Raw genomic sequence first — 57,671 nt, forward strand, 5'->3', positions numbered from 1 at the left:
AATTAATAGGTACTAGATCTTATGAAATTGTTAATAACGATATTTTATCTAAATTACTGGAAAACCAAACACATCAAGGAATAGCTGCAAAAATTAGACCAATTTTTTCTTACAATTTAGAGGACATAGATATAACAAATCCAAAATGTAAAATTGCGATTCTTGATCAAATAACAGACACACAAAATATTGGTGCCATTATTCGTAGTGCCGCTGCTTTTGATATAAATGCTATAATATTACCTCAAGATAATTCTCCGAATGAAAGCGGCGGCATTGCTAAAGCGGCTTGCGGTACTTTAGAATTAATACCTATAATTAAAGTTACTAACTTACGCTCATGTATGAATTATCTTAAAAAACACGGCTTTTGGATTATAGGTCTAACAGGTTCTGCAAATGACTACTTTACCGATAAATTAATTTCCGACAAAATAGTATTGGTATTTGGCTCAGAAGATAAAGGCATACGAAGATTAGTCGCAGAAACATGTGATTATTTAGCCAAAATCCCTATTTCTCAGAGAGTAGAAAGTCTTAATGTATCAAATGTCGCTTCTATAATTTTTCATTCATTACATAAATAATATTTTTAATAAATCAAATATTGTTTTTTATTTACTTCGATATAAATATTTAGTCTACTAAAATTAAAGTCATAAACTTTTATTATATCAATTAATTTGAGAGAAAAGTCATGAAAAGGGGACCAAATGAACAAATTATCGAGAGTTTTGAAAAACAATTAGACATATTTATAAATGCACTGACAGAAAAAGAGATAACAACAGCTATATTAAACAATTTTTTTGATAAAGTGATCAATAACCTCAAGAATGCAAGATTAATTAATGATACTATATTTGATATATACCAAGGTAAAGCGGTAATTACTAAACCTATATATTCCGATTATATAGAATCTTCCGAACCTAAATATAACGAACATTGGCAAAAATTTTATAGTTTTAATCGTAATCTTATGATAGAAAGCACATTAATATTTATTGCTAAGAATCTAAAAAACGCTTCTTTAACAGACAAATTATATTATAGCTTTGCTAAATTAGCCCAGCAATTAGACTTGAATGCAGTAAGTGACCATTTTATGAAAAAAATAGATAATTATATAACATTTAACAATTTATGAAAAATTACAGAACCGAAAGTGATTCTTTTGGAGAAATTCAAATAGAAGAACAATTTTATTGGGGGGCCCAAACTCAAAGATCTTTAGAAAATTTTAAAATAGGCAAGCAAAAAATGCCTGAAAATTTAATTCGTGCTCTTGCTATTTTAAAAAAATGTGCAGCACAGGTTAATCATGAGTTTGGTGATTTAGAAGCTAAAATCGCTATAAGCATAGATAAAGCCACGGATAGAATCTTAGAAGGCGAATTTGAGGATAATTTTCCTTTAGTAGTTTGGCAAACAGGTTCAGGAACGCAAACAAACATGAATATGAACGAGGTTATTGCCTCTATTGCCAACGAAGAATTAACAGGCAAAAAAGGCGGCAAATCTCCGGTACATCCTAACGATCATGTTAATAAAGGACAATCATCCAACGACTCTTTTCCAACCGCTATGCATATAGCAACCGTACTTGCAACTAAACAGCAACTGATACCAGCTTTGAATAATATACTTACCTCTTTGCAGGATAAGTCAAAAGATTGGGACAAAATCATAAAAATAGGACGTACCCACTTCCAGGATGCCACTCCTTTAACTCTTAAACAGGAATTCTCCGGATATATTACACAAATAGAGTATGCTTTAGAACGCATAGAAAATGCACTACAAAAAGTTTATCTACTTGCCCAAGGAGGAACGGCAGTCGGTACAGGTATTAACTCAAAAATAGGCTTTGATATAAAATTTGCCGAGAAAGTGGCAGAGTTTACTAAACAACCCTTTAAGACGGCTCCTAATAAATTTGAAAGTCTAGCTGCTCACGACGCACTAGTAGAATTTTCAGGAACTCTTAATACTATAGCAGTTAGCTTAATGAAAATAGCAAATGATATAAGACTGCTCGGCTCCGGTCCAAGATGCGGTCTTGATGAGCTACATTTACCTGAAAATGAACCTGGTTCTTCTATTATGCCCGGTAAAGTAAACCCTACACAAGTCGAAGCTTTAACAATGGTGTGCAGTCAGGTGATGGGAAATCATGTTACGGTTACTATTGCCGGCTCAAACGGACATCTTGAACTTAACGTATTTAAACCCGTAATAATATACAATATCCTACAATCTATAGAGCTGTTATCCGATAGCGTAAATAGCTTTGTTACTCACTGTGTTAAAGGATTAGAACCCAATATAGCACGCATTAATGATTTACGTGATAAATCTCTAATGCTTGTTACAGCTCTTAATCCGCATATAGGCTATGATAATGCTGCAAAAATTGCTAAAGAAGCACATAAGCACGGGATTACTTTAAAAGAAGCAGCTAAAAAACTCAATCTTCTATCGGAAGCAGAATTTGATAAAATAGTAGTACCTGAAAAAATGATTGGTCAATCTTAGATTTTATATAAAGATATTAATTTAAGCTATTAATATTACTCTGTACAAAATCTTATAAATAGGATAATATTAAATTAGTCTATTTATTATATATATTACCAATGTGAAACAAAATTTATCTAATCAAATTAACCTACTCGAAGCAAAACCTCCTTTTTCCGATCTAATACAGCGTGTACAAGACGGAGAGCAAATTACCATTTGTAAGCATAATACGTCGGTTGCAAAAATTATAACTCAAAAACCTAAAATGGATAATATAGTAGAGCAAATAAGAGAATTCAGCAAAGGCAAAACATTAGCTCCTGATACTATTAAAGAGCTTAGAGATGAAGGTAGAAAATGGTGAATTCTAAACCGTTTATAGCCGATTGCTCCATAACTGTCTCATGGTTCTTTTATTATGAACGTGATAAATATTCAGATTTTACATTAGATTATTGTTATAAGTTTAGAGTGATAGTACCGCCTCTTTGGAAACTTGAAGTAACTAATGTAATATTAATAGCAGAAAAACGTGCTAGAATAAAATCAGTAGAAGTTATTAAAATTATAGATTTTTTAAACGCTCTCCCCCTTAATATATCAAATTTTAATTTTTCCATACATGAAGGACTTCCTATGACCACTAACGATAAAGCATTAATCAAAGCATGTCATAATAACGGCATTCCACTATTACATAGTGTGAATTAGCTTGAATTATGGACAATTTCTATATCATCTTTTAATTTTTTAAGAACATATCTCATACCGTAAATGGATTAGCATTAACGGTATTCGCTATGCCCTTAAAAAAATAAAATATTTCTTATAAATCATCCATAATTCAAGCTAATTCACTATAAAAGAAAATAATCCACATTTTTCATAAAAAGTTTATGGAAATTTCTAAATCTTTTATTATACTTAAACATTAATTATATAAAATAAAAGAGTATCATGGTTTTAAATATCAAAGCTCCTGAAAATATAGTATTAAAGCCGACCATTACAGTTTTTGGCGTTGGGGGTGCAGGTAGTAATGCAGTCAATAATATGATTAGTGCTAATCTGCAAGGTGCTAATTTTGTAGTAGCTAATACTGATGCACAATCGCTTGAACATTCTTTATGCACTAACAAAATACAACTCGGTGTTTCTACGACTAGAGGTCTTGGGGCAGGAGCTTCTCCTGAGGTTGGAGCACTTGCTGCTCAGGAATCAGAAAGCGAAATTCGTAGTTACCTAGAAAATAGCAATATGGTATTTATTACGGCAGGTATGGGCGGTGGTACAGGTACCGGTTCTGCACCGGTTATTGCACGCATTGCTAAAGAACTAGGCATCCTTACGGTTGGGGTAGTAACTAAACCTTTCCATTTTGAAGGCGGTCATCGTATGAAAACTGCCGATAAAGGACTTATTGAATTACAGCAATTCGTTGATACTTTAATTGTAATACCGAACCAAAATCTATTCCGTATTGCTAATGAACAAACGACGTTTGCCGATGCTTTCAAAATGGCAGATGACGTATTACATGCAGGCGTTAGAGGAGTAACGGATTTAATGATTATGCCGGGACTTATTAATCTTGATTTTGCCGATATTAAAGCAATAATGAGCGAAATGGGTAAAGCAATGATGGGTACAGGTGAAGCTAGTGGCGAAGATAGAGCTATTAAAGCGGCAGAATCTGCAATTTCAAATCCACTGCTAGATCATAGCTCAATGTGCGGTGCAAGAGGTGTATTAATCAATATTACCGGCGGTTCCGACATGACCTTATTTGAAGTTGACAACGCTGCTAATAGAATTAGAGAAGAAGTAGATAACCTTGATGCTAATATTATTTTCGGTTCAACATTTAATCCAGAATTAAAAGGAATTATCAGAGTATCAGTTGTTGCTACCGGTATTGATGCCGATAAAGTACCGACATATAAAACCGCAATAGCTGAAACTACCAATATAGTTCCTGAGAAAACTTATAATAAAGCTATAGCACAACCTACACAAATAGAAGAAATTCCTGATTTTAACAGTTACAGTACTGAAAATATTGAAATTACCGACTCTCCAATAAATCAAAATTTTATCGGAAATGAAAAAGAGCCAGGGTTACATGCAAATACTTTTAACAAATCTGAAGATGACTCACCCAAACCATCATTTTTAGGAAAAATATGGGGTTCTCTGCGTACTTCAAATCATCAAACTTTAGAACGCAAAAACGTTGTTGTTAGTACTCTAGATCAAGATAATAAAGAGTCTGATATTCATGACATACCGGCTTTTTTAAGAAAGAAACGGGATTAGATTAGAAAATGAATATAATTTCAGAACAGCATAAAAAAGAATTATTAGAAATAACTAAAAATTTTCCTGCAGATACTGCATCACTAATAAATTATGTAGATAAAACATTTAAATGTCACATTCATGCTTTATCTTTATCGGATCAAAAAGATTTAAAGTTTTTTATAGCAAAAAGCTTTGCAAATCAAGTTGATGTTTGTAAAACTAAAGAACATGCTCAAAATTTTTTACAAGAGTTACACGAGCTATGGGCTGATTTATTTGAAGAGATATTAGAAGATAAGCCTGTATATATAGTTTAGACATTGACGGAGCAACATACTATGCCGCATTAGATTTTACCAAATTAAATCAAAATAATATGCTGAATACAAGATTTAGCGAAATCTCCCTTGATTTTCATTTAATAGAAACGCTACCTAACTTTTCTAGTGACAAACAAAAATATAAGGCTGAACTAACCTTTACAGAATTAAAACAAAATAATTTTGCAAAAATATATTTGGAAAAATAGCAATATAACTCTCAAAATATTCTTATTTCAAATATACAAAATAATCACAATAATTACATATTATTTCCTAAGATTATAAACCTTGAAGAACAAGTTACCATAGAGATATATTAAATCATTTATTATTATTAGGTGCTTATAATAAATGTAATTTTTTTGAATCCAATAATGGATCAGAAATATTATTTTAGATTACCTAATAATGAAAGGCTTGCCATGAAAGTTTTTAGTTTAAATAATCAGCATATATTAAAAGAAAATAAATTTGGAAATTCTATATTATTTTTAAGTACAAGAATAAACGAAAATGGTGATGTTGACTATAGTGAAGGCTTTAGTGCTGATATAGCCGATGGTAAAATAAATTCTTTTTATATAACTCCTCTAGGCGAGATAATGGATTCTAATTTAAAAAATAATCATATGCCAAATAAAATTATACTATTTCTTATATCATGTTTTTTAAATACTGATTTATTAACCGATACCGATAAGCGGTTAAAAGATATTGCACCCTATCTCTACGCCACTTGAAAATCAAAAGCGTTATGTAATTCATTTACCTACAGAGTCCAATGAAGAAAAGCTAAAAGTAGAATTGCAAGCAACAAAAAATGCAATGCCAGATTGTGTAATCGTGTTTGGTTTGGTGGTAAGCTGGAAACAAAAACTTTAGAAGGATGGGGATATAATTATTATATAATCGATCAAGTTAGCGATCACCCTGCTAGTACAATGATGGCATGCCCAAACGTAAAAGCAACAATACAACCCGGTTAGTGTATTTTTAGGCGATGAAACATTTTTAAAATATAATAGCAAACTACCTATCGTAGTATATGCTCCAAAAGATGTTGAACTACATTACGTTATTTGGCATCAAAATGATACAATCAATTCTGCAAAGGAAGAATAGAACCATACTATTCTTCAAAAAAATTTAATATACTATATGACATTTAAAGTCATCGCGAGCAGTCGTAGACTGCGTGGCAACCCAGACTTGCAGTTTCTGCTCGCAATGACGAAGACTAACCTATACAACAACAAGATCCGTAGTCGCTCGCAGTTAGCATACTAAATTACTCAAAATCTTCCTCTACAGCTTCAACTTCTTGCACTTCCGGTACAAAATGTTTAAGCATGGACTCAATGCCGTTTTTTAAGGTAATGGTGGAACTAGGACATCCAAGGCATGCACCACGAAGTGCTAATTTAACTACACCGTTTTCAAAGCCTTTATATATTATGTCGCCGCCGTCTTGTGCAACAGATGGACGCACCCTAGTTTCAATAATCTCTACGATTTGCTTCTCTATTTCCGAAAGCCCATCAAGGTTATGATTTACATTATCTGCTTTGGTGTTTTCTTCAAATACAGGAAAGCCTGAAACAAAATGATCCATAATAACCATTAAAATTTCAGGCTTTATAACTTGCCAATTACCTTCAGCTTGTTTAGTTACTGTTATAAAATCACTACCGAAAAACACTGATTTTACATTATTAATATGAAATAATGATTCTGCAAGTTTGCTTCTTCCTTTTACTTCAGCAAGCTCACTAAAAAATACCGGCTGATCACTACTTATTTCCTGCCCCGGGAAAAATGTTATTGCATCCGGATTTGGAGTATCTTCAGTTTGAATAAACATAATTAAAGCACACTAATAAATTTATTGATTATTATAAATTGATAGTACTACTTTTACAATATATTTGTATTTAGGCATTTTGGCATGGCTCTCAAAAACCGTATATGTCATTCCTGCGGCAGCAGGAATCCAATACTACCTATCCACGTCATTGCGAGAAGGCATTTATGCCGACTAAGCAATCTCATGAAATTTAAGAGAGATTGCCACGTCGCTACGCTCCTCGCAAGGCATTGTTACAGGGACCGGTAAAGCACTCGGTGTCTCATCCCGTGGCTTGACCACGGGAACCAGTTAAAAATACTAAAATTATTAGTATTTTTTATTGTTTTTATGGACCCCGTGGTCAAGCCACGGGATGACAGAGGTGAAATTGATCCACACAACAACAACGCCTCCTCGCAATGACAATTATAAATATTTTGCTAGATTCCCGCTTTTAGCTAGGAATAACATAAGGCGGTAAATATCTAATTAATATATAAGCCGGTATAAAACAAAATCCTGCTACAATAAAGAAATAAGTCCAGCCTAAATAAGTAGCTGCATAGCCTGAAATACTACCAAACAATATGGTACTAATATAAGCAATAGAAGTCATTAAAGCAATTTGGGTTATACAATATTTAGAACTACAGCATCTTAATTGGTAAGAAAAAAACGGCGACATAGTTAAGCCCTTGGTAAATTCTTGAAAAAAGACCGCTATATACAAACTTGTAATATCTCGATTATAAAAATAGAGAAATAAAAAAGATAGGCTAGATAAAGCATGATATATTAATGCTCTTTTAAGCAAATAAGAATATTCACATTTTCGGCATAAAAACCCACCTATAAAACCGCCAAGGATTGTAGCGCACATACCGAAAGCTTTATATCCAAGAGCTAAATCTTTCTTCGTATACCCAATATCGAGATAAAACATATTCGGCATAATTGACAGAAAATTATCTTGAAGACGATACAGAAGCATAAAACTAACAATTATTAGCCATTTAGGTTTCTTGACAAAATCATAAAAAGCATACCAAAATTTATCAAAATCATTAATAATTATCTTATCTTTAAATTTTAGCGGATAGATTATAATTAATAGTAATGACGGTATACATAAAATTGCCATAGCACGATAAACATCTTGCCAGGATATGATAGTAGATAAATATAACGCTCCTGAACCTGCTATAAGTATACCTATTCTAAAGCCTGTAGTACAAGCTGCCTCACTTATGCCCCAATTTTTATTTGTAATCAGTAACATCTGTGATGATTGAAGTAACATATCATAAATGGAAAAAAAAAATGCCACAGCTACTAAGCATAAAGCAAATGGTATAAAATGAGTGTTAGGGTTAAAATTTGTTAGAACATATACACAAAAAATACAACTAACTAAAGCAATAATTAAACAATATTTATATCCCCGCTTACTTAAAGGAGCAAAACTTATTTTTTCAAGCAAAGGACCCCATAAAAATTTAAATATATGAATAAAATTCACTAAACTAAAAAGCCCGATAGTGATTTTATCAAAACCGGATTCTCGAAGCCAAAAAGAAAGAGTTGAACCGGTAAGTAAATAAATTAAACCTCCGGGAAAAGAAATTATTAATATAAAGAAAATATTAGACATATATTGAAATCGTGAAAAATTTAAACTTATGAATTTATCCTCCTTTAAAATATACGAATGTCATTCCTGCAAAGGCATTGCCCGCATGGATATCTAATCGTCATTGCGAGCACAGCCATAAGGCTGTGTGGCAATCTCATGAGATAATAATAAACTCTTGAGATTGCTTCATCAATTACTTACGTAATTTCCTCGCAATGATATAAATGATGTCGTAAATCTAAACTACGATACTTTTTTTCTTTTATTACCGTAGCTGTTACCGTTAAAGGTTCTTTTACGGCTACTATCAAAATAATTAAACTTTTTATCGTCACCGCCGGCTCTTTTACCGAATGATCTTTTACGATTATTTTTATCACTTCTAAACTCACTACGTAGCGTAGATTCTCCTTTATTTACTAGACGATCGATTGCATGCCATCTAATAACATCATCAGGACAAATAAAAGACAACGCATGTCCGGTAGCCCCTGCTCTACCCGTTCTACCTATCCTATGTAAATAATCTTCAGGACACATAGGTAAATCATAATTAATAACATGCTGTGTATGAGGAATATCAAGCCCACGAGCCGCTAAATCAGTTGCTACCATTATTCTATGGTTTGACTTACGAAATGATAAAATTACTCTTTCACGTTGACGCTGACTTAAATCACCGTGTATAGCTTCTGCTGTATGATTTTCATATTTCAACATTTTAGCTAATTGATCGGCAGAGCGTTTAGTCTTCACAAAAATAATGACCGATCCTTCCCTATTACCAAGTTGTTTAGTTAATTCACTAAATTTTTCTTTATCAGAAACATGCATTGATTCCTGTTTTATTTCTGCAGCTGCTTTATTAGTAGCACCTACCGTAATACGTACCGGATTGTTTAGATATTTTTGAGAAACAGCAATAATATGTTTTGGCATAGTAGCGGAAAACATTAAAACTTGTCTTTTTTCCGGTAAAAATTTATTGATTTCTTCTAATTGTTCTTTCATCCCCATATCAAGCATTCTATCCATTTCGTCAAGTACGGTTATGCCTATACGATCAATTTTTAGACTTCCCCTATTTAAGTGATCGATAATACGCCCCGGCGTACCGATAATCACTTTTGGATTCTTTTTGAATTGCATAAATTGTTTAGGCATCGGTTCACCGCCTATCAAAACTGCACTATTAATTTTATAGGATATAGTTACTTTATTTAAAGTACTGTGTATTTGCGTTGCTAATTCTCTAGTCGGAACAAGAATTAAAGCAGTAGTTTTATTTTTAATAAATGAATCAATTAACGGCAATAAATAAGCAAGAGTTTTGCCTGAACCTGTTTGGCTAGAAGCGAGTATGTCCGATCCCGCCATTGCAACCGGAATCGATTGCTTTTGTATTTCAGTCGGCTCAGTTATATTCATTGTCTCGAGAGCAATAATTAATTCTTCAGATAAATTAAAATTTTTCATTATATAATCCAATATAGTTTTAAATCAAAATATGCACATTATTGATTAGACCTCTTAACATAACTCATTTCTTAAAGATATATGAGACATCGACGCTGCTCTCTCATCCTTACATACTTAACTATGTACGCTGCGTAGAGTAGCAGTTCTTATTCCCTTTATAAGATAAGTTATGCAGGAGGTCTATTGTATAAAAAATAAGTTATAGTAAATTAAAATAACGACTTATATAATTATCCTGAATCAAAAAATATGCTTAAGCTAGATTACAAAACACCAACTAAATATATAAAACGATAATGAATAATGAAACTATTTTAGAATCTTATTCAAGCCAGAATAATATTATTAGATTTAGGGCATTTTCATGCCCTTTAGTAAAAATAATTTATTATACTTAAAATTATATAGGTTATTATAAGACAAAAACAAAATATTTACTATTTTGATAAAGATGACTAGGCTACCCTAAATTATAAACAATTTTGGATAGCTGCTTTTGGTATTATAAATATATTTATTTCATTCTGAGGTTAACAGCATAGGCTTTTCCTTGCTTTTCTTCAAGATCAAAAATTACATCTTGTCCTTCTTCAAGGCTATGTAAACCTGCTGCGTCTACGGCTGATTTGTGTACAAACACATCTTTGCCGCCATTTTCCTGTTCAATAAATCCAAAATTCTTCGTAGAATTATACCACTTAACTTTACCTACTATATTTGTAGCCATAAAAACCTTTATTAGATAGAAATTACTTATTTGAACTTAACACACGCTTATAATAACTAAAACTTAAATTTTACTTTAAGCCTTACTTAAATATAAGAGCCGATAAAAACTCATTATGCAAAACTACCTTACCTTGCGGCATTTGTCAATAAACATGTCAATAACATGCAAGAGAAAGCATTACTTTCTGAAACTAATCTATCATATTATTACTATTTTGTCACTATTTAAGTTAATTATCTAATAAATTAATGAGTAAACTAACTATTTTAAAGGTGTTTAATAACTTTTTCATATCAGACTAATATATTAACGATAAAAGTACTTGCTTTTTTGTATTTTTTTTATTAATCTGTCCACTTAGCAAATGCAACCTTAATATCCACAACTGCCCGCGTGATGGAATGGTAGACATAACGGACTTAAAATCCGTGGAGCGTAAGCTCTTGCCGGTTCAAGTCCGGCCGCGGGTACCATTCGCCATTTTTAGGCAAATTCACCAATGTATCAAACGGCGAACGCAGCATAAAATCAAGCTTTTTAGGTTTCAATATTAAGTTCCCAAATATTAAATTTACTAAACGTCTTTTTGCGCTCACGCTGGAACTTTTAAATATCTTATAGACACTTGAGGCTGTTGATATCAAGGAAACCTGTAGCGATAACCGAAATTAATGCGTAGCTGTGCCCCTAATGTATTAATTCGCATCGCAACTAGATATTATGAGCAAACTGATTTAGAGATTGCCGCAAAAAACTAACCACCAAGCCAATGCTATTTAATATGTTTGCTTTAGCTGAACATTTGCATAAGACAATTGTCGAAATCAAGCAAATTACAATAGACGAATAGCATCACTGCCTCGCTTATTTTAGACTAAAGAAATCTAGCAAACAGAATAGATTGAAAAGGCAATAAGTAAAAGCTTTTCAGCGTTTTTTACTTAATAATACATACGCTTTAATAAATGTTGTTTATTATAGTGTGCTTCAGAATTTGTAGGATCAAGTTCAATTGCTTTATTATAAGACTCAAGAACTAAATTGTATTTACCTAGTAAATAGAAAAAGCCGTATTTTTGAGTAAGATAGATTTATTAAATATATAATTATTGACTTATTCCCCCCTATAAATTACTTCTCTCACATGATAATTAAACTCTATCATTAATATATAAGCTAATTTTAAAGAGTTAAAATATAAAGAAGAAGAAATTTTAACCTCTGAGTCTTATATCGATGAAGAGGAAGCAAAGAAATTAAAAGCTCAAAATGCAAGGAAAGAGCTTAAGTTAATACTAATAACTCTTGGGATAGTTTTTTGACTAGTTTTTTAACTTTCTATTATTTCTTTTTTAACTATATAGAAGAAAAAGCAGCAGAATATAAACTACAGCAAGAAGCAGAAGCAAAAAAGTTAGATAAAGATGAATGATGCAGGCTATAATATTTCAGCAATTCTCAAATAATCTTGAGGGGCAAGATTTTCAGCGCGATAATTATCATTGATTTTCAACTGCGTTAATACTTCATGTATATTAGGTACAAGATTTTTCAGTGATGATTTGATCATTTTCCGTCGTCCTGTAAAAGCAAGCTTTGTTATTTGCTCAACTTTATTTATCAGAGCAATAGACGGCGGATTTTCTAAAGGTATTAGTTTAACTATCGCAGAATATACTTTAGGAGGTGGATAGAAAGCAGTTGGCTCTACGTCAAAGCACTTTTCCACTTTAGCTATTAGCTGACATATTACCGATAATCTGCCATATGCTTTAGTTGAGGGCATAGCACAAATACGTTCTACTACTTCCTTTTGTAACATTAGCGTCATACTAGTAATTAGTCGTGCTTCTTTCAGCCATCTAATCACTAACTCAGTACCTATATGATACGGTAAATTAGAGATTATAGTTACTTTATAGTCAATTGATTTGGACTCGCCTATATCGTTACTCGTCGCTCTCCTATTAGTTATAGGCTTCGCCTCTAACTTCTTGTATGCAAATCCAACTGAATTGACTATATCATAGCTTAAATCGGTTAAATTTATTTTAAGAGCATCTTGTTTAATAATATTTAGATTAGGATAATATTCTTTAATCTCATTAAGGAGCGGGAGGCATCTCTCATCTGTTTCTATAACAGTTAAGGATTCAGGATTTTTCTGCAATATTGACCTAGTTAACCCTCCTGTGCCGGGCCCTATTTCTAATACTCGGCTATTTTCTGCCAGGTTACTTGCACGTACGATTTTATCACATAGACTACTGTCAAAAATAAAATTTTGTCCGTGCTTTTTAAGAGGATTAACTTGATGTAAAGCTGCGTGTTTTGCAATTGAAGGGAGCATAGTAGGGTATGTCATTCCCGTGAAAGCGGGAATCCAGTAAAACATATAAAAACTTGTTTTTATATGTTTGTTTTTATCAAATATAATTCTGTATTAATAATCAAGGTTATTTTTCTGGATTCCCGACTACGCGGGAATGACATAGAATAACACACACTAAGACGGCAGCATTATTTTTATAGCTGCTTTCTTACGCATATTTTCAAACATTTTTTGTGCTTTTTGCGAAATCTTTTTATTGGTTAGGAAATTTACTACATAATTATTTTCATCTTCATTAATATTTAAGATTTTTTTGCTGCACACTAATGTTATTTCAAATTTGTTATTTACTTCAAAAACATTACTTGCTTTATCAGGAGTTAAGTCCTTTACAATAGTTTGTTTTACGCCTTCTATCTTGCTAAGCTTATCGGTAATAATTTGCATAGTAGCAAAATTATCATAAAGCGATTTTTTAACATCCGCACATTTTTTTAGTCGATTTTTTAAATTATTCATCTGCGTAAACGCTTTATTGCTACCATCTTTAGATGTAAATACTTGCATTGAAATTTCTACGTCTTTTTGATCGCTAGATAAAATTGCGACATCTATTTCTTTATTACTTACTTGTACCGATCTTGATAGACTTGATAAAATATTCATTTTAATCAACTCGGATTTAATTTGGGAAATAAAACTATCAGGATTAACCGATCTGCTTTTTAGATACTGAAGAAGAGAACCGTGAGGCATTTTATTACGATCTTCAATAGACTTAATAGCGTTATCTATCTCTTCTTGCGGAATTTCTCTATCTCCTGCATATTGAAAAAGCAAAGATTCGTCAATTAAGCTCTTGAGTGCTAAGTCACTTAGCTGCTTATCTTGAGCAGGCGTTAGACTTTCAACATTATTTAGTGCCATAATCATTTTTTTTCTAGCACGGAACTCATTAAGAGTAATAGGTTCATCATTTACGGATGCTACTATATTCGGTAATGATGCTTGTGCTACATTAAAAGTAAAAAAAACGGTAATGATTAATAATAATTTGCTCATGTGATACTCTGAATAAGTGACCAGTAAGTAGACGAAGTTTTATTTGGAAAAGAGCAAGGAGTCTATAAGTCAAGGAGCGGAGCGTACATTTAGTACGTGAGCACCGCAGAACTTATAAGACGACGTAGCCAATTTTTCAAATAAAACGAGCATACTCACATGTTTAAAACTTTTAAACCGATAGAAATAGTCGGCGAAGAGGTAGTCTTTTTGATTCCTCTACTTCCATCGGCTAGATAATCGGAATAAATCTTTGCAGTAATTCTAACACAATCTTTAGCATATGTCATCCTAATAGTTCGAGTAAGTAAATTTGGAGATCGTCTAGAGAGATCAATGCGTGCACCAAAGCCTATAGTCCAATTTTCCGCTATCTGATAATTTATGTCTCCATAAAATTGTCGTACTCTATTATTTGAAACCTTTATACTTTCTACGGAATAATATTTGTTAAGATTGGTAAGCTGAATAAAACTACCTAGAAAGTTAATCTTATCATAGTTAAAATTTCCTCCCACTTCATCTCTAATAGGTCTGAAATATCTATCTTTCCGAAAGCTATAAAACACTTCTAAATTATTAGAAAGATTACCTAGTATCTGCCCTACATTTTCTGTATCATCAGCCTGCAAATCTATACTATATCTTGTATTACGGGATTGTCCTAAAAATAATTTTAAATAATTTTCTTCTTTAGCAATACTAGTATTTAAGCCGTAACTTAATCTATTACCGAAATCATGGCAATCAATACCGCTATAACGGTTGGATAAAAAGATATTTTTTTCGGATAATTCATATTTAGCAGGATCAATTATAACAAATTTTTTATCTTTCTTAGATAGTTTACGTCCCATAGTAAAAGAAACTACCGGCTCAATAAGTAAATTTATCGTTTTTGTTATATTGCCTACTAACGGATAACGCCATAAAGTTTGCAATTCCGGTATATTCCTTTGAAATGATTTACTTTCTCTCGGCTTATCTACATAAGCCTGTCTAGCAAGATAAAAATCGCCTCTATCTTTAGCAGCAAAATCAAAAATTTGTCCTGAAGCAGTCAGCACATTATGCATAAAGGATAGTTGCAAAGAGGTTCTAGCAACTTGTTTTCCTATTCTTTCTTTGTACATTAACGTATTATTTTCAACAACGATATGGCTGTTGTCATTATCATTCAAATTTATCACGTTTTTTGTATTGATTTTTGGTAATACTAGAGGATCGGTATATTTACGATCATTACTACCTAAGCCTTGAAAACTTAATCCTTCCGCCGAAAAATAATCAGCCTCATGAATTTTATTTAAGAATATTTTAGAAGTTAAATATGAAGCGTAGTTATTATAATAATTTTTTAAATAAGCTTTATCCGATGTACGCTCCACCTTGAAACCGTAATCATAAACTTTATCGGTACTAATAAAATTACCGCTTGCTATATAATGATAAGAAGAAACTTTTTTATTTTTCACTACACTTCCGTCTTTTTCTAGAAAATACGGTAATTTACCGTAACTAACTTGAAAATTCATATTATCGGTATCATTCAGGCGATAACGTGCTTCTAGCTCATAAGTTTGATATTTACTAAAAATTCTTGGAGTGAGAGTAAAATCTATATTAGGTTTTGCACGTAGATATAGGGGGATGCCAAACCCTTTATTTTTGACGTCAGGTACCAATAATCCGGAAGTTGCAGGGGCCGTAGGAGTCGGATGGAAAAAATACGGTAAGTAAAAAATCGGTACACCGTATACTTCAAAAAACACGTTTTTATAAACTACTCTATGCTCTGCGGAATGAATATAAGTATCCTTAGCAGCAATTTGCCAAATAGGGTTTCTATTACAAGTAACATCACAAGGGGTAAACTCGGCATGGTGCAGCGTAAGATTATTTTCATCTATTCTTTCAGCAAGTTTAGCAATTAAAAGATTATTATCACCGGAAAGCAAAATGAATTCCGATATGATACCTTTCTTAAATTCATCTTTTAAAACCACTTTGCCTCCCTCTATTATCCGATTTTGTTTATCCTTAATTCGGATATTACCTTCTGCCCATAAAATATCATTTTCTATATCATAAAGTAAATTATCTGCCGTTAATAAATACTCATCCGTGATAATTCTTATATTACCTTTAGCATATATCAAATCCTGATTTTCATTATACTCTACGAAGTCAGCTATAATATTGCTTATTTTAATATTTTGACCATTCTTAGAAAGAGCGGCAAAACTTACCAAAGAAAATATTATGATAATAAGCAAACATATTATTCGCAGTAGCATTTATATTAATAAATATATTTTAATAGTAAAAAATAATAGCAAGCTATTAGCAATATATCAAATAATAAAAAATTTTGCTTGCTCTTTTGTAGTGCAAGGTTATTCTATGGAGATGATAACCGGTCATTGCGAGGAGATGCATAGCATCGACGTGGCAATCTCATGAAGTAGGATAAACTCCTAAGATTGCTTCGTCAAAACTTATAGTTTCTCCTCGTAATGACGAATAATGTGCTACCCTCAGCGCAAAAAACCAAGTACTAATAAAATGCTAGACAATTTCATTGCGCATCAAGCAACCAAAGAGTTTTCAGTTAGTGAAATTTCTAATAAAATCAAAGAGCTATTAGAAAATAATTTTGGCTATATTAAGGTAAAAGGCGAAATTTCAGGCTTAAAAATAGCAAGCTCAGGTCATGCTTATTTTAACTTAAAAGAAAATACCGCCATTTTAGCCTGTACTTGCTGGCGTCCTATTCTTGCTAAAATCAAATTTCCTTTAAATGACGGCATGGAAGTAGTAATTAGCGGTAAACTCTCAAGTTATGCAGGTAATTCACGTTATCAATTATCGGTAGATAATTTGCAACCCGCAGGACTTGGAGCTATGCTGCAAATTCTAAATGAGCGTAAAGCCAGGCTCGAGAAAGAAGGCTTATTTAATAAAATACATATTCCTATACCCTTTTTACCTGATAAAATAGGCGTTATCACTTCAATAACCGGTGCTGTTATTAAAGATATTATTCATCGTATTCGCGAACGTTTTCCGACTCGGATAATAATATGGCCGGTTAGCGTACAAGGCGAAAATTCCGGCAATGAAATTGCTGAAGCAATTGAAGGATTTAACAATTTAGAAGAGGTAAATAAACCACGTGTTATAATCGTTGCTAGAGGTGGCGGTTCTATAGAAGATCTTTGGTCATTTAACGATGAGATATTAGTACGTGCTGCTTATAACTCAAAAATTCCTATTATTTCCGCAGTAGGTCATGAAGTGGATTATACTTTAATAGATTTAGCAGCCGATAAAAGAGCTCCAACACCGACTGCTGCCGCAGAATTTGCCGTACCGGTACGATCTATTTTAAATAATACGCTACAATCTTATGAAAAAATATTATTGAATAATACTAGCCGGTTAATTAAATATCACGAACAAAACATAGTAAATTACGATAAAATACACAGATATCTCTCTCACTATATAAATAATAGGCAGCAATTACTGGACGAAACCGGTTTTAATTTACTAGATGCTTTACCGTGCTTTATTGATCTACAAGACACAAAGATTAAATCTTTTTCTAAAGAAAGGGTGAACCCTGCTAAAATAATCAATTACAAAACATTAGAATTAACACATCAAACAGCTTATCTATCAAAATCGGCAAATAATACTTTGAAAAACTTTGAGTATAAATTAGAATTAAATAGTACGTTACTTGCAAGCCTTGATTATCACAACGTATTAAAACGAGGTTTTGCTATAGTTAAAGGAGAAACGGGTAATTTTTTATCTTCTAAGATTACTGCTGCGAATGAAAAAATTTTTAATATTAAATTTTCTGACGGTGAAATTAAAGTAGTGCGTGATTAGAGGCTTTGGTTTTTATCGTCATTGCAAGCAGCCGTAGGCTGCGTGGCAATCTCATGAAATAATGGATAAGCTCCTGAAATTGCTTCGTCGCATTACTGCGTAATTCTTCTCGCAATGACGATAAAATATTGCTACGGGGGATGACATTTTAATTCTAAAAAAATACAGACCATGAAAATTTTAAAGCTTTTTATTTTTATACTTCTCATTTCTAAAAATTTGTATGCTTTAAGCATAGGCACGAACGAACAACAAGCAATTTTAGAATGCGAAGGGACAGCTGATAAAAAAACTTTGATAAATGCATGGTATGTAAATGAGCCTTATCAATACTTAATTGCTGATTCAAACGGTCATACTACCGTTTCCGGTATGGATATAGAATTAATTAACGCTATTGCTGCAAAAATAGGTATCAATATTGAGTACAATCAATATAGCTGGTATCAAGATCAATTAGATATTCAAATCGGCAATGCCGACATGACAGCAGGAGCTACTTATACTACTGAGAGCAGTAACTACGCTTATTTTCAAAGCCTTATCGTCTTGAAGAATTATCATTATTTATTATTGAACCACTTGCCAAAAGTTGAACAATTTAATTTTGCTATAGATGATTTTCTTGCAAGTAACGAGTATAAAAAAATTATTAAGACATACATATATCATATTCTATTGCCTAAATCTATAGATTCTCGTTGGTGCCATGTTATATAGGTTTACTTGGTTGCCTTGCTTTTGCTTTTTCGGGAATTATTTTGAGTAGCAGAAAAAATAGTACTTTATTTGGTACATTTTTATTTGCGGTATTACCGTCTGTTAAGTAGTTGTATAATGCTAGATTTAATAGTAAACCATGATAATACCAGACATTTAAACTTCTATTTCTTCTTATTTCTATTACATATTTGTAGTAGTTTTACTCGGTTTTACAATTATTAAATTATTCAGCTATTATAATAAACAGATTGCTGAAGATAATTATTGAGAACAATTAGTAGCAATTTGCGATTCATTCGGACAAGCAACTTGTATAATTATAGGAGTTGCAATGGTTATTATTCACAAAATTGAGCCTCTATAATTTTTGGGGACCGTTTTTTGCTTTCATTACGGCTAATTGCAGTGCAATATTACGAGATTTTATTATGAAAGAAAATGCAATTAAGAGGATACCAAGAGGAGTTAGTATTGAAATCACTGTATTATGGGGTATAGCTTTTAGCGTATTATTAGATATGTACAGTAGTAATCCAAATTATCATACAATAAAATATTCAATGAGTATAGTAATTTCTGGAGCATTTATTACTAGTCTCTTAGTTTATCATTTTGGTTTTCTTGAGTGGCGATTCCGTAATAAAAAATTAGAAGATATAGAAAAACAAACATGAAGATAGCTACTTGGAATATTAATTCCATAAAAACAAGACTTAATTTATTGCGTAATTTTTTATCTAAAGAAAATCCAGATATTTTATTATTGCAAGAAATAAAATGCGAAACCGCAAAATTTCCTTTTGATGCATTATCCGACCTACCTTATAATTCTTATGTTCACGGACAAAAATCATATAACGGCGTTGCTATAATTTCAAAATTTCCTGCCGATGAAATAATTAAGGATTTTCCGAATAATTACTGCAGTGATCAAGCAAGATTCTTAGAAATAAAATTATCATTACCTATAGGGTTTTGTAATATAATCTCGCTCTATGCTCCTAACGGTTCATTTGTCGGTAGCGATAAATTTGTAGCAAAACTAGCATTTTATGATAATTTTATCAATTATTTATCAACTAAAAAATCTTTTGACGAAAAAACTATCATAGGCGGTGATTTCAATATTGCACCGTTCGATATAGACGTATATTCACCTAAGCTACTGGCTGAAACTACTTGTTTTACTGAAGTTGAACAAAAAAAATTACGCACTATTCTAAATTCCGGATTTGAGGATTTGTACAGATTAATGCATCCGAATAAACAAGAATTTTCATGGTGGGATTATAGAGCCGGATGTTTTGAACAAAATAAAGGTATGAGGATTGATATGATTCTTGGTTGTAATAATACTATTGACTATTTAGAAAATTGCTATATGGATTATAATTTAAGGACTCAAGAAAAACCTTCAGATCATATACCGGTAATTGCGAGTTTTAAGGGATAGTCAATGTGGAATGTTGCTATCTTAGGATGCCGTATGTCATTCCCGCGTAGGCGGGAGTCCAAAAAAATAGCTTTAATATTGATATAGAAGTTACATAATTTGATAAAATAACCATATAAAAACAAGTTTTTTATATGATTTTAATGGATTTCCGCCTACGCGGGAATGACATAGACCACTTTTTAAAAATAAATATATGTCGCCAAAATTCATGACATTTTACGAAAAATATATGACGATTGTCGGTACAATCGGCAATTTTATGTTTTATGTGCAGGCTCATAAGATTTTCACCTGCCAATCTTCGGCTTCTGTTTCTATGCCCGCCTTTACTATAAGTGCTATTGCTCTTTGTAGTTGGCTTATATACGGCATATTAATAAAAAATACACCTATTATAATAGCAAATATAGTAGGTTTTATCGGGGCATTACTAGTTCTCTTAACCATAATAATATATTAATAATGACTAAGAAAATCATTACTTTAGTTGGTCGTCCAAATGTAGGCAAATCAACGCTTTTCAATAGATTAAGCATACGTAAAAAAGCTATCGTTCACGACTTGCCAGGCGTCACCAGAGATAGAAAATATACAGACGGCAAAATCGGTTCTTTTGAATTTTTGTTAATTGATACCCCAGGACTTGACGAGAATCCTAATAGTATGGGAGAGAGGTTAATGGAGCAGACTACTAAAGCAATTTTAGAGGCAGATTTAATTTGCTTTATGGTTGATGGTAGAAGCGGAATATTACCTGATGATAAGCTACTTAGTAGTTTTGTTAGAAAATATAATAAGCCTGCTATATTGGTAGTTAATAAATGCGAGAAAGCTTTTGATTTTGATAAAGAGTACTACAAATTAGGGTTTGATAGTATGATGGCTATCTCTGCCGAGCATGGCACAGGCTTAATTGATTTATATGACGAAATTATTGCCAAGTTACCTGAAGAAGAAGCAATCGAGACAAATATAGCCGATCCAATTAAAGGAGATTTTTTGCAGATAGTAGTTAGTGGCAGACCTAACGCCGGAAAATCTACTTTTATAAACGCTCTTATTAATGATGAAAGATTATTAACCGGTCCTGAAGCCGGCATTACTCGTGAATCAATTGAAATTGATTGGCAATATAAAAATAATCATATTAAATTGATTGATACGGCAGGACTCCGCAAGAAATCTACTATTACAGAGTCTTTAGAAAAATTATCGGCATCGGATACTATTAACAGTATTAAATTTGCTAATACCGTAATCTTAATGATTGATGCTTTAGCTCCTTTAAAACAGCAAGATTTAAATATTGCAAGCCATGTGGTAAATGAAGGAAGAAGTATAGTTATAGTAGTGAATAAATGGGATTTAGTTAAAGAATCCGAAAAAGAAGCATTTCAGGAAGAATTTTATTATCAGATAAATACTCATCTGCCTCAGGTTAAAGGTATCCCCGTTCTATTCATTTCAGCAATAAATAAACAAAATATTGAACAAGTGCTAGATGCTTGTCTTAAAATTTATAAAATTTGGAATAAGAAAATAACTACTAGCAAATTAAATGAATGGCTTAATTTTACTACGGAAGCACATCCGCTGCCTTTACAAAAAGGCGGCAGAAGAGTGCGTGTAAAATATATGACTCAAACAAAAACCCGTCCCCCTACTTTCAAGCTATTTTCCAATAATCCGGAAAAAATTACCGATAGCTATACTAGGTATTTAGTAAACAATATGCGTGAGGCTTTTGACATGCCGGGCGTTCCTATTAGATTCATTTACGTAAAAACTAAAAACCCGTATGTGTAGTTTAAAATTAATTAATAACAGTTTAGTTATTAGCACCGAAAAATCTGAATTAGATATATTACTAGATAATATTACTGATTCTAATTGTCATCATGAATTATTAAGTAATGATAAGACTAAAGGTAATGAAATATGGTAACTTATATACTTTAACCAAACTGTAAATTAGATAAGTTCGCTATTCCAACTACACTTATTTTTTCTGTTTTTTTATATGTATTATTCCCGGTGGTAACAATATATAAATGTTCTAACTGCAAATCGGCAAGAACGGTATGCATTGATTTAGTAATACTAGGAGCATCAGCATTTTTTACTTCAAAGCCGTATTTCTTACCATTCTTAATAATTAATAAATCTAATTCTGCTCCTGTTTGCGTTCGCCAAAAAAAATACTTTGCATCCGTAAATTTACGTATTAACTCCTCTATTACAAACCCTTCAAATGAAAGACCGCGTTTTGGATGAACATACCAATCATGTTCGTGAATCCCTAATAAGGCATGTAGTATTCCGCTATCTCGTATATAGACTTTCGGTGCTTTCACTTGACGTTTTGAGATATTTTCATACCAAGGTTTTAATAACCGAATCATAAAAGTTTGCTCTAATATTTCAGTATAACGTTTGATAGTCATATCCGTTAAACCGAGCGACCTTCCAAGCTCGCTATAATTTAATAATTGCCCATGATTATGAGCAAGCATCATCCATAACTGCCTCATTACATGTGCATTAAGAGATATTCCTAAATTAGGCAAATCACGTTCGATAAAACTAGTGATGTAGCTATTACGCCATCTAAGACTTTGGACATAATTTTTTGCTAAATATGATTTAGGAAAACCACCTCTTAACCATAACTCCCTAAAATCATTTATCTCTATTAAATTGAACGGAGTAAGCTCCGTATATTCAATACGGCCGGCTAATGATTCTGAAGATTGTCGCAATAATTCTCCAGAAGCACTACCTAATATTAAAAATTTTTTGTTTGAATAGTCAGCAAGAACTCTTAAATAAGGAAAAATTTCAGGTTGTCTTTGAATTTCATCAATTACTATTAAGCCGTTTAAAGGCTCAAGAATTGTTTTAAGATTCTTAAATTGATCTAAGTGAGCCGGATCCTCAAGGTCAAAAAAGTAGCGCTTTTCATCTTCTTTAAGCTGTTTAATATAAGCGTGAGCTAAAGTAGTTTTACCACATTGCCTTGGACCGAGAATGGCACAAATAGGGAATATCTCAAGGGCACCTGTGATATGTGTTAAATAATAATTTCTTTCTATCATCCTTGTAATTTCATAATGACACTTTGAATTTACAATATAATGTTAATCAAATAATAGCAAGAGGTTTCTAGGTCCTGTGCACTTTTGATTAATGATTATAATTATGAGATATTTTTAAGCGAAAATTAATAAGATTTTTGAAGGAATAGTTATGCATATTTCAAAAAAATTTTATAATTTCCAGCTAAAAAGAGCCATAATTATAATCATTAATCAAAAGTGCACAGGACTTAGGCTCCTCTACCGGATTTTCCTATCTCTCTTTGTCTTTCTTCTAATACCTTACTTGTATGCGGTCCTACCGCTTCTTTATCTTTACTAAATTTACTTTTTCTTAAATTAACTATAGTTTCTGCTACTACTCCTAGCACTTTTGGATCTGATAATAATTTTAACGCCAGCAATATAATTTTACTGTATTCATGTTTGCTAAATTTATCGGCAATTTGCATTAATTCAGGTGCATGTTTACCGGCTATCTTTACTAATTTTTCACCGTCTAATTTTAATTTTTGACCCTTAGGTGTTTTATTTCAAAACTCATCTACAACCGGTCCTAAACTACTTGCATGTTTTGTTAATAGTTCAGGAAGGTCTTTTTCAATTATTTTGCTTATTTCCGGATTATGGTTTTTAATTTGTATCAAAGGACTAATCAATTCCTTTACCTCTTTTACCTTTTCTTCTTTTGATTTCTCTTCCTTTGGAAGTGGCTTAACTAACTGAAATTTTTGTATTATATCAGTAACTTTATCGCTATCGGAAAGAGCAAGGCTTGCAAGTTTAGTAATTGACGGCAGAGCATCTTTTAAAAAAGACGTAGATGCATCTAATGCCTTATGTATAAACTCCGGATCTTTTCCTTGTGATTCTATTCTTTCCATTACTTTAGGATGTTTTAAAACATCTAATATATCCTGTTTATTAATATCTAAATATCGCGGTAATTCTTTTTCTAAAACAGAAGATAAATTATCAATAATTTTTTTTGCATTTTCAACTAACTCTACTATTTTGAGGTTTTTTGCCTTTTAATAACTCTTTTCTAGTTTCAATATCTAACCCTTCCATATTTAGGTTAATTTTAGTCCAACGCTGATTTTCTTTAAGCTGACTATAAGCTTTTATAACTGAAGGAGTACTTTCAATTATTTTTTCGCTAGAATTTACAAGTAGTGCTACTGTATTTGCAATTAATGCAGGTTTAGCGATTTTTTGTGCTTTATTATTTATTATATTTTCCGTAATTTGAACTAACCCCTTTTGATTATCAGGATTTTTTAAAATTGTACTAAATCGTGATTAAGAAGGGGTTTTACTTTGTCTGAAGTAATAATGTCATGTATATTTTATAGCACCTTGAGATGACGCGTTTTTTTTGTTTAATATTTCTTGTACTTTTGGGTTTAAATCGCTTTCTAGTGCTTTAGATATTAAATCTACTCCTAGTGTAGATAATTCTCTGATAAATTTAGGACTTATTTTGTCTAATACATTTATTTTTTCTGTTTCGGAAGTTTGAAAGTTTTTTGTTATTTTGCTAAGCCTCTTATTTAAAATAGGCGTGAGAAGATATGGAATAACTTTAGACTGTAAAAGAGTTTCTTTTGAACTATTGGATATAGTTTCAGAATGTAAAACAGAAGCACATTTTTTTATAAGCGATTCTGCATCTGCTATCATCTTGCAACCAGCTTCAATAGAACCTACACTAGTGGTAGCACTTCTCGCTTTTCTGAGGTTATTAAACTCCAGTGCAAGATCAGGTAAAACTTGAGAAGCCTCCCAGGTAAACTGCAATGCACTAGGAACATTCCCAACTGCTTGGATAACACTTTGTATTATACCTAAATTATCTTTATTAAGATCTAGATATCGTTTATTTAACTCATCATATTTTTTGTTACCTGTTTCAGCTCCAAGAGCTAAATATCCAACTTGAACCCACGAAAGGTTTTTATATTCTTCATCAAGCTGTTGCCTTATATTATCAATGGATTCCTGCTCTTGTTCTTGGCTTTTAGACATTTAAATACCTTTATATAATTTAAAGGTTTATAAAATTTTACTTTTTAATTTTTGTTAATTTTAAAAGTCATGGTTATCTTGCAATGGTTTTTTACTATAATTTTTCATTTACCGGTAAATCCATACTAACCTCTCCACACAATAAAACGATATTCTCCATTACCTGAGGATCTATATCCGGGTTGTTATACTCTTTATTTTTCTGAATCCAGTTGTAATAGTAAGGGTCAGGCCATAATGCCATGATTTTCGGTAAAGATTTTTGCTGTATAGTACCGACATTATACTCGCGTTTTAAAACTTCAGCCGGCATTTACTCTACACACCGATAAAATATATTTCTGAGAAATGCAAAATCGATTTAATATTATTATTATTATCGGGATCTATATGGATTTATAATATGCACGTTGTACATCATTAAACAATTTCGCTACTATCAGTGGTTTATCGAGATGTTTTTCTATACTTACTAAAGCTATATTTTCTAAGTTTTCGGGGCATTGAACAATTTTATCTAAAGCCGTTAATTTTTCAAACTCTTCCTCTCCTATTGTTTCTTTTAGGTCTCTTTTATATTTTTGTTCTTTATCTGAAGAAAATACTAATTTATCATTTTTACAATCAACCAAAAAAGGAGTAGTAATAGGATATTTAATAAATAAATCTTTTAGTTTCATAATAATAAATTTCTTAATATATAAGGCTATAATATTAATAATTTTTTATATGTCAAATAATATCCTCTAGACTATCTAGGTCATGCTTTACCAATCGTAACAACTTCGCTTCAGGACTTAGATTTTTCACGGCCCATTTTTTAATCCAAGGTTCGGCGAGCTGCCACATATTAACATTACCGTCTAACTGTCTGCCTATCCCTTCCACCATTATTAAAGTCTTTTGCAATAGCAACAACTCCGGTTGTACTTCCATGCCGAAATCTTCCGTGATTTTAAATAAATGTGCAAGCAGCTTACCTATGGAAATATTTTTTATGGGAGTCCCTACTATAGGCTCGGTAACTGCTCTACAACTTTGAGCGAATAAATCTAAATCAGTATTTGATGGGATGTAGCCGGCTCTTAAATGTACTTTAGCAACTAATTTATAATCACGCCTTAAAAAGCCAAATAGACTTTCGGCAACGGCTAAACGATCTTTTTCTTTAAGTCTGCCCATAATACCGAAATCAAGTAAAATTATCTTACCTTGCTTATTCACTAAAATATTCCCTGCATGTAAATCAGCATGAAAAAATCCGTCTCTATAGGCTTGATTGAAAAACATTACCGCAAAATCCTGAGATATTTTTGCAGGCTCTAACCCCATTTCCTTTAGTAGCAAAGTATCATATATAGAAGTGCCGTCTAACCACTCGGTGGTTAGTATATTTTCTGATGTTAAATCCCAATATATTTTAGGGATTATCACGTTAATATCATTTCGCATATTATCCGTAAGCTCAGAAGCTGCTGCCGCCTCTAAACGTAAATCAAGCTCAAATTTCATAGTTTCATGAAATTTATCGACTACTTTAATCGGTTTTAGCCTTTTTGCTTTAGAAAATTTTGAGATAATTTTTGCAAGAAAATATAGCAGCTTAATATCTCTGTTATATTTTTTATGAATACCCGGACGCAAAATTTTTACCGCAACATATTCACCGGTTATAAGTTGTGCTTTATGTACCTGCGAAATTGATGCGGCAGCGATGGGGGTATCATCGAGGTGTAAGAAAGGGAGGGCGTCATGGCTCACAGTCGTAGACTGCGTGGCAATCTTTTGTTTGCTTGCTGAGATTGCTTCGTCGACATAAATGTCTCCTCGCAATGACGTTATCAACCTTCTAGCCACCCCACCATCAAACGGAGGTAGCTTATCTTGCAGTAACCTTAAATAACCTGCTATCTCTGCTCCTACTAAATCGGCTCTTGTCGAAAGAGTTTGTCCGAATTTTATATAAATAGGTCCAAGATCACTTAAACAATCTATTAAGCGTTTGCCGTAATCTTCCCGTGATTTTTTTATTAACGAGACCGGAGCAAAAAATAAGGCTAATATATAACCGATAAACCTGAAATATTTAGGGCTTCTTGAATCAATTAAGATTTGTTTTTTACTGATGATACGAAAAATACGTATTAAATTAAAAAAATTACTTATCATCTATTATATACTCCGAAGTAAAATAAAGAGTAGTATACGAAGATCAACTTCAAAAAGAGCAAGGAGTTCACAAGTCGAGGAGCGGGGCGTATACTTAATACGTGAGTACCGTAGATCTTGTAGAACGACGTAGCCCATTTTTGAAGTTCATCGAGTATACGCACTGTGGATAGCAACTATTCCGCCACTTAGATTTTTATAACCGACTTCTTCAAAACCGGCGTCTTTAATCATTATTCTAAACTCGTCTTGTGAGGGAAATAACTCTATACTTTCGACCAAATATTCATATGCCTCTTTATTACCCACTATCATTTGACCAATACTCGGTATAATATTAAATGAGTAGAATTTATAGAAATCTTTTATGTACCCTTCCTTTACTTTTGAAAACTCAAGACATATAAACTTGCCCATTGGCTTTAAAACCCTAAATGCTTCCTTTAAAGCCTTATTTATATCAGGTACGTTTCTAATACCGAATGCTATAGTATAATAATCAAAACTATCATCCGGAAACGGTAGTTCTTCAGCACTTGCTACAGTAAATTTAAGATTTTGAAATAAATTCAGATCTATTGCTTTTTTCTTAGCTTGCTTTAACATTTCTTCATTAATATCACTTAAAGTTAAAGAGATATTATTAACTCTATCTCTTGCTTTTTTAGCAAGTTTTAAAGCAATATCACCGCTACCGCTAGCAACATCTAATATATGAGAGTTAAGATTTGGAATTTGCCTAATAAATTCATCTTTCCATAAGCGATGTAATCCCAAACTCATTAAGTCATTCATTAAATCATACTTATCAGCGACATTAGAAAAAACGTTATTTACTAAACCTTGTTTTTTAGTGTAGTCTACTTTTTTAAGGCCAAAATTTGTCTGGTTCATAGTTTTTTATTATAAATATTAGTATCAAATGCCGGAACTTCCTGAAGTAGAAACTCTTAAAAACTCTCTAAAAGATAAGCTAATCGGGCTTATTATAGAAAATGTAGAGTTAAAAAGAGATAATTTACGTTATAAGCTATCCCCGCTTTTAGCTACAGAAATCTTAAATACTAATATACTGGATGTTAGGCGTCGTGCAAAATATTTAATTATAGATTTTAATAATGATTATTCTTTAATAGTTCATCTAGGCATGAGCGGTAGATTTACTCTGCAATCTGCTAATTATAAAACTCAAAAACACGATCATGTGATTTTTGATTTAAGTAACGGCGAAAAGTTAATTTTCAACGATACTAGACGCTTCGGTATGATTTATAGTTTTAAGACTGATCTCTTAGAACAAGAATTTTTTAATGATTTAGGCATAGAGCCTTTTTCTGATTTATTGACGTTAGAATATCTAAAAGATAAGCTACAAACTGGAAAAATACCGATAAAAAACTTGATTATGGATAATAGAGTTATAGTCGGAGTCGGTAATATCTATGCTTCCGAAAGTCTTCATTTAGCTAGAATTCATCCGGATAAATCAGGTAGCGATTTAAGGGATGATGAAATAGAAAATTTAATTAAATCAATTAGAGATGTGTTAACTAAAGCTATAACTGCCGGCGGTACTACTCTTAAAGATTTTGTAAACGGCGATAACAAACCTGGTTATTTTACTCAGCAACTTACGGTTTACGGTAGAGAGGGACAAAGTTGTTTAAACTGCTCTAGCACTATTATCAAGACAAAACATTCAGGCAGAAGTACTTTTTATTGTAAAACTTGCCAATATAGTTAATTCACTTGACATATTTTTTAAAACTATTTATAAAGATAAAGCTCTTTATTATTTAATTAGTAGTTGTAAAATATATGAAGGTAGACTCCTTGCATAACCTATCTTAATAAAGAGGAGTTTGAAGGAGACACGAAACGCAGCACCGCAGCGTACAAAAAGGTACGTGAGGATGCGAGTATTGGATCGCCGTATATCGCAGATACTTCAAAAGTTGGAAGTCAAATAAGTGGTGAGCCTGCACAGCGTATAAAAATACGTGAGCACAGGCAAATCCCAAAACTTAACGTACCAAATCTTGAAGTATCAAAGGTATACAAATTACCTTTAGAAGGAGGTTATGCACAAGGAGTCTAATAAAGCCGGTGATTATGGCAGGAGGTAATGGTAAAAGACTATGGCCTTTGTCATCTAAGGATAAACCGAAACAGTTTAAAAAAATATTGAGTGATTTAACTTTACTTCAGCAAACATTAAACCGAAATAAATTTTTAGGACAACCTACTATTATTACTTCCAAAAAATATGAATCAATCACTAAAGAACAAGCAGCAGAAATAGATGTAGAAATAGCATTAATTACCGAGCCTTTACAAAAAAAATACTGCCGTTTGTGCCATTATTACGGCATTATCGGCTAAAGCACAAGGATTTGATATTGTAGTGTTACTACCTTCAGACCATCATATAGCGGATGATATAAATTATCTTAATACTATATAAATAAAGCTTTACATTATGTTAATGAATTCGGCATTTGTGCACTATAGGTATTCCTATAAATGTTATAAGTGCCGAGTATGACTATATAAACACAGGATTATCAATTGCAGAAAATGTTTATCTAGTTGATCATTTCATTGAACACCCTATATTAGAGCAAGCAAACAAACATTTTCAAAGTAATGAATATTTTTGAAATTCAGGAACTTGTGTATACGATGTTAACTTCTTCTTAAACTTAGCAATGAACCTTCAACCTGATTTATTCTGTATTGCAGAAAAAGCATTTAATACTGCCGTAAAAAATGAGAATAGTTTGGCAATAGACAATGAGGCTTATAATGAAATCGCAGCAATTTCTATAGACAATGCCATAATGACATATATTTCGGGAATGGTCATGATAAAAGCCGATTTTGCTTGGAACGATCTTGGTACTTGGCATTCCTTATTACAGGTAAAACACCGGAATATAAACGATAATTATTGCGAGGGAAACGTAGTAACAAGCAATACTACAAACTCTTTCATTAGTTCTAATAATAAATTAACTACCGTAGTAGGTCTTGACAATGTCATAATTATCGATACTATGAACGGTCTTTTGGTTGCCAATAAATCAAAAATGAATGAAATCAAAGAATTAGTAATGAAAATAGAACAAAATTAAAATGAATGATCTAGAGAAAGCTAAAATTCTATTTACTGCTCTTTTTAACGGAAAATCTGATTCATCACCGAATTATGAAATATATGAAAAAGCTTTTCTAAATAAAATTAGAAACTATGAAGGGAAATAACGAAGCTTGTTATATTCTTGCTAAAACTTACGAAATAATTAATCGTAACCCCCAAGATGAATATAACTCTCTATGTTATTAACATGGATTGGAAGCAAATTAGGAAATATAGAATGTACACAGCTTGTTTATTCATATCCTAAAAATATACAAGCTTTGAATCTACTGTTAACAATTTTATTCAAGACTATATAGGACAGCTTAATATCACTTTTGATGATGCTATATTATCAGCTGCTTACTCCGATACTTTAAATACTTCAATGTTAGGAGACTCAAATTATAATAATATGTATAAACCTTGGTTGAAACACAGCTAATATTCAAGACTATTGACATAGCGTTATTGCTTATATATCCTATTTTGATGAGTTTAAAACCTCATCATTCAAATATAGCTAATCTTATAAACTTCAAAAATCTGTAAGTTATAGGAACAACTTAGTAATAAAGCGTAGTTGAGTTACAACATGGAAAATACTACAGAAGAACAAACAATAATACCTGAAGTCAAAAATGATGAAGACATAGATGAAGAAGAGAAAAGGTCAAAAGCAGAAGACTCACGCAAGCAACTTAAAGCAATACTCATAACATTTGGTATTATTTTGACCATTTTTTTAACTTTTACTTATTTCTTTTTTAATTACATAGAAGAAAAAGCGGCAGAATACAAACAACAGCAACAACAAGAAATTCAAAAAACTAATAAGAGTTGAATATTAGATTACCACACTTCTCCTTTAATTATAATCTTGTTGTATAGCTGCGATATCATTCAAACAAGGCATTGTTGCATAGATACCACCCCGTCATTGCGAGTGACTGAAAGGAGCGTGATGTCCTGCCATGGGTGCTACTATTAATAATTGAGGTAATTCTTGTTTAAAACCTATTTTCTGAAAATGCCTTAGTTCACAAAAAGACTTTTTTAGTATAACTTTTTCATTAATGTTATAGGTTTTATCATCAATAATTGTTTCAAGGATATTAAATTCGGGTTTTTCATATTTTCTAGTCATGCGTTCACAAAGCGTTAAATAAGCATGCATAATTCTTGCAAAACCGTTATCTTCTAATGACTCATGTTCATATGCTTCTTTTAGAATGTTTATACCTAAATGCATTGGAGCAATTTGTGCTCTCAGCCCCTCTAACATATAATATGTATAATTAGTACTTAAATCACAGTTAATCATAACTTATCCACAAATTTAAAAATAATTAATATGAATTTAGTTTAACACTAAAACTCAGTACATTAATTTTAGGATTCACGGTTTAAATTTTTATAAATGCGTGATAATAATGGTCTATATATAAATATGTTTATTTTTTCTTCTTATTTTGCTTAGGAATTTTATTTACGTGGTCATTAATATTAAACCAAGTACTATCATTTACTTTCTGTTTTTTATAGAATGTATCAATATTATTTATATAATTTTCAAAATCTTTATTCTCTTCTGCTAACCTATTAGCCATATTCCAATCTATTTCCGGTCTTTCTCTAGCAGGAATTGATATTTTACTATCTTCAGGATTTTCTATATCTACTAAAATAAATCCTATACCATGCCTAATACATAGCATTTCAAGTTCATGCCTAGTATCATTTTATCTACTTTCAATTAAATCAGCAGCAACTAAATAACCATAATGTGCCCATGAGGAATTTGATAAAGCCTGAAAAAAAGATTCTCGTAAATTACTACGATTGATAATTTTTTTTGCTTCAAAAGACCAAAGCCTTGCTTTGCTTGTTTTCCTGCATAATATTTAGCACAATCTTTAATTAGTGAACTCCACTTTTCATTAAGAACTTCCCCATACCTACCCAATCTGGGTGTAACCATTTATTATTACCTTTAGTTCCTTGTTTATTTGAAGAAAAATTATGCTTAATAGGTATATTATGAATCTTCAATTTGTTTTGAAGATATAATGCAAGTGCATCACATATTTGCACTGCGGTTATTTTATCTTCTTTATTTGCATTTATTTTAGGTTCTGTGGCTTGTTCATTATTGACATAGTAATCAGGGTTTTGCGAATAATAAAACTTTAGCTTAGGTTTTAGCTCTATTCTATTAGGTTCTTGTCTTCGTTCAGCAGAAAGCTTACTACTGCTAATTTCACCTAAATCAATTCCTATAATCTCCTTATCTTTTTCTTCTTGAGTCTTTGCTTCTAACAATCTCTTATTTGTACTTGCATTTGCTTTGAGTCTTGCTTCGTCAATGTGATTTTCTACAAGCCATTCAGCTATGCCATAAGAGGTAAATTTTTGATCTTCATGTGCTTTTAAAAAACCAATGATGGCATTTTTGCGATTAAATTCCATATCAAATATACTACTAATAACTGAAATACTATGAAATATACATATTATTTTAAAAATTGCAACTTTAAACTATCAAACTTGATGTTTTTATAAAGTATTATTTATATATTTTTCAAATTTAGAAAATAATGTTTTGAAGTTATGAGTAGTAACATTTGCTACTTCTTTTGATGTTATATTTTTGAGTTCGGCAACTTTTTCAGCGACATACCTAACAAATGCCGGTTCGTTTTGTTTGCCTCGCATAGGCGTAGGAGCTAAGTAAGGAGTGTCGGTTTCTATTAATAACCTATCAAGCGGTATATATTTGACTATTTCTTGTAAATCAGTAGCATTCTTGAAAGTTATAATCCCTGAAATTGAAATATATAAACCGATATCTAGCATTTTTGCCGCTAGATTTTTTGAAGAGGTAAAGCAATGTATTAAACCTGGAAATTTGCTGTTACGCATTTCTGAGGTTAAAATGTCAATAGTATCTTCGTCTGCTTCTCTTGTATGAACAATAACAGGCAGGCGTGTACTAGACGCCGCATGTATATGTGCTACAAACGAATCTTTTTGTAATTTTTGATCGTAAGGCTGATGATAATAATCAAGCCCCGTTTCACCGATTCCAATAATTTTCGGATGCTGGGTTAGCATAATAATTGCCTCAGCATCTGAGTTCGGAAAGACGTAGTCTTGACGTAGCAATCTTGTCCAAGCTTCCTGAGATTGCCACAGCACTTGCAGTGCTTCGCAATGACTAATAAAAGAATTCACTTCACACGGATGCACCCCAACACTCGCAAAAACATTTTCATATTTTTCAGCTATCTCTAAAATAATAGGTAAATCTTCAATTTTAGTGCAGATAGTTTGCATATACTGCACATTATTTTCTAATGCTCTTTGAATGACAGAATCTAAAAGCACTACGTCATACCATGGCTTAACTACGGTATCTAGAAAACAACTAATATTAGTTGTTTTAATATCCTCACTAGATCCCGCGATCGCGTCGCGGGATGACAAGTTACTACGTAAATTAAGATGACAATGTGAATCTATTAACATATTATACTCTTAGTAGGTGTGTCATACTACGGTCTCGCCACGGTATGACACACTATTCAAATTTTGGAAATATTATGGTAGGTTCTAAAATATTGCTACCCGCTGTTAAAGTATAATCACGTATTAAATGCTTAAATAGACGTTCTTCTTTATTTACCCCTAACTGATCAAGCATTTTATTTGCTGAACTCGGTATAAAAGGCAGAAGCATTATCGCAATATAGCGTAAAACTTCTAGTAAAGCGTATAACACTTCTAACGTTTTATCTGGATCGGTTTTTTTCAAATTCCAGGGTGCTTCGCTATCAATATAGATATTTGCCTCTTCGGCCAAATTAACAATATTTTCAAGAATTTTATTAATCTCTGTTTTGTCCATCAATAAAATATTCTGCTCGACAAATTTACTTGCGGTTTTTAAAATCGGTAGCTCATATATTTTATCTATAACACCTTGCGTAAGCAAAGGCACTTTGGCATCATTATTCTTATAAACAAAAGATGTAGTACGCTGTAATAAATTACCTATTTTGTTTGACAACTCGCTATTAATACGGGTAATTAAATTACTACGAGCAAAATTGCCGTCCGCACCAAAAGTTACTTCACGCATCAGAAAATACCTAACTTGATCAACACCGAATTCATCAATTAACTTAATCGGATCAATGGTATTACCAAGAGATTTAGAGATTTTCTGCCCCTCATTCGTCCACCAGCCATGAACCATAATTGTTTTCGGCAGCGGAACTTCTGCAGCCATTAAGAAAGCAGGCCAATAGACGGCATGAAAACGCAAGATATCTTTACCGACTACATGTAAATCAGCCGGCCAAAACTTACCGTAATTACTTTGTTTGTCAGGATAACCGAGTGCTGAAATATAATTAGCCAGTGCATCAAGCCAAACATAAATTACATGTTTTTCATTATTTGACACTTTTATTCCCCAGTTAAAAGTAGTACGCGATACCGATAAATCTTTTAAACCCGATTTAACAAAGCTAATTACTTCGTTACGCCTTGATATAGGTCTGATAAAATCAGGGTTTGCTTCATAAAACTCAAGCAATTTATCCTGCCATTTTGAAAGATTAAAGAAATAGCTAGGCTCTTTAACCCATTCAACTGGAGCACCCGTCGGTGCTAAACCGTCACTCGTAAGTTCCGACTCATCAAAAAAAGCCTCATCTCGCACTGCATACCACCCTTCATAAAAACCTTCATAAATAGTGCCGTTTTCTAGTAATTTCTGCCAAAAAACAGCTACAGCTTCTTTATGCCTGTGTTCCGTTGTTCTGATAAAATCATCATTGGAAATATGCATAGCAGTCATCAGATGACGAAAACTCTCGGATGTTTGATCGGTAAATTTTTGTGGGTCAATATTTTTATTAATAGCTGCTTTTTCTACTTTCTGCCCATGTTCGTCAGTACCTGTTAAAAACATTACATCGAAACCTCGAAGTCGCATGAAACGAGCGATTACATCACTTGCAACGCTAGTATAAGCATGACCGATATGGGGCACATCGTTAACGTAATATATAGGGGTAGTAATGTAGTAAGTATTGTTCATAAATGCTTTTTTATTAACTCATGTACTTCAAGTGGACTTAAATCTGAAGCTTTAATTGTTTTTATTCTCTCAGGAAATCTATTACTTAATTCTTTAAAACAATCATAGATTTTTTTATAAAAATCTATACCTCTTATGTCAAATTTATTGCTCATATTTCGTGAATTGACTCTCTTAATAGCAGTATCCGGCTCTACGTCAATAAAAAACGTAATATCCGGCATAAGAGAAGGCATTAAAGTTTTGTGCAGATTATAAACTAAATCTATGCCGTTTTCTAGCTCTAATCCTTGATAACATGCAGTTGAGTCAATAAACCTATCACATATTACAATATGTCCCTCTTGTAGAGCTGGTATAATTTTCCGTGCCATATGATCATAACGTGCTGCTATAGCTTGTAATAGCTCGGACATGGGTAGTAATTCTTCATGTACTAGAATTTCACGCATTTTTTCGGCTACAATAGTACCACCGACTTCACGAGTTAAAATAACGGGAGTATTTTGAGATTGTAAATATTCATAGAGCATTTGAGATTGAGTAGATTTGCCTATCCCTTCCCCTCCCTCAAATGTAATAAACTTTCCTTGTTTCAAATTATTCATTCATTACAGTTACTTTAAGCGATGACTTTATAATCATATCTCTTAAAAAAATATTTACAAGGAAGATTACATACTTATATACTCCTACAAAATGAAGAGCTGTTATACGAAGATCAACTTGGGAAAGAGTAATCGGTCTGTAAGCCGAGGAGCGGAGCGTATATTAAACGTTCAGCATCCGAGGACTTACAAAGACATTGTCACCAATGTTCCAAGTTCATCGAGTATAATCCATTATAAATTTTAAATTATTAATATATGAATAATTCATTAAGTAAAAGGGATTTTTCGATCCTAATCGGTAATGCGATGGATCATTTCGATACTGCACTTTATGGGTTTCTTGCTCCGCTACTTGCTGGTATTTTTTTTCCGAATCATGATAAAGTCGCTGCTTTAATACTTACCTATAGTGTTCTTGTTACGTCTTTATTGACACGTCCCATAGGCTCTTATTTTTTTGGCGTAATTGCTAAAAAATACGGCGGTGTTTTTGCTTTATCTTACTCTTTAATCGGCGTTGCTTTAACAACTAGCCTAATCGGTTTAATACCTTCACATGCTCAAATAAGCTGGCTTGCACCGCTATTATTAGTGTTGCTTAGAACGTTGCAAGGAGTATATTCCGAGGGTGAATGTGCCATTGCTAAATTATTGATTTTAGAGAATAAAGAAGAAACAAAAGCGTTTAAAGCTTCTTACCTTTATCAAACATCTACTATGGTCGGTATTATTCTTGCTTCATTTATCAGTACTATAGTTTTAAATGTAGAGTATAATACATATTGGCGTTTATGTTTCATATTTGGCGGGCTTACAGCACTGATAGGTTATTTTTTAAGAAAGAGCGAGGATATTGTAGTAAAGGTAAAGCCCTCATTGTCATCCCGCGGCTTGACCGCGGGATCCAATACAAAAGATAAAATTACTTTACGTAATTTTTGGATACTGTGGTCAAGCCACGGTATGACACCTGGGTCCTCTCCTCACAATAACGTAGTATCATCACTATTACAAGACTTAACTACAATTTGGAACTGTAAACTAAGTATCTTACGCATTAGTTTTGCCATAGGTTTCTCATATATGACTTATATAGTGCCTTTCGTCTTTATGAATAGTTTTATTCCGCTTATCACTGATATATCACTCGAAATAATGATGAAATTTAATACTGAGTTTCTGATTTTTGATATGATTATGATTCCGATAATAGGGCATCTAACAAAAAAGCTACATTACCTTAAAATACTAAACGGTACTCTTATTTTAATGAGTTTAAGCATAATTCCTTTATGGCTCTGCTTGAATAATTCATCTATATGGTATGTTAATTTTGTACGTATTTGGATTATAATACTCGGTGTCGGGTTCTTGGCACCTTTGAACTGCTGGCTAAATGATTTATTTAAAACTGCCGATAAATATATGTTAGTCGGTATCGGCAGTAGTATAGGTGCTTCATTAATCGGACGTCTTACTCCGTCAATCTGCCTAATGCTATGGTATGTAACCGGCAACTCTTTATCAATTGCGGTTTATATAACCGCAATATCGATGGTAACTTTATGGGCTGTTAGAGGAGTTGTTGCACGGGGCAATGTCATTCCTGCGACATTATAAATCCAGTAAAACATATAAAAATTAAATTCTTATATGTTTTTTACTAGAAATGTAATACTTACAGCAATATTAATGTTATTTTTATGGATTCCTGCTTTCGCAGGAATGACATCAAGAACATTATCTAATCCCTAACAAGACTGTTATTAGGGAAAGAATTTAATAAAACACCATACTCAAAACTAATCCGATATAATTATTAGCTCTGAATCTTGTCATACAATTTGCAGGATTTTCAATATCAAGAGTTGCTACTTGCAATATGAGTAAAATTAAAGCAGCTAAAATAGGTAAATAGTCGATATTATGGTTAGCCATTTTTGTTGCTAGAATAAATAACAATATAAAACCTATATAACATATATAAAGCCAAAGCTTAGAATGCTTGTTCTCTAAATATATACTTAACGATTTCACTCCTATTTTCTTATCATCTTTTATATCCATATATCCGTAAATCGTATCATAACCGATGGCCCAAAAACAGCATGCTAAATACATAATAATCGCTGCTATATCAAGTGTATCCTGAACTGCCGCATAAGCTATTAAGGCCCCTAGCTTAAAGGTAAATCCCAAAAAGATTTGCGGGAAATAAGTAATACGTTTCATTAACGGGTATAGGCTAATCATTATTACCGCAAAAAAACCTGTATATATGGCTGTTTTGTTTAAAAGTAGCAAAATACAAAGTGAGATAACGCTAAGAATAAAGAGTATCAAAATAGCATAAGAAACAGATAAAGCCTTGCTAGCTAAAGGTCGCTCTTTAGTCCTTGCGACATGCTTATCAAATTTTCTATCAAATATATCGTTAATAATACACCCGCTACTTCTAGCTGTTATACTACCTAAAATAAATAACGGTAATAAATGTATTAACTCCATTCTTGAAGGGTTTGCAAGCAGTAACCCAAATAAAGCAGGAAAAAAAACCAGCAAATAAGCTACCAACTTATCTGCACGCATTAATTTTAAAGTAAGTAAAAGTTTGTTTAGAATTAGCATATTAAACTTTAAATTTAAATAAATATGGATATTATAGATAATTTAAGATAAAATACGCCACGAAATAAAGCTACTAGATTTTTATGGCTAAAAAATTAAAACATGATTCATTAGTAAAAATAATAATGAACGACCCAGTAACAGCACAAGAATTTTTGGAATATTATTTACCCGATGATTTTAAGAGTTTAGTAGATTTATCAAAAATAATGGAGCTACATTGAGGAATCTTTAAATAAGAAATATAGTAATATAACATATAAAATTAGCACCAATAATAAAGAAGAAGCATTTGTTTATGTATTAGTAGAGGCCCAATCAACAATTGATTATTGGACGGCTTTACGGTTATGGAAATATACACTATTATTATGTGAAAGACATAAGCAAGGAAAGGATAAATTGCCGCTAGTTTATAATTTAGTTATTTACAACGGTAAAGAAATTTATAATGCTCCAAGAAATCTGTGGAGTTTATTTACTGATAGTGTGATGGCAAAGAAATTAATGACGGAAGATTATCAATTAGTAGATTTGCAAACTATGACAGATGATGAAATCGTCAAGAAAAAACATTTAGGTATGCTAGAATATATGATGCAGCATATCCATATGCAGGATATGATAAAACTATGGGAGAAGTTTTTAACAGAGTTTAAGCATATTATAATATTGGATAAAGAAAAAGGTTATATTTACCTAAGATCGTTCTTATGGTATACTGACGCAAAATTATCAAAACAAAAACAACCGGAATTAGTAGAAGTATTGGATACACATCTATTACCGCAAGATAAGGATACTATTATGAAAACTATCGCTGATACATATAGAGAGAGATGAAGGAAAGGTGCAGGGTATTGTGAGATAGGCAAAGCTGAGGGCGAACATAATAAGGCAGTAATTATAACGAAGGAAATGTTCAGTTAGGGCTTTAAAATTCCTGTTATTGCCAAAATTACAGGTCTTCAAGAAACTTTTGTTCGCTCAATTGTAAATAAGTAATTAATCATGCAAGCACCACTTACACAAATCCTAAATATCCATATCCTCCCAAAGAAAAGCATCTATTGTCATAATCACAGATAACCTTTATAATAATATTCTTGAATCAACTACAAAATCTATGAAAGAATTTCCAAAAAATTATAATTTTACCGAAAATGAAAAAAAGTGGCAGCAAATTTGGCAAGAGAGACAAACTTATGCTTATAATCCAAACGTTGCAAAAGAAGAAACCTATGTAATCGATACTCCGCCTCCGACAGTTTCAGGGCAGTTACATATCGGTCATGTTTATAGCTATACGCAAACCGACTTTATTGTACGTTTTCAGCGTATGATGGGTAAAAACATCTTTTATCCTATGGGTTTTGACGATAACGGGCTACCGACCGAGAGACTTGTTGAAAAGCAGAAACAGATCAAAGCTTATAATATGGATCGATCTGAATTTATAAAAATTTGCGAAGAGGTAGTAGAAAGTGAAGAAGAAAAGTTTAGAAGTCTATTTAACCAAATAGCTGTATCGGTTGATTGGAGTTTAGAGTACCAAACTATTAGTCCGTTATCACGAAAAATATCACAAATGTCTTTTCTTGATTTAGTACAAAAAGAGGAAATTTATCGTGCTAATCAACCGATTTTATGGGATCCGGTAGATGGTACAGCTCTTGCCCAAGCCGATATTGAGGATAAGGAAAAAAACTCTTTCATGAATTATATTACGTTTAAAACCGAGCAAGGAGACCCGCTTACTATAGCCACCACCAGACCTGAGTTATTACCGGCTTGCGTAGCCGTATTTTATCACCCTAACGATGGACGTTATAAGCATCTAGCAGGTAAATCAGCTATAACCCCACTTTTTAATGAGAAAGTTCCACTGCTTGCTGACCCTTTAGTACAACAAGATAAAGGTACGGGGCTGGTAATGTGCTGTACGTTTGGTGATCAAACGGATATTACTTGGTGGAAGACGCATAATCTGCCTTTAAAAACTATTATCACTAAAAAAGGTACAATAGACTTCCAACATGAAACTTCTATAGATGGATTGAAAATTAAAGAAGCTCGAACAAAAATAATAGATATTTTAAAAGAACAAGAGTTGCTTATTAAACAAGAAGACATCACTCATACCGTTAAATGTGCCGAGAGGTCAGGTGCTCCTCTTGAGATACTAACTGTACCGCAATGGTTCGTTAAAACTATATCACATAAAGAAGAATTGCTTAAAAGAGCAAATGAGTTAAATTGGCATCCTAAAAATATGAAGATTCGTTTAGAGAATTGGATTAATGCCATTAGTTGGGATTGGTGTATAAGTAGGCAGCGTTATTTTGGTGTGCCTTTCCCTGTTTGGTACTCTAAAAGAGTAGGTGAGGAAGGAAAAATCTTATATGCCGATATTACGCAGTTGCCTATCGATCCGTTAAAAGATTTACCTATGGGTTATAGTAAAGAGGAAGTAGAACCTGATTATGAAGTAATGGATACTTGGGCAACAAGTTCCGTTTCGCCTCAACTTTCTACTCATGGGATTTCTGACGATTTCACTGTTAATAAAGATAGGCACGATAAATTATTTCCGATGGATTTAAGACCTCAAGCACATGAAATTATCAGAACTTGGGCGTTCTATACTATTTTAAAAGCTCATTTACACCAAAATACTTTGCCGTGGAAAAACATCATGGTAAGCGGTTGGTGTTTAGCTGAAGATCGAAGTAAAATGTCAAAATCTAAGGGCAATGTTTTAGTGCCTGAAAAGCTGCTAGAACAATATGGTTCCGACGTGATACGTTATTGGTCGGCAAATTCAAAACTAGGTGCTGATACCGCCTATTCTGAAGACGTTATGAAAAACGGCAAAAGGCTTGTTAACAAGCTATGGAATGCCGCTAAATTTGTTTCTATACATTTTGATAAACTGAAAGGTGAAGATAAAAAAGCAAGTTTGCTCGATATTAAAGAAAAAATCACTAACGAGTTTGATAAATGGATGGTTAATAAGCTAGTGGAATTAGTTAAGCTAGCTACAAATGAGTTACAAAACTACGAATATGCAAATGCTATGCATCTGACGGAAAAATTCTTTTGGGTGGTATTTTGTGATAATTATTTAGAAATAAGCAAAACCAGAAGCTATGATGAGGAAAACAAAAATCCACAAGGACAATATAGTAGCATATTAACTTTATATCATGTTATGCAAACGTTACTGAAACTATTTGCACCTTTCATGCCACATATTACCGAAGAATTATACCAAATATTATATAGTAAAAATTCTATTCATGTTAAAGGTAGCTGGGTTAATTACAGTGACTTAAATTATGAAATTGATGCAAAAGGAGCAGAAGGGCTGCTTGAAATACTAGATATCGTCAGAAAATTCAAAGCTGAGAAGAATCTATCTATAAAAGCTCCAATAAAATTGCTTGAAGTTAAAGGCATAGTATTATCTGCAGAATTAGCAGAAGATTTAAAAAACGTCACATCGGCGGAAGAAATACAATTTGAGATGAAAGATGATAAAATTAAAGTCAATATTATGCTTTAAAAATATTATAGGTTTAATATTAATTATATTTGCCGGGATATTTTTTTATGCTTATATATTAGAACATGACTGGCGATATGTCACCTTAAGTGATGAACAAGTAAAAAAATACAGGATTAGCGAGAAAAAAGCTATTGCCCTTTATCAGTTAATGAAAGACACTCATGAGCTACTTGGTAATAAGAATATTAATTATTGGATAAACAGCGGCACTCTGCTTGGAGCCGTTAGACATCAAGGCATAATTCCTTTTGACGATGATTTAGATATCGGTATTATGCATGAAGACGAAATACGTTTGCAACAAATATTACCGCAATTTGAGCAACTCGGTTATACTGTTTCCTATGAGAGAGCTTATAATATATGCAAAAAAGCTTGTTTAGATATTTTCATTTTTCATAAAGAACAAAACAAATTTATATATACTAATTTAACGGTTCAAAATAAGTATCCGAAGAGTTCATTTTATGATAATGAATTATATCCTTTAAAAAAATATAAATTCGGTAGTATAGAGGTTTACGGTCCCGCTGATCCTATAGGAAATCTAAATAGGCAATATCCAGAATGGGATAAGTATGCAGTGATAGAGCAGTCCCATAGCTTACATTTACCTTTTTTATCGAATATCGAGAAAAAAACTAAATTTATATTAACACCAGAATTGTTAAAACCGGCTCAGCCACTCGGCCCGCTAGAAGATAAAGTGAATATAGTCAATTCAGCTACATTTAGTGGTATGTGCAAGGATACAGCTTATAATTAAATGTCGAATTGGTAATAACTATTTCGATATAAGCAACGAAATAGTCATATGATTTACATTTGCCTAGATTACCTTTTTTGCAAAAATTCATATCACACAAGTTGAGATAAGAAAGTAATAGCCGGTACTATCCATAAACCCAGTTTATCAAAGCAAGAGCCCGAAATAGCTTGTTTATTTTGAATTACTTGAAAACTAAACTCAGGTTTAAGTAATTCATGAAAATATTTTAAGCTTGAAGAAACGGTTGAGTCACTTACTTTTGCTTCCACTAAAATCCACGGTTGGTTATCTTTTGTTATTACTAAATCGACTTCACGTTTTTGTTTATCACGAAGATAGTATAAACCAAAATCACCAAGCCCTGTTTCATTCCAAAAATATACGGCTTTTAAAAGGTGAGAAGCTATAAGATTTTCAAATCTCGCTCCTATATCTTTTATTTGCGACCAATCCCAAAGGTAAATTTTGGGCTCTTTTATCAAACTTTTTACAACATTTTTAGACCAAGGTTTGATAGCAAAACAATAATAATGCTTTTCTAGCAAAGAGAGCCATCTTCTTATTGTTTGGTCTGAAACTCTAACTTTGTTAGCAAGGTTTGTATAGCTTATTAATGAGCCTGCTTGCTCATTTATAATGCTAGCAAGTAATTCTAACGTATAAATATTGTTGATATCTTCAGTATTTCTTACATCTTCTCTAAATAATTGCTTGAATCTTTGATTACTCCATATTCTATGAAATTTAGCAATTGCTTTTAAATAACTTTCCGCAAATCCTCCAAAATTTATTAAAGCTTCAAATTCATCTATAGTGATATTTTGTGGGCTTTTTATATAATCAATGTCATTATCAAAATTTTTAGCTATTTCAAGATACCGATAACGGATGCACGGTTAAACTTATATAACGTCCCATTAGGCTATCGCTGCCTTTTTTATATATATTTAATTTGGCACTACCTGTTATAATAAATTCAATATTTTCTCCGAATTTATCATAAAATCCTTTTACAAGATTTTTCCAATCTTTATATTTATGAATTTCATCTAATATTAAGCACGGTTTCTTATCGGATATAGTAGTAGAACGTAGATTTTTAAAAAGTTCAGTGTGTTTGTTTAAGATTTTTTTATTTCTATCTTCTAGATAATCCCAATTTAGGTAAATTGAATTAGGATTAGGCTTAATTACTTGTTTTGATATTGTAGTTTTTCCTACTTGCCTTGCTCCGCTTATAAATACAAGCTTACCGTAATTTGTTAGATATTCTTCAACTTGCTTTTTATATAACCTATCAATTATAATATTTCTATAAGTTTATAAAAAAATAATAGGCTAATATCGAAATAGTCTTACTTGTAGTATTGAAATTAAGCATTGCCTAGAAAAAGTTGTTTTATAGTTTAGCCTTCCGATGTCATTCCCACGAAAGCGGGAATGCTTTGTTACGTGGACCAGTTTCCTAATTGTCATCCCGCGACTTGATCGCGGGATCCAGTTTAAAACATTAAAATTTTAGTATTTTAAGTTGTTTTTTTGGATATCGTGGTCAAGCCACGGCATAACACCGAATGGGTTTTTCGGTCCACACAACACGACCTGCGCAGGCATGACATAAAACGCGCCATGCAACAACACCTGCAGTAACTCGCAATGACTATATCAACCTTTTCTAGGCAATGCCAAAATAATTAGTGCAAATTATGCGGTACTTTAGTATTATTTAACATTAAACTTTGCTTAATTCTATGCATTATGTATTACCAACTATTATAACTACGCTACTTATTTTATTAGCGCTAATAATCTGGTTTTATGTAAAAACTAAAACCTTAAGGACACAGCTACAATTTTTATCAGAGCAGAATCTAGAAATTAGCAATAACAACCAATTATTAAATCAAGAAAAGATAGGATATTTACAGAAAATTGAGCAATTGAAGTGTAAAATAGAATATCAAGAACAGACTATTAAGGATTCAGAAAAAATAAGAGAAGAGTCATTTTCATCGGCTAAAGCTGCGTTATTTGATTTAGGTCAAGATTTGTCTAAGCAATTAATAGCGATACACAAAATGGAAAACACGGCAGCAAGAGAGCTAGCCGAGAAAAATATCGCTACTGCTTCAGGAAAATTTAATAGTGAGTTTGAGCGGTTAATTACGATGGTGGGAGCATTAAATAAAGATATAGAGCAATCAAAAGGTACGGTTGATTTGATAAAACAGTCTCTGCTTTCTCCGATCGGGGCGGGGCTACTTGCTGAGATTACCCTTGAGAATATCTTAAAATCTTCGGGCTTACGTCCTAATTTAGATTTCATTATGCAATACGGTCTAACTATATCAGATAGCGGCAAGCTAAGACCTGATGCGCTCATTTTCCTTCCTTCCGGTAATTTAATGGTTATTGATTCTAAAGCTTCAAAGTTTCTTGTAGACGAGCAAGATAATAACATGAGTCTTAATAAAACTATGAATTACCATTTAAAATCTTTGGCGAATAAAGACTATGCCGCAAATATTTTAACTAATCTAAACAAAAAGGATCAGAGCTTTAACAATGTTATTACTTTAATGTTTTTGCCGACTGAACAAGCGGTTGAGAAAGTTATTGCAGCCGACCCTGAATTTTTACAAAAAGCTTGGGGCTGTAATATCTTTCCGGTAGGACCTAGCGGACTTATGAATATGCTATCATTTGCAAAATTTCAAATTACCGATCATCGCCGCTCGGAAAATTATAAGGTAATCATTGAAGAAGTGAGAAAGCTATTAAGCTCCATCGGTACTATGGCAGATTATTCTCAAAAGATCGGTAATAACCTGCATAATATGGTTACTAATTACGATAAATTTGCTGCCTCGTTTAATCGTAATTTTATGTCAAGAGTAAAGAATATTCAAAAACTCGGTATTGATTCAGGGAATAAAGCCATGCCGGCTACCTTAGAGCGTTATCAAATCGTTTCCTCTAAATCTGAGATTATTGAAGTGGAAGCAGAAAATCCACCACAAATAGCAGAAAAATTATAAATAAATTTTTCTCGTAATAGGTAATTTAAATGTTAAAAAAACTTTCCATAATTTGTATAGCCATATTGTTACTATGTTGTGTAAGCATATAAAATTAAAGCTCCCAAAAAAGAAAACAAACATGCTATAAGAGTGAGCTTTATTAATATGTGGCCTTGCATCGCAAGGCTAGTGGTCGGTAAAGCACATAATTCATACCAAGGATCCTTTTCGTCAATTACATATGAACGTAAAGCAATTACACCCACTATAAGAGAAACATAAGTAATTGCTATTTTACCTGAATGATTACTAACTAAAGCTGATTTTTCGGTTAACCAAGAAGCAATTTTATGATCTTCATTATACTTATCAGTAGCTTTTTCTATTCTAGTAAGACTTTGCTCTAATGAATTAAGATAATTTATAAAATTTAAATGAGCTTTTTTTACTATATTAAACTCGTTTTCATAAGAGGAAGGCACATTTAAAGTGTTTGTAAATATTGCTTTAGCTATATAACGATATAAAAAATACTCTCTCGTCAGAGGATATGCCATAGCATCGATTTCTTTGGCTGCTTTAATCAAGTGTTCAGATTGATCTAAATTATTTTTTAAAAACACTTGGACTTTAGTAACTAGGGTACTAAACTCTAATGAATTTATATCCCCTATATTCATCTAGCATAGCATCAATGATATTCTTGTTTTCTACTCCTATTAACTTCTGTAGCTTTATACATAAAAAATGATCTCGATTATTTAGCTCTTCAAAACAATTGCTCCATTGAGAATGATCAATATTATTATCTTGATACTTTCCGGTAGCAGCTACTTTACTTAACATTGTTTCTAAATATTGAGTATAAATCAAACTTTGATCTAGTGTCGGTAGATCTTTAAAATTTTTATCACAGAACCATATTTTCCATACCTCACCTAAATTAAAACTAGCAAGTGCTGTAGTTTCCATAAACTTACGCCTAAATTTGATATATCATTATAATATTTTATTATTACTTCTAGTTTATTACTCATAATTTCAATTAAATAAATATTAAAAATATAAACATCTCTTAATATTTATTCAAATCTTTTATATATAATCATTTATAATCTTTAATTATTTTATTATGAGATAACATTAAAGTCACCACACACGAGCAACCCCAGTTTATAATAAGAGAGAAGAGTATTGGGTTATAAAAGTTTTTAACCAAAAAAACAATAGTTGTGGACATAACATATCCTTTTTCATCTTCTATTTGCAACAGGATCTGATTAATTATATAAAAAATGTATTGGATCATATATTACAGCTGAATTATTAAAGAATAATTATAAAGTAATATACTGTGTTAGAGATGTTGAATCGACCAGGAAAAATTCCCTACTGCAGAAGTGATATACTGTGATTTTAATATAGACCTAACACCACAAAGCTGGATAAATAGATTAAATAACATAGATACTAGTTATTAATAATGTATCAGGTGTGTTAACGTCTAGTCATGCTAATAATATTGACAATGTTCATGTCAATGGTCCAGAGGCTCTATTTAAGGCTTGCACCCTTACTAACGTACAAAGAATTATTCATATTTCAGCTCTTGGAATAGATGATGAAAAAAACACTGCTTATGCTTTAACTAAAAAAGCATCTGAAGAATATTTACAAAAATTAGAAAATATAGACTGGGTAATTTTACAACCGTCTCTTGTTTACGCAAGCGGTTGTTATGGTGGGTACCTCGTTATTTAGGGCTCTTGCAACATTACCGTATTTTATTCCTTTAATAGGTGATGGTTTACAACAATTTCAACCTATTCATATTGATGATTTAACGAAAGTAATTATTCACTGTATAGAAAGGGAAGGAAAAATCCACACATTATTAAAAATAGTTGGACCAGACATAGTGACCATGAAGAATATCTTGCTTGGATTTAGAAGATGGCTTGGAGTCAATCCTGGAAGACTAATAAAAATTCCTTTAATATTCATTAAAATAGCAGCTAAATTAGGAGATTTTCTAAAAATAGGACCCATTAATTCTACTGCGTATAATATTCAACCTAATATTGCTGATAAAAAAGATTTTATCGATTTTACTTCTATAATCCCTAGAAACTTACAACAAGGTTTTGCAACCGAACCTTTAACCGTACAATCCATATGGCACGCTAGGCTTTATTTTTTAAAACCTATAATAAAAATTGTCTTAGGACTATTTATATGGAAGCTGCTTTACAGATATTATTCTTGGAATTCTACTAATTATCAAAAATAAAATAAATAGGATATGTAGTTTACAAATTTTATTAATACTAGCTTATACTCTACTATTAACATATCTTAAGCCAATATTGTAGCTAGATCCGCTTGGTCCGATATTTAAAAATATTCCAATAATATTACTTACTTTAGTATTCATGGCGATAGAACGAGATAAATAATGGATTATCTTTTTATAAAAACTATTCATATTATTAGCTCTACCATTTTATTTGGTACTGGAATTGGTACTGCTTTTTTTATGTGGTGGGCAAATAAAACCGGTGATTTGAATGCAACGGCATATACAGCTCGCACTACAGTTATAGCTGATACTCCAACTGTGATAATTCAACCGGTTAGCGGCATAATATTAGTAAATATGCTTGGCTATAATTATTCTGATTTATGGATTACCTTAACTTATATCGGATACATAATCACCAGTAGTTGTTGGCTTCCGGTGGTATGGATTCAAATTCAACTACGAAATATGGCACTTGAAGCATTAAAACAGCGAATTCCCCTACCGGAAAATATTATAAATTATTTAAATTATGGTTCTACCTAGACTGGCCGGTATTTATCAGTTTGAGTATTATTTTTTTCTTAATGGTATTTAAACCGATATAATACTAGTTTAGGATAAATTTTATACTAAATTAGTATTGTCCCGTGGTCAAGCCGGCGTTGTTGTGTGGATACCAACCCATCATTGCGAGCAGTCGTAGGTCTTGTTGCAGGCCCGTTTATGTCATTCCCGCGTAGGCGGGAAGCCAGTAAAACATATAAAAACGTGTAACTTCTTATATCAATATTGAAGTTATTTTTCTGGCTTCCCGCCTACGCGGGAATGACATAGAGAAGAAATAATATTTACGCCGGTATATCTTCAATAATCGGTTGTTTTTTGTTTGATTTTGTAGAAATGAGAGAGGTCATTATCGGTTCGACTAAGCCGTTAACTACCTCTTTTGTAATAGTAACACGCTGTTTTTTTAGCTCGGCAACTTTATACATACTATCAAGCAAAAGATGCTCAAGCATTGAACGAAGTCCTCTTGCTCCCGTCTTTTTAGCTAGAGCTTTTTCGGCAATAGCTTCTAAGGCTGAATCGTCAATTACAAGCTCAGCATCATCAAGCTCAAATTGTTTCTGATATTGCTTTACTATGGCGTTCTTAGGCTTAGTTAAAATTGTAATTAAAGCTTCGTTGTCTAACTCATCTAAAGTAGTAACGATGGGTAATCTACCGATAAATTCAGGAATTAAACCGAATTTAGTTAAATCCTCAATCTCTAGGGATTTAAGAATCTCACTATTATTTTTCTCTTTATCTATATTTACGTTAGCTGCAAAGCCTATAGAACTATGATTAGTTCTTGAGGTTATAATGCTATCAATCCCCATAAAAGCACCACCGCAAATAAACAAGATATTTGAAGTATCTAACTGTACGAAATCTTGTTGTGGGTGTTTCCTACCGCCTTGAGGAGGCACGGAAGCAACTGTTCCTTCCATAATTTTAAGTAATGCCTGCTGTACTCCTTCACCCGATACATCCCGTGTAATAGAAGGATTCTCCGATTTACGGGCAATTTTATCAACCTCGTCAATATAAATTATACCTTTTTGTGCTTTTGCTATATTAAACTCAGCTGCTATCAATAAACGTAGTAATATATTCTCAACATCTTCACCGACATACCCGGCTTCCGTTAAAGAAGTAGCATCCGCCATAGTAAAAGGTACGTCTAAAATTTTAGCAAGCGTTTGAGCAAGTAAAGTTTTTCCTGAACCGGTAGGACCGATCAGTAAGATATTCGACTTATTAAGCTCAACGTCATTATTGCCAGATTGTACATATTCAAGCCTCTTATAATGGTTATAAACCGCGACTGCTAAAATCTTTTTCGCTTGATCTTGCCCAACTACATAATCATTTAGAATTCCACATATTTTTTGCGGCGTTGGAATTGAAGAAGTAATTTGCTTTAAAGCCACTTTACTTTCTTCTTTCATAATATCTGTACATAAATCTATACATTCATCACAAATAAATACTGCAGGACCTGCTATCAGTTTTTTGACTTCATGTTGTTTTTTACTACAAAACGAACAAATCAATTCTTTTTTATCAGTTTCTACTACCATTAACTTTCTTTTTTATGTTCATTTTAACAATTCTTACTATAATACTCTTGCGTACATATAATAATCTTTATGCTCATTTGCAACTATTTCGTATTTTTTAAGAATTCCTTCCCTAGCAAAACCGCATCTCTCAAGAAGATTAATCGAACGAAAATTATCAGTAATTACTGTTGCTTGTACTCTTATAATACCAATATAATCAGCAAATTTTAAAATATTCTTTATAGATTTTAACATCATACCTTGACCCCAAAAATTAGGATCTAGATCATAACTTATTTCTGCTCTATGATGCTCTAGATTTATTATATTAAAACCGGCAGTACCTATTAATTTATTATCGTCTTTAATGGCAATTCCCCAATAAAAACTTCTATGATTTTTATATAAACTAGACCAATAACGTATTTCCTCTCCGGCTTCTTCTACGTCTTTAGGCCTATTGCTATCAGTTATATAAATAGCCATTTCCGGCTTACTCATATAATTAAAATAATCTTGTGTATCCTCCGCGGCTAACTCTCGTAAAACTATATCGTTTAAATCAAGCACAGGAAAAGGGGCATATAAATGTCCTCTATTTATCATATATACTAACTATTTTTCTGTATAATATAAATATTGCATATTCATATTATACAGAAGATTTTTAAATAATGAGTATACAAGGTGAAAAACAGTTTCCACCTTGTATACAAATTTACTGCATATTATTTTATTATTAATTTTACTTATGAGTATATATCTCTATAATTATACATACTTAATCGGATCTTGTACATTATTCTTTTTAAAAGCATCAAGTCGTGCAATGCATGATAGACATTGACCACAAGATAAACCGGCTTCTGTTGGATCATAACATGATATTGTTTTACTATAATCTACTCCAAGCTCAAGCCCTTTTTTAATTATTTGCTCTTTGGTCATATTTATTAAAGGAGCATGGATAGTAATTTTTTCTCCATTTACTCCTACCCTAGTTGCTAAATTTGCCATTGCTTCAAAAGATTTTATATATTCAGGACGACAATCAGGATAGTTAGTATAATCATTAGTGTGTACCCCAATAAAAATATCTCTAGCTCCTATAACCTCAGCAACTCCTAGTGCGTAGCTTAAAAATATTGTATTACGTGCTGGTACATAAGTAACCGGTATGTCACTTGGTAATTGATCTGTGTTTTTAAATTTTGGTACATCTATATTATCATCAGTCAATGCAGAACCGATAAATGACTGCAAATCAATATTAATAACCCTATGTTGTTTTACATTATAATCTTTAATTAATCCTTGGATTTTTTGGACTTCCGGACTATTGCGTCTATGATAATTAAAACTTAGAGCATAAATTTCATAATCCATTTTGCTAACTATCTCAAGAACCGTAGTAGAATCAGGTCCACCGCTTAATAAAATAACTGCTTTTTTTTTCATTGTTTTACCGCTAAAGTTAATTTTTGAGATACTAAAGCATTTAAACTAATTTTTGCTCTAAGTGCTTCAAGTACTAAAGCTCGATACACACGTTTATCTACTCTAACATTAAACTGTCCGCTATACTCTTTCCTAGACAGAGCTAAGGAAATAGATTGATTATGACTTATATAACTTTCTTTCATTAAAGCCCAAGCTTGTTGTAATTCTTGCAGTGCTTTTTCAGGCGAATTGCCAAAAGCTGATACATTCGGTAGCTCTTCAAATCTTGCTAGCCAATCTCCATCCTTATCTTTAAAAAGTTCTATAAGTAAACCCGTCAAATGTATCATTTCATCTTCATTTCCTTTTGCAAAATTTAAAAATTGTCGAACTTGATATTCTTCTGCCATATTTCCAAAAGTGTGAATAGATAACCTATTTCCTTTGGGCTAGTACCAAATCTTATGGCTACCTTTTTGCCTATCTTTAACCCAACCGCACTTAGTCATTAAAGTATGAATCAGAGAAACTTAATCCTTTAGGATTTTGTTTAGCTTTATTTATAAGTTTTATATACTGATTCATGTTATAACTATATATAGTTATAATATATTAAGTCAAATAATATATGTTAATGCAATAAATATTCTTGACTAACTCCTTCTGATAATCTAAATTTACGTTGTTAATTTATGGCGGGTGTAGCTCAGTTGGTTAGAGCATCAGGTTGTGGTTCTGAGGGTCGCGGGTTCGAATCCCGTCACTCGCCCCATATTTTGGAATTGTTGTGTGGTTACCAAATCATCATTGCAAAGAAAATTACAAAGTAATTGACGAAGCAAGCCAGTAAAAAAATGCTAAAATTAGTACTTTTTTATTATTTTTCTGGATTACCACGTCGCTTCGCTCCTCGCAATGACATTTTTTTCTTATGGATATCAAACTTTTATATAGACTAGCTAAATATCTAAGGTTCTATAAAAAAGATTTGATCATCGTGATGATCTCTTTACTTAGCGTATCAGCTTCATTATTACTAATCGGTAGTGTTTTTAGAAATTTAGTTGATAAAGGCTTGAGCAAAGACCATATTTTATCGGTTGATAAATCTATATTATATATTTGTTTATTAATTATCATCTTAAGTATTGCTAGTTTTTTTCGTTCATATTTTATCAATAATGTTGCTGAAAAGGCAGTTACTCAAATAAGAAAAGAAGCTTATAGTAATTTAATTAATTATGAAATTGAAGAGTTTGAAGAACTCAAAATCGGCGATATAATTTCACGCCTAACAAATGATATAGATCAAATATCTACTCTTATCGTTAATTTCTTATCTTTTTTTATTCGCAATTCGGTGATGCTAATTGGCGGCATTACATTAATGTTTTTTGAAAGCTTTAAACTCGCTTCTATAGTAATTATTACCATTCCTATCTTATTAATTCCTTTAATTAAATTCGGCAAGCATGTTAAGGTTTTATCTACAAAAGCTCTAGAATCTAAGTCACTTTTAGCATCGGATATTGATGAAACTTTTAATAATATTAGAGCTATTTATGCTTTTAACCATCAAATAAACAAAATTGCCGATTTTGACACTAAATTACAAAACTATTTAATATACTGCAAAACCCGTTTAAAAATTCGTGCTTTATTCTTTGCGATTTCAATAGCCGTTATATTTCTTGCGATTACTTTAGTTGTTTGGATTGGAGCTTCAGATATAGTGAAAGGTCATTTATCTGCGGGACAAATTATCTCGTTTATTTATTATGCGATTATCGCCGGAGTTAGCTGTGGCGGTATTTTTGAGCTACTAAGCGAAATGCATTTACCTGTTACAGCCCTTGAGAGAATAATTACAATTATAGATAAGACACCTATAGCACATAATAATTATTTAGAATTAAATAATTCCGATCCAATCTCGATAGAATTCAAAAATGTTGATTTTACCTATCATTCAAGACCTAATTTAAGGATTATTAATAATATGTCTTTGAAGATAAATGCCAATAAGTTTCTTGGTATTGTAGGTAGATCAGGTGCAGGCAAAAGTACTGTGATACAGTTACTACTGCGTTTTTACCGGCAAGAAAACGGCACTATCCTTATTAACAATCAAGATATAACTCTTTTAAATCCTGCTGAAATTCGTAAATTAATTGCCTATGTTCCTCAAGAGGCTAGCATTTTTTCCGGCACTATAAAATCAAATATTATATTCGGTAATAATGAAGCAAACGACGACGAAATAAATGAGATAATAAAAATTACAGGAATAGAAGAATTTGCTGCTACACTTCACGACGGTATAAATGCTAAAATCGGTGAAAGAGGGGTTAGATTATCAGGAGGACAGAAACAAAGAATAGCTATTGCTAGAGCATTACTACGCATGCCGCAAATTTTGCTTCTTGACGAGGCAATGAGTGCTTTAGATACGATGAGCGAACAGAAATTACTAGAGTCTATAAAAAAAATAATGAAAGGGAACATTATTATATCAATTGCCCATCGAATTAGTAGTATAGAATCAGCTGATTATATTTTAGTAATAGATAAAGGAGGAGTAGTCGCTGAAGGATCACATCATGATTTATCTAAAAACTCAGAAATTTATCGAAATATTTGCAGAGAGCAGTTAACAATATAAAGGGGTATGTCATTCCTGCGAAAGCAGGAATCCAGTCAACCTTAATGTCATACCACGACTTGATCGTGGTATCTTAGGGCATAATCTGTGACACAAGATCCCGTGGTCAAACCACGGTATTGATACTGAACGCTTTTTACTGGATTCCCGCTTTCGCGGGAATGACAATAAAGTATATAATTGATATATTTGTTACAATAAAAGTGCCTTAGTATAAAAAAATTTAAGTTTAATATAATTTAGCTTGAAAGCTGCCGTGGCTTTGTTATAATCGTAATTACAAAACAAAAAAGGTGTACAAAATGAAAAATTTATTAAAGATTTTATTAATTCTAGCTTTCGCAAGCCCAGTATTTGCTTCATCAATGCAAATGCCTGACCCAGCTTCAGTTACAACAACCCAAATACAAGCTATGAGTACTGACGATCAACAAGCTTGGGTTGCTAGTTTAACAGCAGGTCAGTATAATATGTTAAGTCCTGATGTCCAAAAGTGGGTAATGGAGAATACTACCGATACTCAAAAACAAGCTTTAGGAATTAATCAGTAATATTTTAATTAATTTTTAAAATTGATAGGGTACTGTTAACAAAATAATTTTAATTGATAATTAAAAAGAATTTTTAGAAAATTAATAAAATTTTTGAAGGAATAGTTAATCCTATTTTAAAAAAGCCTTATAATTTGCAGTAAAAATAAATTTAATTAGCTTTAAAATTTATTTTGTTAATAGTCTTAAATGTTAGGGATCATTATTCTTAATATATATCACTAAAAGCTTCTGCTTGCACTTCCTTTCAGTCTTACTGTTATCGTGTCATGTATTATATACTCCTAATAAATAAAAATTGTTAGACGAGCATAAATGTTCATTTATTCTTGCTTTAGTAAAACAATACACTAATTATTGTAAGCTATAAGAATATAGAAAGCTAATTTGTTGTGTGGCTTTGCTGCCGCTCCTGCGTCCTTATTTATGTCATTCCCGCAAAAATGTTGTTGCGTGGATCGGTTTTTCCGTCATTGCGAGAAAATTTACAATAGTAAATTGACGAAGCAATCTTGAGAAGAATTCCTGAGATTGCCATGCTCACTAGCGTTCGCTCGCAATGACGACTTGGTATCTATGCAACAATGCCTCGCAGGGATGACATCGCGCAGGCTTTCGGATTCAATAATACTTTTGCTAAAATAACCTCAAACTAACAATTACTTATGAAATTAATTATTACCGTAATCATCATGGAAATACTCGCTGGAGCGGAAATAGATTTATTCGTTCCAAGTTTTCCTGAAATACAAGATACATTCAACCTTTCAACTTTTATGACAGAGTTACTACTTAGTGTTAATCTCACTGCTTATTGTATTACTTCGCTTATAGTCGGTAATTTAGGAGATAGGTACGGACGCAGACCGATTATTATACTCGGTTTACTGATTTTTAATCTTGGTAGTTTATTTTGTGTATTTGCAAATAATTATGCAGTTATATTATTTGGAAGATTTTTGCAAGGATGCGGGATATCATCGGTTGCAGTGCTAGTATATGTTGTTCTTGCCGATATTTATTCGGTACAAGAACAGCAAAGATTAATGGGTATTTTAAACGGCACTATTGCCATTGCTATGGCAATAGCACCGGTTATAAGTAGCTACGTCAATTTATTTTGGGGCTGGCGTGGCAATTTTGTTTTGTTGCTTATAGTAGGTTTGATCAGCCTAATTCTTGGTATATTATTTATTCCAAAAAGAGCAGTTAATAAAAAAATACGTATTTCTTTAAAAGAATATATACCTATCTTCAAATCGCCAAAAGCTATATATTATATACTTACAATGACATTTCTTGCACAAGGATATTGGATATTTATTGGGATTGCTCCTATTTTATATATGCAAGATTTAGGTGTAACTTTAGAATATTTCGGACTTTATCAAGGAGCAATGGCGGCTCTATTCTCAATTATGAGCTTTTCAAGCGGTTATTGCTTTAAAAAATTCGGTATTAAAAATTGCTTCTATTTTGGAGTTATATTTATAATACTATTCCTACTAGGAAATAGCATATTAGTTGTATATAATGTTAATAATCCTTTAACCATAACAATAGTTACTTTATTATTATCTCTTGGCGTGATATATCCGATTAACATATTATGGCCATTGCTTTTAGAAGCTATTCCGGACGGTAAAGCTCGTATGACGGCTATTTTCACTGCGGCTAGATTGATTTTAACGGCATTTGGGCTGCAATTAGTAGGATTTTTATATAACGGTACTTTTACTCCTCTTGGCATTACTATATCCAGTGTTACGCTATTTGGGTTAGTAACATTACCTAAATTATTTAAGTACGATAAAGTCTTTGAGGTTTCTAGTAACGTGTAGATGTCTTTATGTCATCAATTGTGTCGTCATTGCGAGGAAAAACTGTACGTTTTGACGAAGCAATCTCAGGAATTTGTTATTATTTCATAAGATTGCCACGCAGCCTACGGCTGCTCGCAATGACAAAAAAGCTGATTCAGGCAAGAATAACCTAGAAACGGATGTAAGCAAAAATAAACAAATGATCAATAACAATTTTATCTTCAAGATAGCTTTCAGATATTTTAGAGCTAAGAAAAACGAAAAGTTTGTTTCTATTATTTCTGCCTTTTCTTTAGTGGGCGTAATGATCGGCGTTGCAGCATTGATAGTAGTCATGTCCGTT

64 protein-coding genes, 2 tRNA genes and 6 pseudogenes (2 of these 72 cut by a window edge) are annotated in these 57,671 nt (G+C 32.2%); 40 read left to right on the plus strand and 32 right to left on the minus strand.

The genetic code is table 11. The features are described from left to right. From rlmB to MCC_RS10955, 11 genes and pseudogenes are all read left to right on the plus strand, one after another. On the plus strand, window positions 1–587 hold the 3' portion of the coding sequence (gene rlmB, locus MCC_RS05730) for a 23S rRNA (guanosine(2251)-2'-O)-methyltransferase RlmB (protein ID WP_014408925.1). Its footprint begins 136 nt before the window's first position; only the last 587 of its 723 coding nucleotides appear in the window; the start codon falls outside the window, past its left edge; its stop codon occupies window positions 585–587. A 110-nt stretch (window positions 588–697) separates the two neighbouring features. Beyond that, a complete protein-coding gene (locus MCC_RS05735; RefSeq protein ID WP_014408926.1) occupies window positions 698–1,150 on the plus strand; it encodes a hypothetical protein in 453 nt (150 codons plus the stop codon). Further along, a complete protein-coding gene (gene fumC, locus MCC_RS05740) occupies window positions 1,147–2,538 on the plus strand; it encodes a class II fumarate hydratase (protein ID WP_014408927.1) in 1,392 nt (463 codons plus the stop codon). The genes MCC_RS05735 and fumC overlap by 4 nt, the downstream gene beginning before the upstream one ends. A gap of 103 nt (window positions 2,539–2,641) precedes the next feature. Continuing rightward, window positions 2,642–2,887, plus strand: coding sequence for a type II toxin-antitoxin system Phd/YefM family antitoxin (locus MCC_RS05745; RefSeq protein ID WP_014408928.1), 246 nt, complete (start codon window positions 2,642–2,644; stop codon window positions 2,885–2,887). Next, a complete protein-coding gene (locus MCC_RS05750; protein WP_014408929.1) occupies window positions 2,881–3,234 on the plus strand; it encodes a type II toxin-antitoxin system VapC family toxin in 354 nt (117 codons plus the stop codon). Before MCC_RS05745 ends, MCC_RS05750 begins: the two co-directional genes overlap by 7 nt. Window positions 3,235–3,480: 246 nt before the next feature. Beyond that, window positions 3,481–4,839 (plus strand): cell division protein FtsZ, encoded by a 1,359-nt coding sequence (gene ftsZ / locus MCC_RS05755; RefSeq protein WP_014408930.1) that lies wholly within the window; start codon window positions 3,481–3,483, stop codon window positions 4,837–4,839. An 8-nt stretch (window positions 4,840–4,847) separates the two neighbouring features. After that, window positions 4,848–5,141: a hypothetical protein gene (locus MCC_RS05760; RefSeq protein ID WP_014408931.1), complete on the plus strand. Its 294-nt coding sequence runs from the start codon at window positions 4,848–4,850 to the stop codon at window positions 5,139–5,141. 380 nt (window positions 5,142–5,521) lie between these two features. Then, the gene (locus tag MCC_RS10605; RefSeq protein ID WP_231288677.1) at window positions 5,522–5,887 is read left to right on the plus strand and encodes a hypothetical protein; all 366 of its coding nucleotides are present in this window, start codon (window positions 5,522–5,524) and stop codon (window positions 5,885–5,887) included. Then, on the plus strand, window positions 5,862–6,029 hold the full coding sequence (locus tag MCC_RS10945) for an ecotin family protein (RefSeq protein ID WP_269208675.1): 168 nt from the start codon (window positions 5,862–5,864) through the stop codon (window positions 6,027–6,029). Before MCC_RS10605 ends, MCC_RS10945 begins: the two co-directional genes overlap by 26 nt. Beyond that, entirely contained in the window at window positions 5,981–6,133 is a 153-nt protein-coding gene (locus MCC_RS10950) for an ecotin family protein (protein WP_014365530.1), read from the plus strand. The genes MCC_RS10945 and MCC_RS10950 overlap by 49 nt, the downstream gene beginning before the upstream one ends. Before the next feature lie 46 nt (window positions 6,134–6,179). After that, a pseudogene (locus tag MCC_RS10955) lies at window positions 6,180–6,269 on the plus strand (ecotin family protein); the annotation flags it as partial. Between the two features lie 166 nt (window positions 6,270–6,435). Here MCC_RS10955 and MCC_RS05775 read toward each other — a convergent pair. From MCC_RS05775 to MCC_RS05790, 4 genes are all read right to left on the minus strand, one after another. Further along, the gene (locus tag MCC_RS05775; RefSeq protein ID WP_014408932.1) at window positions 6,436–7,008 is read right to left on the minus strand and encodes a NifU family protein; all 573 of its coding nucleotides are present in this window, start codon (window positions 7,006–7,008) and stop codon (window positions 6,436–6,438) included. Window positions 7,009–7,447: 439 nt separating this feature from the next. Then, window positions 7,448–8,644: an MFS transporter gene (locus MCC_RS05780; protein WP_014408933.1), complete on the minus strand. Its 1,197-nt coding sequence runs from the start codon at window positions 8,642–8,644 to the stop codon at window positions 7,448–7,450. Between the two features lie 225 nt (window positions 8,645–8,869). Beyond that, window positions 8,870–10,102: a DEAD/DEAH box helicase gene (locus tag MCC_RS05785; RefSeq protein ID WP_014408934.1), complete on the minus strand. Its 1,233-nt coding sequence runs from the start codon at window positions 10,100–10,102 to the stop codon at window positions 8,870–8,872. 517 nt (window positions 10,103–10,619) lie between these two features. After that, entirely contained in the window at window positions 10,620–10,832 is a 213-nt protein-coding gene (locus MCC_RS05790) for a cold-shock protein (protein WP_014408935.1), read from the minus strand. A 390-nt stretch (window positions 10,833–11,222) separates the two neighbouring features. Between MCC_RS05790 and MCC_RS05795 the strand changes: the two genes are divergently transcribed. Further along, a tRNA-Leu gene (locus MCC_RS05795) sits at window positions 11,223–11,308 on the plus strand. A 468-nt stretch (window positions 11,309–11,776) separates the two neighbouring features. Here MCC_RS05795 and MCC_RS08430 read toward each other — a convergent pair. The 4 genes from MCC_RS08430 to MCC_RS05810 all read right to left on the minus strand — a co-directional run bounded on the left by MCC_RS08430 (window position 11,777) and on the right by MCC_RS05810 (window position 16,526). Further along, the gene (locus tag MCC_RS08430; protein WP_081427938.1) at window positions 11,777–11,926 is read right to left on the minus strand and encodes a tetratricopeptide repeat protein; all 150 of its coding nucleotides are present in this window, start codon (window positions 11,924–11,926) and stop codon (window positions 11,777–11,779) included. A 347-nt stretch (window positions 11,927–12,273) separates the two neighbouring features. Next, the gene (rsmA, locus tag MCC_RS05800) at window positions 12,274–13,185 is read right to left on the minus strand and encodes a 16S rRNA (adenine(1518)-N(6)/adenine(1519)-N(6))-dimethyltransferase RsmA (RefSeq protein WP_014408937.1); all 912 of its coding nucleotides are present in this window, start codon (window positions 13,183–13,185) and stop codon (window positions 12,274–12,276) included. A 156-nt stretch (window positions 13,186–13,341) separates the two neighbouring features. After that, window positions 13,342–14,229, minus strand: coding sequence for a SurA N-terminal domain-containing protein (locus MCC_RS05805; RefSeq protein WP_014408938.1), 888 nt, complete (start codon window positions 14,227–14,229; stop codon window positions 13,342–13,344). Between the two features lie 155 nt (window positions 14,230–14,384). Beyond that, a complete protein-coding gene (locus MCC_RS05810; RefSeq protein ID WP_041405439.1) occupies window positions 14,385–16,526 on the minus strand; it encodes an LPS-assembly protein LptD in 2,142 nt (713 codons plus the stop codon). A gap of 268 nt (window positions 16,527–16,794) precedes the next feature. Here MCC_RS05810 and xseA point away from each other — a divergent pair, with 268 nt between their 5' ends. The 7 genes from xseA (at window position 16,795) to MCC_RS09640 (ending at window position 22,253) form a co-directional block, all read left to right on the plus strand. Then, complete coding sequence (gene xseA, locus MCC_RS05820) at window positions 16,795–18,129, plus strand: exodeoxyribonuclease VII large subunit (protein ID WP_014408941.1); 1,335 nt, start codon at window positions 16,795–16,797, stop codon at window positions 18,127–18,129. 171 nt (window positions 18,130–18,300) lie between these two features. Beyond that, window positions 18,301–18,849 carry a transporter substrate-binding domain-containing protein gene (locus MCC_RS10620; RefSeq protein WP_014408942.1) on the plus strand — a complete coding sequence of 183 codons (549 nt, stop codon included), beginning with the start codon at window positions 18,301–18,303 and terminating at the stop codon, window positions 18,847–18,849. Window positions 18,850–19,202: 353 nt separating this feature from the next. Further along, a complete protein-coding gene (locus tag MCC_RS10625; RefSeq protein ID WP_231288678.1) occupies window positions 19,203–19,526 on the plus strand; it encodes a hypothetical protein in 324 nt (107 codons plus the stop codon). Further along, window positions 19,523–20,305, plus strand: coding sequence for an exodeoxyribonuclease III (gene xth, locus MCC_RS05835; protein WP_014408944.1), 783 nt, complete (start codon window positions 19,523–19,525; stop codon window positions 20,303–20,305). The genes MCC_RS10625 and xth overlap by 4 nt, the downstream gene beginning before the upstream one ends. 196 nt (window positions 20,306–20,501) lie before the next feature. Then, window positions 20,502–20,768 carry a SemiSWEET family sugar transporter gene (locus MCC_RS08440; RefSeq protein WP_010977607.1) on the plus strand — a complete coding sequence of 89 codons (267 nt, stop codon included), beginning with the start codon at window positions 20,502–20,504 and terminating at the stop codon, window positions 20,766–20,768. Between the two features lie 2 nt (window positions 20,769–20,770). Further along, a complete protein-coding gene (gene der / locus MCC_RS05845) occupies window positions 20,771–22,114 on the plus strand; it encodes a ribosome biogenesis GTPase Der (RefSeq protein WP_014408945.1) in 1,344 nt (447 codons plus the stop codon). Beyond that, window positions 22,107–22,253, plus strand: a complete 147-nt coding sequence (locus tag MCC_RS09640; RefSeq protein ID WP_014365517.1) for a hypothetical protein — start codon at window positions 22,107–22,109, stop codon at window positions 22,251–22,253. The genes der and MCC_RS09640 overlap by 8 nt, the downstream gene beginning before the upstream one ends. Before the next feature lie 10 nt (window positions 22,254–22,263). Here MCC_RS09640 and MCC_RS05850 read toward each other — a convergent pair whose 3' ends face one another. The 8 genes from MCC_RS05850 to ubiE all read right to left on the minus strand — a co-directional run bounded on the left by MCC_RS05850 (window position 22,264) and on the right by ubiE (window position 28,494). After that, window positions 22,264–23,403, minus strand: a complete 1,140-nt coding sequence (locus MCC_RS05850) for an ATP-binding protein (RefSeq protein WP_014408946.1) — start codon at window positions 23,401–23,403, stop codon at window positions 22,264–22,266. 230 nt (window positions 23,404–23,633) lie between these two features. Then, window positions 23,634–23,855: a hypothetical protein gene (locus MCC_RS05855; protein ID WP_041405441.1), complete on the minus strand. Its 222-nt coding sequence runs from the start codon at window positions 23,853–23,855 to the stop codon at window positions 23,634–23,636. Window positions 23,856–23,936: 81 nt separating this feature from the next. Further along, window positions 23,937–24,287, minus strand: coding sequence for a hypothetical protein (locus MCC_RS05860; protein ID WP_041405442.1), 351 nt, complete (start codon window positions 24,285–24,287; stop codon window positions 23,937–23,939). Between the two features lie 454 nt (window positions 24,288–24,741). Beyond that, window positions 24,742–25,431 (minus strand): hypothetical protein, encoded by a 690-nt coding sequence (locus MCC_RS05865; protein WP_231288679.1) that lies wholly within the window; start codon window positions 25,429–25,431, stop codon window positions 24,742–24,744. 94 nt (window positions 25,432–25,525) lie between these two features. Beyond that, window positions 25,526–25,744 carry a hypothetical protein gene (locus MCC_RS05870; RefSeq protein ID WP_014365515.1) on the minus strand — a complete coding sequence of 73 codons (219 nt, stop codon included), beginning with the start codon at window positions 25,742–25,744 and terminating at the stop codon, window positions 25,526–25,528. 73 nt (window positions 25,745–25,817) lie between these two features. Further along, window positions 25,818–26,111: a hypothetical protein gene (locus tag MCC_RS05875; protein WP_014408947.1), complete on the minus strand. Its 294-nt coding sequence runs from the start codon at window positions 26,109–26,111 to the stop codon at window positions 25,818–25,820. 52 nt (window positions 26,112–26,163) lie between these two features. Next, the gene (gene ubiB / locus MCC_RS05880) at window positions 26,164–27,600 is read right to left on the minus strand and encodes a 2-polyprenylphenol 6-hydroxylase (RefSeq protein WP_014408948.1); all 1,437 of its coding nucleotides are present in this window, start codon (window positions 27,598–27,600) and stop codon (window positions 26,164–26,166) included. 147 nt (window positions 27,601–27,747) lie between these two features. Beyond that, on the minus strand, window positions 27,748–28,494 hold the full coding sequence (gene ubiE, locus MCC_RS05885; protein WP_014408949.1) for a bifunctional demethylmenaquinone methyltransferase/2-methoxy-6-polyprenyl-1,4-benzoquinol methylase UbiE: 747 nt from the start codon (window positions 28,492–28,494) through the stop codon (window positions 27,748–27,750). Between the two features lie 28 nt (window positions 28,495–28,522). On the opposite strand from ubiE, the gene mutM reads away from it, so the two are divergent. The 6 genes and pseudogenes from mutM (at window position 28,523) to MCC_RS05910 (ending at window position 31,583) form a co-directional block, all read left to right on the plus strand. Next, the gene (gene mutM / locus MCC_RS05890; RefSeq protein ID WP_014408950.1) at window positions 28,523–29,344 is read left to right on the plus strand and encodes a bifunctional DNA-formamidopyrimidine glycosylase/DNA-(apurinic or apyrimidinic site) lyase; all 822 of its coding nucleotides are present in this window, start codon (window positions 28,523–28,525) and stop codon (window positions 29,342–29,344) included. 74 nt (window positions 29,345–29,418) lie between these two features. Beyond that, window positions 29,419–30,111: pseudogene (locus MCC_RS11255) on the plus strand (sugar phosphate nucleotidyltransferase). Beyond that, window positions 30,099–30,260 (plus strand): hypothetical protein, encoded by a 162-nt coding sequence (locus MCC_RS09130; protein WP_155813869.1) that lies wholly within the window; start codon window positions 30,099–30,101, stop codon window positions 30,258–30,260. Before MCC_RS11255 ends, MCC_RS09130 begins: the two are co-directional and overlap by 13 nt. 48 nt (window positions 30,261–30,308) lie before the next feature. Beyond that, on the plus strand, window positions 30,309–30,734 hold the full coding sequence (locus tag MCC_RS10640) for a hypothetical protein (RefSeq protein WP_231288579.1): 426 nt from the start codon (window positions 30,309–30,311) through the stop codon (window positions 30,732–30,734). 1 nt (window position 30,735) lies between these two features. Then, complete coding sequence (locus MCC_RS10960; protein ID WP_014408951.1) at window positions 30,736–30,864, plus strand: hypothetical protein; 129 nt, start codon at window positions 30,736–30,738, stop codon at window positions 30,862–30,864. A gap of 470 nt (window positions 30,865–31,334) precedes the next feature. Then, the gene (locus MCC_RS05910) at window positions 31,335–31,583 is read left to right on the plus strand and encodes an RP671a family tick cell line-upregulated protein (protein ID WP_014408952.1); all 249 of its coding nucleotides are present in this window, start codon (window positions 31,335–31,337) and stop codon (window positions 31,581–31,583) included. Window positions 31,584–31,682: 99 nt separating this feature from the next. Here the strand turns inward: MCC_RS05910 and MCC_RS05915 are convergent. From MCC_RS05915 to tmk, 6 genes and pseudogenes are all read right to left on the minus strand, one after another. Next, window positions 31,683–32,063: pseudogene (locus MCC_RS05915) on the minus strand (polyhydroxyalkanoate depolymerase); the annotation flags it as partial. Between the two features lie 130 nt (window positions 32,064–32,193). Next, entirely contained in the window at window positions 32,194–32,457 is a 264-nt protein-coding gene (locus MCC_RS05920; RefSeq protein WP_041405444.1) for a hypothetical protein, read from the minus strand. 202 nt (window positions 32,458–32,659) lie between these two features. Beyond that, window positions 32,660–33,208 (minus strand): hypothetical protein, encoded by a 549-nt coding sequence (locus tag MCC_RS09645; RefSeq protein WP_196793011.1) that lies wholly within the window; start codon window positions 33,206–33,208, stop codon window positions 32,660–32,662. 87 nt (window positions 33,209–33,295) lie between these two features. Further along, complete coding sequence (locus MCC_RS05930) at window positions 33,296–34,267, minus strand: TatD family hydrolase (RefSeq protein WP_014408954.1); 972 nt, start codon at window positions 34,265–34,267, stop codon at window positions 33,296–33,298. Between the two features lie 52 nt (window positions 34,268–34,319). Further along, complete coding sequence (metG, locus tag MCC_RS05935) at window positions 34,320–35,846, minus strand: methionine--tRNA ligase (RefSeq protein ID WP_014408955.1); 1,527 nt, start codon at window positions 35,844–35,846, stop codon at window positions 34,320–34,322. Next, complete coding sequence (tmk, locus tag MCC_RS05940; RefSeq protein ID WP_012153076.1) at window positions 35,843–36,454, minus strand: dTMP kinase; 612 nt, start codon at window positions 36,452–36,454, stop codon at window positions 35,843–35,845. Before tmk ends, metG begins: the two co-directional genes overlap by 4 nt. Window positions 36,455–36,712: 258 nt before the next feature. Here tmk and MCC_RS05945 point away from each other — a divergent pair, with 258 nt between their 5' ends. Beyond that, a complete protein-coding gene (locus MCC_RS05945; RefSeq protein ID WP_014408956.1) occupies window positions 36,713–38,077 on the plus strand; it encodes an MFS transporter in 1,365 nt (454 codons plus the stop codon). A 159-nt stretch (window positions 38,078–38,236) separates the two neighbouring features. Here the strand turns inward: MCC_RS05945 and ubiA are convergent, their stop codons facing one another. After that, window positions 38,237–39,085 (minus strand): 4-hydroxybenzoate octaprenyltransferase, encoded by an 849-nt coding sequence (gene ubiA / locus MCC_RS05950; protein WP_014365503.1) that lies wholly within the window; start codon window positions 39,083–39,085, stop codon window positions 38,237–38,239. Between the two features lie 83 nt (window positions 39,086–39,168). Here ubiA and MCC_RS11545 point away from each other — a divergent pair, with 83 nt between their 5' ends. From MCC_RS11545 to MCC_RS05970, 4 genes are all read left to right on the plus strand, one after another. After that, window positions 39,169–39,309: an Rpn family recombination-promoting nuclease/putative transposase gene (locus MCC_RS11545; RefSeq protein ID WP_041405445.1), complete on the plus strand. Its 141-nt coding sequence runs from the start codon at window positions 39,169–39,171 to the stop codon at window positions 39,307–39,309. Between the two features lie 40 nt (window positions 39,310–39,349). After that, window positions 39,350–39,928: an Rpn family recombination-promoting nuclease/putative transposase gene (locus tag MCC_RS11550; protein ID WP_408005727.1), complete on the plus strand. Its 579-nt coding sequence runs from the start codon at window positions 39,350–39,352 to the stop codon at window positions 39,926–39,928. A 283-nt stretch (window positions 39,929–40,211) separates the two neighbouring features. After that, window positions 40,212–42,650, plus strand: a complete 2,439-nt coding sequence (locus MCC_RS05965) for a valine--tRNA ligase (RefSeq protein WP_014408957.1) — start codon at window positions 40,212–40,214, stop codon at window positions 42,648–42,650. Further along, window positions 42,619–43,419 (plus strand): LicD family protein, encoded by an 801-nt coding sequence (locus MCC_RS05970; protein WP_014408958.1) that lies wholly within the window; start codon window positions 42,619–42,621, stop codon window positions 43,417–43,419. Before MCC_RS05965 ends, MCC_RS05970 begins: the two co-directional genes overlap by 32 nt. Before the next feature lie 92 nt (window positions 43,420–43,511). Here MCC_RS05970 and MCC_RS11260 read toward each other — a convergent pair whose 3' ends face one another. Continuing rightward, a complete protein-coding gene (locus MCC_RS11260) occupies window positions 43,512–44,312 on the minus strand; it encodes an ATP-binding protein (protein WP_331270641.1) in 801 nt (266 codons plus the stop codon). Continuing rightward, the gene (locus MCC_RS09655) at window positions 44,293–44,730 is read right to left on the minus strand and encodes an ATP-binding protein (protein WP_331270642.1); all 438 of its coding nucleotides are present in this window, start codon (window positions 44,728–44,730) and stop codon (window positions 44,293–44,295) included. The genes MCC_RS11260 and MCC_RS09655 overlap by 20 nt, the downstream gene beginning before the upstream one ends. Before the next feature lie 443 nt (window positions 44,731–45,173). On the opposite strand from MCC_RS09655, the gene MCC_RS05980 reads away from it, so the two are divergent. Continuing rightward, window positions 45,174–46,460 carry a DNA recombination protein RmuC gene (locus MCC_RS05980; protein ID WP_014408960.1) on the plus strand — a complete coding sequence of 429 codons (1,287 nt, stop codon included), beginning with the start codon at window positions 45,174–45,176 and terminating at the stop codon, window positions 46,458–46,460. Window positions 46,461–46,531: 71 nt separating this feature from the next. On the opposite strand, the gene MCC_RS10645 is transcribed toward MCC_RS05980, so the two are convergent. Then, complete coding sequence (locus tag MCC_RS10645) at window positions 46,532–47,122, minus strand: hypothetical protein (protein ID WP_231288681.1); 591 nt, start codon at window positions 47,120–47,122, stop codon at window positions 46,532–46,534. Continuing rightward, on the minus strand, window positions 47,088–47,414 hold the full coding sequence (locus tag MCC_RS10650; protein ID WP_231288682.1) for a hypothetical protein: 327 nt from the start codon (window positions 47,412–47,414) through the stop codon (window positions 47,088–47,090). Before MCC_RS10650 ends, MCC_RS10645 begins: the two co-directional genes overlap by 35 nt. A gap of 522 nt (window positions 47,415–47,936) precedes the next feature. On the opposite strand from MCC_RS10650, the gene MCC_RS10655 reads away from it, so the two are divergent. From MCC_RS10655 to MCC_RS06000, 4 genes and pseudogenes are all read left to right on the plus strand, one after another. After that, window positions 47,937–48,203 (plus strand): NAD(P)H-binding protein, encoded by a 267-nt coding sequence (locus MCC_RS10655; RefSeq protein WP_041405447.1) that lies wholly within the window; start codon window positions 47,937–47,939, stop codon window positions 48,201–48,203. Further along, complete coding sequence (locus MCC_RS09670) at window positions 48,181–48,732, plus strand: Rossmann-fold NAD(P)-binding domain-containing protein (protein WP_231288683.1); 552 nt, start codon at window positions 48,181–48,183, stop codon at window positions 48,730–48,732. Before MCC_RS10655 ends, MCC_RS09670 begins: the two co-directional genes overlap by 23 nt. 1 nt (window position 48,733) lies before the next feature. After that, window positions 48,734–48,814 carry a hypothetical protein gene (locus tag MCC_RS10660; protein ID WP_231288601.1) on the plus strand — a complete coding sequence of 27 codons (81 nt, stop codon included), beginning with the start codon at window positions 48,734–48,736 and terminating at the stop codon, window positions 48,812–48,814. Window positions 48,815–48,897: 83 nt separating this feature from the next. Continuing rightward, window positions 48,898–49,349, plus strand: a pseudogene (locus MCC_RS06000) (DUF2269 family protein). 243 nt (window positions 49,350–49,592) lie between these two features. Here the strand turns inward: MCC_RS06000 and clpX are convergent. The 5 genes and pseudogenes from clpX to MCC_RS11265 all read right to left on the minus strand — a co-directional run. Next, entirely contained in the window at window positions 49,593–50,870 is a 1,278-nt protein-coding gene (gene clpX, locus MCC_RS06005) for an ATP-dependent Clp protease ATP-binding subunit ClpX (protein WP_014408962.1), read from the minus strand. Between the two features lie 36 nt (window positions 50,871–50,906). Further along, on the minus strand, window positions 50,907–51,458 hold the full coding sequence (locus MCC_RS06010) for a GNAT family N-acetyltransferase (RefSeq protein ID WP_012153085.1): 552 nt from the start codon (window positions 51,456–51,458) through the stop codon (window positions 50,907–50,909). 165 nt (window positions 51,459–51,623) lie between these two features. After that, complete coding sequence (gene queC, locus MCC_RS06015) at window positions 51,624–52,310, minus strand: 7-cyano-7-deazaguanine synthase QueC (RefSeq protein ID WP_014408963.1); 687 nt, start codon at window positions 52,308–52,310, stop codon at window positions 51,624–51,626. After that, window positions 52,307–52,643 (minus strand): annotated as a pseudogene (locus MCC_RS06020) (toxin-antitoxin system HicB family antitoxin); the annotation flags it as partial. The gene queC and the pseudogene MCC_RS06020, both read right to left, overlap by 4 nt. Then, a pseudogene (locus MCC_RS11265) lies at window positions 52,643–52,801 on the minus strand (type II toxin-antitoxin system HicA family toxin); the annotation flags it as partial. The pseudogenes MCC_RS11265 and MCC_RS06020, both read right to left, overlap by 1 nt. Window positions 52,802–52,987: 186 nt before the next feature. On the opposite strand from MCC_RS11265, the gene MCC_RS06025 reads away from it, so the two are divergent. From MCC_RS06025 to MCC_RS06045, 5 genes are all read left to right on the plus strand, one after another. Next, a tRNA-His gene (locus tag MCC_RS06025) sits at window positions 52,988–53,064 on the plus strand. Between the two features lie 159 nt (window positions 53,065–53,223). Beyond that, entirely contained in the window at window positions 53,224–54,954 is a 1,731-nt protein-coding gene (locus MCC_RS06030) for an ABC transporter ATP-binding protein (protein WP_014408965.1), read from the plus strand. Between the two features lie 302 nt (window positions 54,955–55,256). Beyond that, complete coding sequence (locus MCC_RS06035) at window positions 55,257–55,505, plus strand: DUF2673 domain-containing protein (protein ID WP_014365492.1); 249 nt, start codon at window positions 55,257–55,259, stop codon at window positions 55,503–55,505. Between the two features lie 665 nt (window positions 55,506–56,170). Beyond that, window positions 56,171–57,346, plus strand: coding sequence for a multidrug effflux MFS transporter (locus MCC_RS06040; RefSeq protein ID WP_014408966.1), 1,176 nt, complete (start codon window positions 56,171–56,173; stop codon window positions 57,344–57,346). Window positions 57,347–57,527: 181 nt separating this feature from the next. Then, on the plus strand, window positions 57,528–57,671 hold the 5' end (the start) of the coding sequence (locus MCC_RS06045) for a lipoprotein-releasing ABC transporter permease subunit (RefSeq protein ID WP_014408967.1). The gene runs 1,104 nt beyond the window's last position; the window shows 144 of its 1,248 coding nt (coding positions 1–144); it begins with the start codon at window positions 57,528–57,530; its stop codon lies off the right edge, out of view.

The organism is Rickettsia rhipicephali str. 3-7-female6-CWPP, assembly GCF_000284075.1.
GTDB classification, from domain to species: Bacteria; Pseudomonadota; Alphaproteobacteria; order Rickettsiales; family Rickettsiaceae; genus Rickettsia; species Rickettsia rickettsii.

Bases quoted from the DNA above. Each gene is read 5' to 3' on its own strand.
- MCC_RS05735 (WP_014408926.1), top strand. From the start codon at position 698: ATGAAAAGGGGACCAAATGAACAAATTATCGAGAGTTTTGAAAAACAA.
- fumC (WP_014408927.1), top strand. From the start codon at position 1,147: ATGAAAAATTACAGAACCGAAAGTGATTCTTTTGGAGAAATTCAAATA.
- MCC_RS05750 (WP_014408929.1), top strand. From the start codon at position 2,881: ATGGTGAATTCTAAACCGTTTATAGCCGATTGCTCCATAACTGTCTCA.
- ftsZ (WP_014408930.1), top strand. From the start codon at position 3,481: ATGGTTTTAAATATCAAAGCTCCTGAAAATATAGTATTAAAGCCGACC.
- MCC_RS05760 (WP_014408931.1), top strand. From the start codon at position 4,848: ATGAATATAATTTCAGAACAGCATAAAAAAGAATTATTAGAAATAACT.
- MCC_RS10605 (WP_231288677.1), top strand. From the start codon at position 5,522: ATGGATCAGAAATATTATTTTAGATTACCTAATAATGAAAGGCTTGCC.
- MCC_RS05775 (WP_014408932.1), bottom strand. From the start codon at position 7,008: ATGTTTATTCAAACTGAAGATACTCCAAATCCGGATGCAATAACATTT.
- MCC_RS05780 (WP_014408933.1), bottom strand. From the start codon at position 8,644: ATGTCTAATATTTTCTTTATATTAATAATTTCTTTTCCCGGAGGTTTA.
- MCC_RS05785 (WP_014408934.1), bottom strand. From the start codon at position 10,102: ATGAAAAATTTTAATTTATCTGAAGAATTAATTATTGCTCTCGAGACA.
- MCC_RS05790 (WP_014408935.1), bottom strand. From the start codon at position 10,832: ATGGCTACAAATATAGTAGGTAAAGTTAAGTGGTATAATTCTACGAAG.
- rsmA (WP_014408937.1), bottom strand. From the start codon at position 13,185: ATGCTCCCTTCAATTGCAAAACACGCAGCTTTACATCAAGTTAATCCT.
- MCC_RS05805 (WP_014408938.1), bottom strand. From the start codon at position 14,229: ATGAGCAAATTATTATTAATCATTACCGTTTTTTTTACTTTTAATGTA.
- MCC_RS05810 (WP_041405439.1), bottom strand. From the start codon at position 16,526: ATGCTACTGCGAATAATATGTTTGCTTATTATCATAATATTTTCTTTG.
- xseA (WP_014408941.1), top strand. From the start codon at position 16,795: ATGCTAGACAATTTCATTGCGCATCAAGCAACCAAAGAGTTTTCAGTT.
- MCC_RS10620 (WP_014408942.1), top strand. From the start codon at position 18,301: ATGAAAATTTTAAAGCTTTTTATTTTTATACTTCTCATTTCTAAAAAT.
- xth (WP_014408944.1), top strand. From the start codon at position 19,523: ATGAAGATAGCTACTTGGAATATTAATTCCATAAAAACAAGACTTAAT.
- MCC_RS08440 (WP_010977607.1), top strand. From the start codon at position 20,502: ATGTCGCCAAAATTCATGACATTTTACGAAAAATATATGACGATTGTC.
- der (WP_014408945.1), top strand. From the start codon at position 20,771: ATGACTAAGAAAATCATTACTTTAGTTGGTCGTCCAAATGTAGGCAAA.
- MCC_RS09640 (WP_014365517.1), top strand. From the start codon at position 22,107: ATGTGTAGTTTAAAATTAATTAATAACAGTTTAGTTATTAGCACCGAA.
- MCC_RS05850 (WP_014408946.1), bottom strand. From the start codon at position 23,403: ATGATAGAAAGAAATTATTATTTAACACATATCACAGGTGCCCTTGAG.
- MCC_RS05855 (WP_041405441.1), bottom strand. From the start codon at position 23,855: ATGCAAATTGCCGATAAATTTAGCAAACATGAATACAGTAAAATTATA.
- MCC_RS05860 (WP_041405442.1), bottom strand. From the start codon at position 24,287: ATGGAAAGAATAGAATCACAAGGAAAAGATCCGGAGTTTATACATAAG.
- MCC_RS05865 (WP_231288679.1), bottom strand. From the start codon at position 25,431: ATGTCTAAAAGCCAAGAACAAGAGCAGGAATCCATTGATAATATAAGG.
- MCC_RS05870 (WP_014365515.1), bottom strand. From the start codon at position 25,744: ATGCCGGCTGAAGTTTTAAAACGCGAGTATAATGTCGGTACTATACAG.
- MCC_RS05875 (WP_014408947.1), bottom strand. From the start codon at position 26,111: ATGAAACTAAAAGATTTATTTATTAAATATCCTATTACTACTCCTTTT.
- ubiB (WP_014408948.1), bottom strand. From the start codon at position 27,600: ATGATAAGTAATTTTTTTAATTTAATACGTATTTTTCGTATCATCAGT.
- ubiE (WP_014408949.1), bottom strand. From the start codon at position 28,494: ATGAACCAGACAAATTTTGGCCTTAAAAAAGTAGACTACACTAAAAAA.
- mutM (WP_014408950.1), top strand. From the start codon at position 28,523: ATGCCGGAACTTCCTGAAGTAGAAACTCTTAAAAACTCTCTAAAAGAT.
- MCC_RS10640 (WP_231288579.1), top strand. From the start codon at position 30,309: ATGAACCTTCAACCTGATTTATTCTGTATTGCAGAAAAAGCATTTAAT.
- MCC_RS10960 (WP_014408951.1), top strand. From the start codon at position 30,736: ATGAATGATCTAGAGAAAGCTAAAATTCTATTTACTGCTCTTTTTAAC.
- MCC_RS05910 (WP_014408952.1), top strand. From the start codon at position 31,335: ATGGAAAATACTACAGAAGAACAAACAATAATACCTGAAGTCAAAAAT.
- MCC_RS05920 (WP_041405444.1), bottom strand. From the start codon at position 32,457: ATGCTATGTATTAGGCATGGTATAGGATTTATTTTAGTAGATATAGAA.
- MCC_RS09645 (WP_196793011.1), bottom strand. From the start codon at position 33,208: ATGGAATTTAATCGCAAAAATGCCATCATTGGTTTTTTAAAAGCACAT.
- MCC_RS05930 (WP_014408954.1), bottom strand. From the start codon at position 34,267: ATGTTAATAGATTCACATTGTCATCTTAATTTACGTAGTAACTTGTCA.
- metG (WP_014408955.1), bottom strand. From the start codon at position 35,846: ATGAACAATACTTACTACATTACTACCCCTATATATTACGTTAACGAT.
- tmk (WP_012153076.1), bottom strand. From the start codon at position 36,454: ATGAATAATTTGAAACAAGGAAAGTTTATTACATTTGAGGGAGGGGAA.
- MCC_RS05945 (WP_014408956.1), top strand. From the start codon at position 36,713: ATGAATAATTCATTAAGTAAAAGGGATTTTTCGATCCTAATCGGTAAT.
- ubiA (WP_014365503.1), bottom strand. From the start codon at position 39,085: ATGCTAATTCTAAACAAACTTTTACTTACTTTAAAATTAATGCGTGCA.
- MCC_RS11545 (WP_041405445.1), top strand. From the start codon at position 39,169: ATGGCTAAAAAATTAAAACATGATTCATTAGTAAAAATAATAATGAAC.
- MCC_RS05965 (WP_014408957.1), top strand. From the start codon at position 40,212: ATGAAAGAATTTCCAAAAAATTATAATTTTACCGAAAATGAAAAAAAG.
- MCC_RS05970 (WP_014408958.1), top strand. From the start codon at position 42,619: ATGATAAAATTAAAGTCAATATTATGCTTTAAAAATATTATAGGTTTA.
- MCC_RS05980 (WP_014408960.1), top strand. From the start codon at position 45,174: ATGCATTATGTATTACCAACTATTATAACTACGCTACTTATTTTATTA.
- MCC_RS10645 (WP_231288681.1), bottom strand. From the start codon at position 47,122: ATGAATATAGGGGATATAAATTCATTAGAGTTTAGTACCCTAGTTACT.
- MCC_RS10650 (WP_231288682.1), bottom strand. From the start codon at position 47,414: ATGGAAACTACAGCACTTGCTAGTTTTAATTTAGGTGAGGTATGGAAA.
- MCC_RS09670 (WP_231288683.1), top strand. From the start codon at position 48,181: ATGGTGGGTACCTCGTTATTTAGGGCTCTTGCAACATTACCGTATTTT.
- clpX (WP_014408962.1), bottom strand. From the start codon at position 50,870: ATGGTAGTAGAAACTGATAAAAAAGAATTGATTTGTTCGTTTTGTAGT.
- MCC_RS06010 (WP_012153085.1), bottom strand. From the start codon at position 51,458: ATGATAAATAGAGGACATTTATATGCCCCTTTTCCTGTGCTTGATTTA.
- queC (WP_014408963.1), bottom strand. From the start codon at position 52,310: ATGAAAAAAAAAGCAGTTATTTTATTAAGCGGTGGACCTGATTCTACT.
- MCC_RS06030 (WP_014408965.1), top strand. From the start codon at position 53,224: ATGGATATCAAACTTTTATATAGACTAGCTAAATATCTAAGGTTCTAT.
- MCC_RS06035 (WP_014365492.1), top strand. From the start codon at position 55,257: ATGAAAAATTTATTAAAGATTTTATTAATTCTAGCTTTCGCAAGCCCA.
- MCC_RS06040 (WP_014408966.1), top strand. From the start codon at position 56,171: ATGAAATTAATTATTACCGTAATCATCATGGAAATACTCGCTGGAGCG.